This window comes from Pseudomonas sp. MB-090624, assembly GCF_003205245.1.
GTDB classification, from domain to species: domain Bacteria; phylum Pseudomonadota; class Gammaproteobacteria; order Pseudomonadales; family Pseudomonadaceae; genus Aquipseudomonas; species Aquipseudomonas juntendi.
This window is the reverse complement of record NZ_QJRK01000033.1, coordinates 1-57,113: the sequence shown is the minus strand read 5'-3', so window position 1 is coordinate 57,113 and position 57,113 is coordinate 1. Positions and strand designations below refer to the sequence as shown.

Here is a 57,113-nt window from a genome sequence, read left to right as displayed (position 1 = left end):
GCTTGACCGAGGAGTCTGACCAGTGTCGGATGGGAAGTCTGGGCAAGCTTGAGTGGCGTATCCAAACCCTTTTGATCGACAAGAATCCGGTACGCCTCCACTGCTACGGCGGAGCGGATGCGCTTTCCCATGAGAAAACTGGCCACCAACCATCGGAACACGCCAAGGGCATCGGTGACCTCAATGCCAAGGTCACAGGCAGTTATAGTCTTCAACCTTTGCTACGGCGCGGGTCAGCAGCACGAGGGTAGGTACGCTCTTCTTCGATGGTGCCATCCGCCTTGTGGATCTTCACGGACGCCGTCTTGCCCTCGAAGAAATCTGCAAGGGCACTGACAAGCTGCTGCTTCGTGGCGGCTCGTTTTGAGGCTCGCTCAGCACCGGCTTTTTTCAATTCCCAGCCATCCGATGTCGGGCTGAGGTGATAACTGTCCATCGGCTGCTTCTCCTCTCTAAAGAGTTTGGCCATCGTTCTGAATGTTTTCTTCAGCCTCAGCTGCATCCGTGGCATCAGCGTCATTCAGGGGGGGCGATGTGGGCTTTTCTGGATCGTTAATGAAGGGCACGTCGCTTGGGCCCTTCTCTTCAGAGCCTTCGGTTTTAGGCTGCATGGCAACACCTCCAGGCAAGTTGATCGAATGCCGCTCTTCAGGCACCTTCGGCAGCCCCTGAGAATTTGCCGACATCGATAGGCTGCGGAACGAACTCGGGGCCCTCGCCAGCCAGCCGCCACCTCACCTTGGCAACGCCGTAACGCTCAGCCATCGGGCGACTGACCAATTTGATATTCTGCTGACTGAATCGCGGGATGATGCCCACGCCGGCATCGCAACTGGCCCAGTGCCAGGCGACGCCGTTGTCCATTTTCTCCAAACGGATGATGAATGTCCGAGGCTCACCGTGAAGCTCGTACTCAATGACATAGAGTTGCTGTCCGACCACCAGAATTCCCTCCCTAGCTCATGCGCTATTGAGCAAGCAGGGGAGAAAAAATTCCATCGAAATGGCAGGTGGTACGGCACTCTTGCAATTCTGGCGTCGGGCTATGTGTCTTGTGTACCTGTAAGGAATTCGAACAAGGTCTCAGCACAGGCAGTGATTCCTTCCAAATGCACCATATCGAAGCCGTGAGTATTCTCGGTCGGTATCGCAATGCAACCGGCCCGGGCATCGATCCCGGCGCTCATCACCGCGCTTGCATCGGATGCAAAATCGACGAGCAATGCCGACTGAGGCTTATAACCGGCCTTTAGGCCAGCGGCGATCAGACCCTGCACCACGGCGCGGCTGTAGTATCCCTTCTGGTCGCCGGTATTGATGATCGGGTTGGCCGAAAGCTCCGTGCCATACTCCTCAAGTACAGGGCCGACCTCGACCGCGATTGTGGTGTCGCCGGGCAGCCGGGAAGCTGCGTACATGGCGCCGGCATTCGACTCTTCCTCCAGCGTCGTAAGCACGAACCAAACATCCTGCTGCAGTTTTTCTCGCCGTTCACTCAGCAGCTTTGCGCAGAGAATGACAGCGCTCAGCGGAGCTCGGTCGTCGAGGAAGTGAGCGGCAATACAGTCATGCACCTTGAAGGGCTTACGCCAGTGCTGACTGAGCACGACTCGAGTACCAGGCCGAACACCAAGCTTCTGGAGTTCTGACTTGGACTTGCGCGTGACGATGTAGACATCTTTCCACTGAACATTACCTGCCAGTACGTCTCTTCCATTCGAAGTTCGACCGCTGTTGTGCATTGAACCGTAAGACAAAACACCCGGCAGGATGTGTTCATCACCCAGGATATCGACAGGACAGACGCCGAAGCTTATCGGTTGCGCGCCACCGAGAGCGAGCACCTCCAGAGTGCCGTTCTCCAGCACTTTTTTGACGATCATCGCGATCTCATCGAGGTGGGCCATAATGCGTATGGCTGCCTCGGGGCTACAAGCGCGGCCCCCACGAATCACTCCCACCACATTGCCAGCAGGGTCAATGTGGGCCTCCTCACAGAAACGGCTGAGCTCCCGCAGGCAAATGTCTCGCACCTCATCTTCTTGTCCGCCCGGCCCTCGGGCGTTAAGGAGCTCGGTCAGTAATGCCTCAGTCTCCAAAACGTTACCTCCTTGTTTGCACGCAAACGTGCATTGGCCAGCAGGATGTAAACCGAGTAGCTACTCAACACTGTTGATTACCATACCTTGCCCGCGCCTGCTTTCGGCACCGTCGTGATATTCGGGATGGCGAGGCGGTCATCTTCAGGAAAAACAACTCGCCGGTGATCCTCTCGGGCGCCCTGACTAAAGCAATGGGCCGGTCTTTCAGGTGTGGCAGGAGCCAAGGTGAGACCTGGGCGTAGTATTCGGCCAGGTCTCGTTTGGTGAGGCCGCTGCTGGGAGCAATAACCCGCTCCGGGTGGGTGATCCGCACCTTGGGATCGGCAGCTTTGTATGCGACCACACTCACGTCCCATGGCACCGCCCGGGGCGGCATAACCCGCTGCCACGTAGGGTAATAGCTATAAGGAGGGGATACCGAGACACCGGCTAATCATAAAATCAAGGGTTTTAACTTATTCTATTGATCTAGGTCAAAAAAATGACGCCACATAAAATAGTGGCACATTGCCATTGAAAAACAGATTTTATCGAAATAGAATCTTTCCAACTGGGTAGCTATATGCCAACGGAAAATAGTTATTGCCAGCGCTAAGATCATGGAACGATTTTTAGAGGATTCTTGGAGTGTTTTCGCAACCAAGAATCAATATCGTTTCGAGAGGGTGATGATCTTGCGAATAAACCTTTCCGCAACAAAGCACGAACTCAGCTTGCTATCCGAGCAGCGATGGCTTTCAGTAACCGACGAGCAGATCAACCTGACAAATTGCAATGGGGAGTTTGTCACCGGTAGAGGGTTCAGTTGCGAGCAGCTGATTGGTAGTCCACATAATATTCTACGTAATCCATACGTGCTCGAAGTAGTCTTAACACGCATGTGCTCGTACCTACAAAATGTCGAAAGCTGGATGGAGATCGTCAAAAAATTCTGTAGCATCGGCGATCACCATTGGGTCAGTGCTTATGTCACATATATCATCAAACAGGGCAATTTCACCGGCTATAAGTCCGTTCGTGTAAAGCCAGAACGCAACCAAATTAGCGACGCCTCTGGTCTCGATGCACGCCCGAAAAATCACGACGGCAGCTTGAAATCACTGCATCTAGTAGGAGCCATCCTTACCTTCGGCGCACTGGCAGCCACTGCTACAGCGTTGGTTTTCGGTGGAACAACTATAGGTTCTACCATCGCCGTCCTATCCTTCTTGGCGATACAGGCGTTGAGAGCTCACCCGTGGCATCGAACCCTGAAGCCTACAGGTTCAATTCCCACCGGCTGTTCTGATAGCGAACAAACTGCTCGTCCTCTCTCAGTTGAGCAAAGCCCTGTGCCGTGGTTGCGGGTGCTGCTAGTTAGTGAAGGCGCAGAAGGCAGAACTTCGCTGGGTAGAATTGGTGGCTTTGCCAACCAGACTGTGACACTGGCCATAAATAGCCGGTCGTTGACAAAGCGATCGGAATCGGCACTGAGCAATCAACGGGATGAATCCGACATTACAGGTATTGCGATAGAGGCAGCAGGTGCCTTAGAGCAAGATCGCGGTTTTGCTGTGGTGGGCGATGAATCCGGGACGCTACCCCTCCAAGACTCAAGGGACGCTTAACGGTATCAACGGTGCGGTTGAGCTCATCTATCAAGTTAACCAATAGATGGCTGCAGCGCCTAAGCAGCAAGCCCATGTGGTTGAGGAAAAAATTGTCAGCGTCTCTTATGAGAATGCCGAAATTTCGGATAGATCTTCCACCGTTGAAAATGACCTAAAACACACTGCGCAACAATTCAATACGTTGGTTGCTCGTTTCAACAGCTAGCCACCACGCTGCCCAGATCATAACGCATCTTCTTGAGGTCGTCAGATGGTAAGTCTTATGGAAACGGTGAATAGCCGCACTCAGCTGGCTGGGCAAAACCGTCTTGAACTTCTGCTTTTTCGCTTTAATGAAAATCAACTGTATGGCATCAACGTATTCAAGGTGCGTGAGGTACTCAAATGTCCTCGACTGTCGGCATTACCAATGTCGCATCGCGTGGTCTGCGGTGTGGCGAATGTGCGTGGTGTATCAATCCCGATACTAGATTTGGCGTTGGCCACTGGACTGCCAGGTGTTGAAGACCACAGTACTGCCTTCGTCATAATTACTGAGTACAACACCAAGACTCAAGGATTCTTGGTTAGCGCGGTGGAGCACATAGTCAACCTCAATTGGGAAGGGATTCATCCTCCACCCAAGGGTAGTGGGATTAATAACTATCTTACTGCTGTAACACAGGTTAACGACGAACTGGTTGAGATCATCGATGTGGAGAAGGTTCTGACTGAAGTTTCCCCGGTGTCCGAACAGATTACCGAAGGAGTCATTCCAGCCTCCATCCATGCGAAAGCCGCGAAGTTATGCGTGCTTACTGTTGATGACTCCTCTGTGGCACGTAAACAAGTCTCTCGATGCTTGGAGGCCGTGGGCGTAGAAGTAATCGCACTCACCGATGGGCGTCAGGCCTTAGATTATTTGCACCGTATGCTCGATGAAGGGAGAAAACCAGAGCAAGAATTGCTGATGATGATTTCTGATATCGAAATGCCTGAAATGGATGGCTATACCCTAACTGCGGAAGTCCGCAATGACCCACGGATGCACGACCTGCACATCGTGTTGCATACCTCCTTATCTGGTGCTTTCAATCAGGCAATGGTGAAAAAAGTTGGTGCTGACGACTTTTTAGCAAAGTTTCGCCCGGATGATCTAGCAAGTCTAGTAATTAAACGAATGCAAAAGTTAGGAGATTTAGAAAAAATTTGTTAACTCGAACTATAATTCAGAAAATAATACTATAGCCTGACGTTAAGCACTATAATTATCATGACAATTACTCTTATTTAGCCATGTCGCAACATTCCGCGGCAACTGGAAATTTTATATATTTTTGGGCTGAAGGCGTTTTTGCGGAGCAACGCAAGCGGTATATAAATTTAATGCTAGCTCAGCAATATTCGAAGTCTGGATTGAAGTCAGCAACGGTTAAGAATTCGGAGCTGATGTACCAGCTATCACTGTGGCATTGGCCAGTTCTTTCGCGCACTCGCAGCTGCACACAGCAGAGTAGTGACTCCAGCGAGACCCGAGTCAGTTTATGCCTATCCGAAATTTTACTCATTGTTACCGAAAGTTTTCATGCGATCTGGCCTGCGATTATATTTTATAATCACGTTCGCTAACCACGAATAGCAGTGGTCAGCAATTTTTTCCTTCTACCGAACGCTTATCAGTGTTGTTTATAAAGTGTGATGTGAAGGATGAGTTAAGAACGTCAAAATCTTTACACACTCCGCATGGCAGATAGATTTATTCTATGTAAAAACCGATAAGCAGCAGTTTGCCATCACTGCAAAATCTTGTACAATTTTTCGCAGTTGTACATGGCCTGTACAGGTTTGATCGTAAACATCAGACTCTCAATCTTGCTGTATCAATGCCCAGTTCCCCTGGTTCCGTAGCGGAGATTTAGTTAGATAAGTAGTATCGTTCCAGGGGCTGTCTGTATAACGCTATGCCATGTTTTATTACCGGGAGTTAAGCGGTGTCAATATTTGGTAGCAAAAGTTTCGCTCTCCTTACCGAGCGGCATACCTTCACTTATTTTGTTTAAGCAATAATATTATTTTTTCTGCAGATTCTTACAGTCTGGCGTAGTTTTTTCTGCGCCCACTATTAATATTAATCGGTGGAGGCGCTATGTCTTTTTTTGTCGCGACGACACGTGGCGTGAAGTTATTGAATCAAGGCTCGGTTTAGAATCATTGATACGAAATCCCTGATTCTAACTAGTGCTCAAGAAGAAAAATTATTAAATACTGCTGATAGCCTCTGTAGTTAAGATGCTCCGTCCATAAATGGATGAACTCAATCCATGCATGCGGGTTCCGCCAACATTCATAGCAAGCTATCATATAGTTATGATGATTCCCATATCAAAAATAAATAATTTAATGTAGCCAAGGAGTGCTTTTTTGCATGAATTTTTGTATGAGGACGAGTGCCCGGAGATTAGGTTTTGATGCTTAACGACATATCACTTTTTGTTCAGATTGTTCGCTCTGGAAGTCTGTCTAAAGCAAGTAAAAAGCTATGCGTGCCAGCAAACACGTTAAGTCGGAGGCTGATAAATCTTGAGAGGCAGCTTGGTACTTCACTCATACTTCGCTCAACCCAAGCGCTTCGTTGTACCGCTGACGGCGAACGTCTGTTTGAACAGTGCAGTTCTTGTATAGACAACTTGAACTCTACAATTAGTTCACTCCAGTCTGCCATTGTTGGGGTCGTTGGGAAAGTTAAAGTTCAAGTGCCATCGGCTTTTTTTGACTGCTCGATCAATAATTTTTTTTACACGCTACTAGCTCTTCATCCGGGGCTAGAAATTGAAGTTTTAGTATCTGACAAAGAACCTGATCTTATTCAGGACGGTATTGATTTGCTTTTGCATTTTGGGGAACTAAAAAATAGTAGCTATGTCGCTAGAACATTATGCAAATCAAAACTTGGAATCTATGCGAGCCCAGAGTATCTGTATCGTAATGGAATTCCGGAAAACCCTGATGATTTGAGTGCTCATACTTGTATTCATTACACATCTGAGGACTTTGTGGTTATTAATCGGCGCGATGGCGGCGATTGTCATAGTGTTGCTGTGAGCAAAAGATTTCTAAGCAAATCGATCCCTGCCCTTGTTAATGCCGCGGAGCAGGGATTGGGTCTTGTTTTTATAAACACGGCTTGCGCGCTTACTAAAAGTGGTTCATTGGTGAGAGTGTTGCCAGATTATGTATCTGAAGGGGAGTCACTGTTTGCGGTCTACTCGAATCGCCATGCATTATCAAATTGCGCGAGAGTTGTGATGGATTATGCGGTAGCCAGGGCTGAAGCGCTCGATGGAAATTGATTCTAGTCAAGATTAAATTTAAGTTTACCAGGTCGTGCTCATGAAGAAAAACTTACCAATTACAAACCGAGAGCTAGTGTATCCGGCGGATCAACGCCTTATTTCTGCGACAGATATACACGGAACATTAACCTATTGCAATGATGAATTTATTTCGGTTAGCGGTTTCAGCCGAGAAGAGTTAATAGGCAGTTCGCATAACATTGTCCGCCACCCTGATATGCCCGAAGCTGTGTTCGCCCACATGTGGTCGTACCTGAAAGCCGGTAAGAGCTGGATGGGCATTGTTAAAAATCGCTGCAAGAATGGTGACTTTTATTGGGTCAATGCCTATGTTACTCCGATTCTGGAAAATGGGAAAATAACTGGGCATGAATCAGTGCGGGTGAAGCCGGACAGTGCACAGGTTGAACGTGCAATTCAGCTTTATAGGCGCCTTCAAACCGGTCAGCAGAGTGTTCGCTTAAACGAACGCCTTCGCACAATAAGCGGTTATTTCGGCATGCCGTTACTGGCTACGGGACTAACGGCTATTGTTTTGTACAGCGGCACTTACTGGACAAGTTTAGGCGGTGTCACTTTACTTCTGTTTGCTTTGCAGGCTCTAGCGAATCGTCATGAGCGGAAAACACTGGATAGTTTCCGCAGCATCGCTGGTGGAAGTTTCGACAGCGAACTGATTGCTCGCACCTACACCGACGAGCATGGAACTATCGCTCAACTGCACATGATTATGATTAGCGAGGGGGCGAAGCTCCGCACCGCTCTTAACCGGCTCAGCGATTATGCCCATCAGACCGCCACTCTCGCGTCCAAAAGCGGCAATCTAGCCCAGCAATCGGACACAGCTTTGCAGCACCAACGTGATGAAGCGGATATGGCTGCTACTGCGATGAATGAGATGGCTGCTTCAATCGGAGAAGTCTCAATACACATTCATAACACCGCACGCGAGGCCAACCAAGTCAATATTCTGAGTCAAACTGGTTCTGAACAAGCTCAGAAGACCAGAGAGGTGATTGAAAAACTTGCCACTACAGTGAAAGCGATTAGCCTGTCGGTAGAGAGTTTAGCGTCAGAAACCAAATCAATCCAACAGGCTGCAGATATGATCCGCGCGATTGCTGAGCAGACCAACCTGCTGGCACTTAATGCCGCTATTGAGGCCGCAAGAGCCGGTGAACAAGGTAGAGGCTTTGCAGTGGTAGCCGATGAGGTTAGAGCTCTGGCGTCGAAAACTCAAGAATCTACTCAGACAATCCAGCAGATAATTGGCTCACTTCAGCAGGTCGCTAGCCAAGCAGTAAATATTGCTCATCAGGGTAGTCAGGAGGCACTGGCAGGTGTCGAACAGGTCATCAATACGCAGCATGCACTACAGGGGATAAGCATAGCTGTAGATAGCATCCATCAAATGAGTGAGCAGATGGCATCAGCCTCTGAGGAGCAGGCTCATGTGGCTGAGGACATCTCTCGCCAGATTACATCAATCGCACAAGTTTCTGACAGAAATGCCGACATCGCCAAACAATCCTCAAGTACCGGCCAAGAGTTAGAACATACAGCGCACGCCCTGCATGCCTTGGTTGAACGATTCAACGGATAGATTAAATTTATGAAAGTTACCACGCCCCCCACCCACCTATCTGGCCAAGCGCTCGCACTGGGAGAGTTGTCTTCCGCCATATTTGAAGCCGCCGTAGATGCGATGATCGTCATAGATCAATTCGGTATTATTAATGCTTTAAATCCTGCAGCGGAAATCACTTTCGGCTTCAGTCGTGCTGAGTTGATCGGGTGTAATGTATCTGCACTCATGCCAGAGCCGGATGCTAGCAATCATGACGACTACTTGCTTGCCTACACCAAAACGGGCGAGCGAAAAATTATTGGCAAGGGGCGTGAGGTAGTTGGCAAACGAAAGGATGGCAGCTTATTTCCAATGCACTTAAGTATTGGTGAGCTAAATATTGGCGGGCAACGGTTATATGTCGGTATCTGTCACGACATAAGTATTCGTAGACAAATGCTTGAGCAGATTACATACATGGCAACTCATGATAGCCTGACCGGCTGTGTGAATCGTAATCACCTTCATGATAACTTACAAAGGCTGATGCTTGAGTGTGAGCACAGTAATTGGCAGTTAGTAGTGCTTTTTATAGACCTCGATGGTTTTAAGCAAATCAATGATCATTATGATCACGATGTAGGTGACCACCTACTGAGGGGCTTGGCAGAGCGGCTTCAGGGGAACGTAGGTAAGAACGACCTACTGGCGCGTATGGGAGGTGATGAGTTCCTCATAGCCTCAATACAGCCACGTGAACGCAATGCACCCCGCAGGCTAGCCCAACGTTTGCTAGACTGTCTAGCAACTCCTTTTGAAATCAACAGTATCGAACTTCGAGTACGCGCAAGCATTGGCATCAGTCTACATCCTGGGCATGGCCAAAATAGCGATCAGTTGGTCAATGATGCAGATATCGCCATGTACCAAGCAAAAGCTGAAGGAGGCAATTGTATACGCTTCTTTCGTCTGGCCCTACGCGATAAGATGGAAGCAATCTTCCGCACTGTCAGTCGGCTCCGAAAAGCAATAGAGTTAAACCAATTTGAGCTGCATTATCAACTACAGTTCGAACTGATTCCTCCCTATCGTCCCTCCGGTCTCGAAGCTCTTCTTAGGTGGCATGACGGTAGTAACGGTTTAATACCACCGACCCATTTTATTCCATTAGCTGAAGAATATGGGCTAATGCCCGCTATCAGTCGCCTAGTGCTCGAGCGTGCCTGTAACGATAATAAATCATTGATTTCAGAGGGATTGCTCGACGTGCCGATTGCAGTTAATATCTGTAGTCGTTCATTCCTTCAGAGTGACTTTATAGGTCAGGTAAGCTCAGTTCTAGGGAAATCAGGATTACCGGCCAGCCGTTTGGAAATCGAGATCACCGAAAGCGTTGCGATACACGACATTACTCTAGCTACTCAAACAATACTGTCCCTGCACGATATCGGTGTGGAAGTGGCGATGGATGACTTTGGTACTGGCTACTCTTCACCTGGTACGTTAAAAAGTTTGCCCGTAGATCGCTTGAAAATTGATCGCTCATTCGTTAGTGAGCTACCGCACAATGATTTTGATCGAGCCATTGTGCAAGCAATACTTATTGTCGCCAAGAGTGCTGGCATGCAAGTTGTCGCCGAAGGAATTGAAAATACGGATCAGCTAAATTTTTTGCAAAAAAACGGATGTAGTCATGGTCAAGGCTACTGGTATGCAAAGCCTCTGCCCCTAGCTAAATTGAAGGCTTTATTGAGAGAAAAAGAAAAAGCACTCGACATTGGAACTTCGCTTGCCATTTAGACTTTAAGGGCTCGCAATATTGCACCTAACTTAATTAATTTTAAGGCGCCAGTGGGCTATTGTATGCACTCATTGAAAGGTATATGTATTTCTTTTGTTGATCCGGCCGGGGAAGCAATGGATGCGGCAAGTATGCTTGCTATTGCGGCATGCTTTAGTGCCAATGACTTTTTGTTTGATCTTTCTGATACCAATGGGTTAGTAGCATTCGGCACCACTAGCTGTAACCATTTTTTTATGCCGTTCTCTCAGGCGGTGACGCCTAAGGTTTGGGGTGTAATTGGTACTTGGTTTGCAGCTAATGAGAAGCGAAGGTTGCATATTACAGTAGGGAAAGAAAAAAGCGAGACTGATTCTTTGTCTGGCGTTTTAGAAAACCTTGAGCGAATACTTTATACCTTTAGCCCGACACATAGCCATAGATCAACTTGATTCTGTCTATGATAACTATTTTTAATGGTCTGCTCCTAAGGAAACTCCGAACAAGTTACTCAGCGACCAGCACTGAACGGCATCTTGACCCAGGCCGAATCGATTTCGGCCACCGATCATTGCGATAGCCAGGGCTCAGCCCTGGTTATCGCGCCTTACAGGCGCACCTCTCCCGCAGGGCTCAATAACTGCCGGCGCGCCATCCACAGATTCGACAGCGCAAACAACGTGGTCAGTTGCGCCGTGTTCTTGGCCAACCCACGGAAGCGGGTCTTCACATAGCCGAATTGGCGCTTGATCACCCGAAATGGGTGTTCGACCTTGGCACGTACCTGGGCTTTGGCCTTTTCGATCTTGCGTCTGGCCTTGTACAGCGCACTGCGTTTGCTCAAGCGTTTGTAGGTGCTGCGTCGGGCTGCGATCTGCCAGATCACTTGCCGACTGTCGTGCTCAGGCCGTTTCTCTACGCCGGTATAACCCGCATCCGCACAGACGACATTCTCCTCACCATGCAGCAGTTGCGCGACTTCCGTCACGTCTGCGACGTTCGCGGCAGTGCCGTGAACGTGATGCACCAGCCCCGACTCAACATCGGCGCCGATATGCGCCTTCATGCCGAAGAAGTACTGGTTGCCTTTCTTTGTTTGATGCATCTCTGGATCGCGCTTGCCTTCCTTGTTCTTGGTCGAACTGGGCGCATGGATGATCGTGGCATCGACAATCGTGCCCTGGCGCAGTGACAGGCCCTTGTCTTGCAGATAGTTGTTGATGGTTTCCAGAATCCCTGCTGCGAGCTGATGCTTCTCCAGGAGGTGTCGGAAATTCATAATTGTCATGTCTTCGGGAATCGGCGCGCTTAGCGTCAGCCGAGCAAACTGGCGCATAGAGGTGATCTCGTACAACGCTTCTTCCATCGCCGGATCGCTCAGCGAAAACCAGTTCTGCAACAAGTGAATTCGCAGCATCGTTTCCAATGCATAAGGCTTACGACCGCCACCGGCCTTTGGATAGTGCGGCTCGATCAACGCTGCCAACCCGCTCCACGGCACGACCTGCTCCATTTCGGCCAGGAAACGCTCTCGGCAGGTCTGCTTGCGCTTACCGGCGTACTCGAAATCGGAGAAGCTCATCTGACTCATGGGCAAGGCTTGCTTGGGGTGGCTAAACGAAGGGCCATTTCAGCACAGGTCGTGCAGCCTGTGCTGACTTGATCGGAGAATCCCTAACCCGTTACAGCTATCAGTGCCGACTGAAAGCTGATAAAGTTATTTAACTGCTCCTGCGACAATACTCTTTCTCTCTGAATCACCCGACCCTGATTCACGACTTAATAAGCGCCTAAAAATCAGCACATCCCGATGCGTCAGGTCTATAGATTATGGTTACTACCCGACTCATTTGGAATTTTCCTTGAGTTCGATCAGCGGGGCGACGCCGCGCAGACACAAAGCAACATCAGTAGTTCAGTAAGCGTCCAGCGAACTCACCTTCCGAGCTCCAGCTTTAAGGACGATGGTGTCCGCGTATTTTTAAGCGGGCGCGATCGCCATTATCGCCAGGATTTCAATGCGCCAACGAAGCCCTTATCCGAAACCATTCAACGCCGAGGTCGTCCAGGAATGCCTGCAACCTGGCGCATTGCTTTGGCAACACGTTGGGGAGTATCCAAGAGCCCTTCTCGCTGCGGGTTTTCACCAACGCCAACAAGGATTTCACGATAATGCTCGGCTAGCGAATGTGACATTTGGATTCCTCACCTTTGCAACGTTGCCTACCTTCGGGATGGGGTAACCAGACCAAACTTGGCCTCAAACGACAGAACAACCTGTACAGAACTGAAAGCAAAGGACGTAGCGGACGCCAAGCCAGCGGAGCGGCCCACATCCCAACACCGGCAGCACGCCAGCTCCAAAAGGTAGCGTCCAAGCCTGTTACCCACTGATCATTCGCGAACCTTGCGTGCAAGCACGATCTCAATTGCTCAATCGACAGGCCAAGAGGTATGGGATCGAAGTCATCGCCATCGATATCGATCAGGATGAGCTTTGCTGCAGTTGAACGCCTGCGCAGGAAGGCCACCTCCCTGGCGCACAATGGGCAGGCACCGTCAAAGTAAAGGGTCAAAGGCCACTGGCAATACATGTACAACACCTCAATCATGTACAGGTTTTGTATAAGTTAGCGGAACCCACGAAATTAGCAATGGCCGTGATGACGGATCACCTCGGAAGCGCCCATTAACCTGAGGCTGGCGGGATCGGCGCCGTTTACAGATGACGGTAGGCGACTGGGGTCATCAGATGTCAGTCGAGATCGGAACGTGCTGGTTTGCACCAGAGTGCGATAGCTGCATCGCTTTTGAGACGCTGCGAAAGCCAGCTAATCGTTCGCGGCAACCTCGACATGGTGAGAACATTGCCCGCTGGTGCGCTCATCATCCTGCCCCTGGATGGAATGACAAATGAAGCAATGGGGCACCTCGGATAAAACACTAGAAGCCCTGCACCGTTGACTCTGGGAGTTCCCGCGCCAAGTCTACCGCAGAACAGGTATCCTCTGTGGCTGTGCTAGGGATTAGGGGTGATGCAGTGTCGGAGCAAGACGATCAACTCCAGCGTTTAGCTGATTACGTCAAAACCATCAAACAGACTGAAGCAGGTAGGACGCCTGAGGAGTTGGCCACACTCCAGGCGATGGCGAACGAAGCGCTTTCACCTTCGTTTCCTATAGACAGCTCGGCCCGCGAGGCCTTTAAAGCGCTCCAGGCAAGCGTCGCAGGCACCCATGCACTTCACGAACAAGCTCGAGTGACAAAATCTTTGTTTGATGACTCGTTTGGCAGCTCGCTCAGACAAATCCAGGAATTCGCGAACAGGGCCATGTCACCTGCGGCAGCCGCAATCCGTGCAATGGATTGCCTTTTTCCGAGCAAGCAGATTGAAGCCATCGCCCGACCAACCCCCGGCCCATCGTTTCAGCCGTTGCTCGGTATTTCAGGATTGCAGCTCCCCAGCTTCGAGAGCGCGGCTACACAAGCGATGGAGAGAATCTCGGGCCAGATACGAGCACTAGATGGACTGCAGTCCTTCCGCAGTATCTGGGCAGAGAATGAAGCCGCTCAAGCCCGATTGGCGAGCTTCGCACAGATGCACAGCTTTACTGAAGGGCTGGCAAGCCTGCAGGTAACGTCTAAGTACAGCGAAATGATGAAGCAGGTAGCCATCCTCGCAGAGTCTCCGTTGTTCGAGGCGCTTGAACGCACGTCCCCAAGCAAGCTAGCTAAACTGCTCAAAGAGTATGAGATCGTCGAGCAGCCAACGATAGTTCGTGAGCCTGCAGCTCGCTACAGCGTTCAACCCGCCCAAGCCCCTTCGCTACAAGCGGAAATCATCGATGCTCTCCAAGATAAGGAGAATCGCAAGCCGCTTACGCCTGCCGCATTCTTCCTGCTTTGCTGGATTCTGAGCGTCCTGTCAGCCGGCCTGGCACTTGTAACCCAGTGGAAGGATTTCAAGGAAGGTCTGTGTGATCTTAACGACCTAACGATTCAGTCCGACTCGCCTACTCAGGCCCAAAAACGCGTCCGCTCCTCAATGTGCCACATGCCGAAAAGCGCTAAAGCGCGAATCAGGCTCGTCGCTAGGGACAACGTGAACCTTCGCTACTCACCAAGCATGAAGGCCGAGGTGATCATGCCATTGAAGCAATATGCCGTGCTGGAGGTTGTAGACTCGAGCAACAAGACCTGGCTGGAGGTCATTTACAAGCATGAGGGCATTGAGATCCAGGGCTGGGTATCCAGAAGCATGGTTAAGACTATACAGTAATCTCCACAGAGAACGCCGCTATTAAGCGAGTTATCGATTCACTCCGGTTTACTCGCTCATAGTTGCTCATTACCTTAACTACCTGATTCAGTGCTGAGTTTTAGAGTTTCCTCTAGCATGGTCACTTGCCCAGTCGCACACCACGTAACGACTGCTGAGTGTCCGCACTACTAGATAGCCTTGAATCTGTTCAGAGCCCATGATGATCGAGGTTCGAATTGGATCACCATCATCGAATCGCTTCTCACGATCCCGGAACACGATGCCCTGCAAATAGAGCTCTCCAGCACCGTACTCAACTGATGAGAGATAAGCTGTGATCTCCCATCCAAACTCGATTTGCATTGCCTTTTTCACGCTGCTTGGCATAGCGGCTAAAGGTGCATCGACGATCTTGGATGAGGAAAGCGGTGTCCTGCGTCTGACCATGTAAAACCTCATATTTAGGTGACCCCTATCTCGCAAACTTCTGCGAGAAGAACAGTCGCTCTATGTGCCGGCGAGTAACAGGCGAATGAGTGTGCGCATGATAACCTCCAGCCATGTTTAACCTGCGGAGCGCCCTACTTGAGCAATCCACCTGTTGTTGGCTACTACGAAACTCTACTGAACGCTCCCGTCTTCTCCCGAGACCCTATCGGTATCCGGCAGAGCCAGCGCTGGCAGCTGATCGTTGATGACATCCACCACAGCACCTCTGTAGATGATCTGCGTGAAGCTCGGGGCAAAGCCGAAGGCTACATTCGAGGACTTGTGGATGCTGGACACCTCTCCCACGACCGAATCCGGGATTACAAAATCCTGAGTAGCATTCACCGACGCCGAACCTTGCTGTCGGAAGCTTGATCGCAGTCCCTTCATCCGGCGCACGGAAGCGTCTGGTTATTGCGTTGGAATCATCCCCTCAATAAGCGCTCGTAAGCTCGCCCTTCCCAATCCCCGCTTGAAAGACGTCAGCACAAACCGTCCCTCTGCTGTAGTAATCACCCAGTAACGCCCTAACTTCTTCAGATGCTCGATGCGAGACGTCAGCAGAATATGCCCATCCGCTCGCTGCTCAAGCTGCCCCGGATCGACGTGACCGAAGACGATGCCGGCAGCGCACTCAGACGTGATGAAGACATCGCTCAGGTAGCCGGCGATAGGTGGCGAGTATCTGTAAGCCATCGCTCGTAAAATTCGTTTGAGCTGAAAATCTGACGGGCTTTTGCAGTGGTACTCGATGATGACCTCAGCGGACATTAGCTCTTCCCTTTTTCAAAACTGACATTGCCCGCACCCGCAGGCGTAACCGAGTCAAACCTCTATGGTGAAGTCCGGCGAGAAACCAGTGCGCTCTCCTGGGTAGCCTCTCGGATTCGAAATGAGCCGGCAGCCCGAGACGATTGTATCGACTGCATGATGCGTATGACCAAAAATCCAAACATCGGCTTGAGCGACTAGGTCATGCCATTCATTGAAATAGGCAGCACCCAAGTGGCCTTCATGGCCATCGCCCGCTACCTCGCGGATTGGGCAGTGATGAGTGATCACCACAGTCTTCCCCTCGAAATCCTTCGCGAGCTCGGCCACCAGAAAATCACGAGTGGCTATGTTTCGAGCAATGAGGTCGGCAGGACGAAGCCTGCTGTAGCCCTCTCCAATACGAATGCGCTTAAAGTCGTTCATCCACTCCGCACACACCCTCATCGCGGCCTTGTAGTCTCCGGTCGCGGTGAAGTCTGTCCATGCTGTTGCTACCAGAAACCTGGTGTCACAGATGACCAGGGACTGGTTGTCCAGGACGTGCACATGCTTAGCAGCCGCATCACGCATCTTGGTCAGCGTTCGATCGGCGTGGCCTTTGTAGAACTCATGGTTGCCGCAGACATAGATCACCGGATTGTTGAAGATGTCGTTGGCCCACGTTACTCCTCGACTACGCACCGAGATGTCGCCGGCCAGAACCACCAAGTCGCACTCCGTCGGGGGAGGCTGGAAGTCCGAGAACTCCAAATGCAGATCTGAATAGACCAGAATTTTCATCGACAGCAGAGTCCTGTCCGAGGGCTGATCGTGTGTCCGGTATCCTATGGAGGCCCGCCCACTGATTTATTACTTGATGTGGAAATGGAGCAGTGGTGCTGCACACTGCCTCTTTGTGACGGCTGTTCAACACCGTTCAGGCAGCTGATCGGAGCTCCCAGATGAAGACTCCAAAAGGAGGCGTCGGCGGAGGAGCTCGCTCATTCGGCTTTAGCCGGCTAGCGGTTGAAGACTCAAGTCACTCCGAGTCACCCCAGGCCCGGCGCATTTCGTCCTCGTCTGCGATACCCCAGCTCTCGTGTCGCATACGTTCAATTAGCTCTGCCCTGAGCTCTTCAAGGCTAACTTGGCCGTCTACATACCCCTGCAATCGAGCCAGGCGCTCAGCAGCAAGCCGGCCTCCGTCGAGAGCTAGACAAGCGATTTCTGCTGCCACAGCCTCACGGCGACGTTCGCGCTCGAACTCATCAATTTCCATGGCACCTCCCAAATCGGTTATGGGTGCAGCGAGAAGACCACATCAAGCGTCGCTCTCTTCCTGTATCCATCGCCAAGAAGCAAATAGACGGTGCTCCTCGTTTCAAACATGCACCGATCCGGATGAGAAACCGCATAGGTCGTTCGCACCCAATGCCCAGGATCGAAACGCCGCCTGCTGTCCTGAATAACCTCATGAGCAAAGATTAACATCGGTGGGACTTCTGCCGGAAATAGCTCACCCTCGTTGCCTATGACATCGATGAGGATCCAACGCTTGACCAAACAAAAAGGTTTGCCTGGAAAACGTTGTTGGGCTGCACGGACGAGGTCAGCAGCATCACTGGCCCACCCTTCTACCAAATCGCCGGCGCCGTAGAGAAACGACATGATCTCTTCTAGGGATGCAGCCATAGCTCAACCCCTCCCGCTCGAGTAGACCTGCCCATCACGCGTAACAAATTCGTAGATAGGGTTCGGCTCACTGCCCTCCTGGATACGTATCTCCGATAACACCTGCATGGAAAACTCGTTCTGCTTTGTCATCGACGGAGGAGCCATCAGCTGAATCTTGTTCACGCTCAAGAACTCCGCCGTATCCCCTTTGCACAGCGAGTCGACCACTTCGACGCTCGTGACCAGACGTACAGACGGGCCGAATGCCCCATCTACCAGCCCGCATCCTTCCACCACGAAGTAGTAACAGTCAGCGTTGAGACTCGCCGAATTCCAGAGTAAGCGCAGGCTATCTTCAGCAAGAAATTGCCCCTGTAATTCTGTCCGTTTAGTGACCAACACAGCTCTATCCGCCTATCTCGTCTGGGCCCTAGGAAAGCTCCGACCCCAAATAACAATTCATATAAATTGACACTTTCCCATCCGCCGGTGATTGTCCTACCCCCCCTCATTTATCCTTATGGAACGGCTGAGCAACCATACCATCAATCCACATTAGCTTACTATATTTCGTAGATGTGGATTTTCGGTTATGGCCTTATCCTTCCCTTTGGGAAGCCAAGCCGTCATGCCATCGCGATACTCATTGGCTGCAGTACTCCGCGCCACTCGGGCAGCGCGCGGCCTATCCCAAGAGCAGCTCAGAAGCACTCTGGAAGCTCGCCACCTTCACAACATCGAGCACGCAAAATCCAACGCCACGATCGAGATGCTGCAGGGCATCAGCGATCGCCTGGAGGTAGATGTCGTAGCCTTGATGGCCGCAGCGGCAAGCTATGAGCGTGGGGAGACTCTCGAAGACTTCATGACCCACCTCTGGTCAGAGCTCACCAAGCTGCGTGACATGGGTGTCCTGGAAAACGTCCCCGCTCAATTCTCGGATGGGGAGCTGATCACAGCGAAAGCGGGTAAGCCACCAATCCCAGCTGAAAAGATACGATCAGTGCTGAACTGCAAAGCAGATGGACTGACCCAGAAAGAGACGTCGGCGAGGCTGGGTATTCCAACGTCAACAGTGCACAAAATTTGGCACATGCCATCAGGGGAATGACAAGGCAAGGCAATGGTGAGGCCGGCGAACGAACGCTGCCTCCTCCCCCTATCAAAAAACCACCTACTGGTCTGGAGAATTAAGTACCCCTCGGCTTGGCTCGCGCAGTAGCTTGCGCAACGAGTGGATCGTCAGGCCAAAAATGCTTCGGGTATCTACCCTTCAAATCCTTCTTCACCTCGGCATAGGTCGTGCGCCAGAAGTTGGCCAGGTCTTGGGTAACCTGCACCGGACGGCGTGCCGGTGATAGAAGATGCAGCTTGAGCACCTGTCGCCCGTTCGCAATGCGAGGCGTATCAGCTTGCCCAAACAGCTCCTGCAATCTCACCGCAAGAACCGGCGGACGCTCGCTGTAGTCAATTCGAATGTTCGATCCTGACGGAACCGAAACCGTCTGGGGCGCCTGCGCATCCAGCTGCTGTGGCAGTGGCCAAGGCAACAGATTGCGGATGATTGAGGACAGGTCTAGTTGGCCGAAATGACTTAGTCGAGTCACCTTGCCAACGTATGGGCCCAACCACTCCTCAAGCGACACCAGCAAGGCTTCATCACGAAGATCAGGCCAATCGCTTTGATTGCCCTCCTCTTCATCAATAGTGCGCAGCAACTCCACTCTCGCCTGCCACTGACGGAGTTCAGGCGTCCAGGGCAAAAGCTCTAGGCCCTTCCTACGAACGTAGTTGAGCAAAGCGTGCGCGCGCGCATCATCACTTAGGTTGGCCAGAGGAGCGCGAGACAAAATCAACTCCCCTACTTTCACCTGCCGCTCGGCCCGAAGGACACCCTCTCGCTCATCCCAATCAAGCTCATCCACACGGATGACCTGTTCTTGGAGGACAGTGTCGAACAACGCTTCATCGAGATCGGCAGCTAGGTAAATCCGCTCCTCACGCTGGCCCTGCCGGCTTCCCAAGTCGGCGATTACCAACCAGGGATGCTTCATCAACGCATCGGTCTCCGTGAAGATCGCTGCACGACCATTAGCCAAGCGATATTCAGCCCCACCGGCACGACGCTGTTGGGCAATACGATCTGGATACGCCAAGGCAAGCAAGCAGCCCAACCACCTAGGGTGGTCGGGATCAGCGACTGGTTGCGATGGTAGGCCCCGAAAGAACGATCGATATTGTCTGGCGAGTTGCTTAGCGCGCTCAGCACCGCTCTGCTCTCCTCGTTGAGCCTTCTGCTCTCCGGAGAGGATGGCCAAGCGACTATGAAGGTCTGCACCACCACCGCGCTGAATATCGCGCTCGCCGAGCAAGGCGGCGATGTTGCAGGCCATCCCCGCCAGACCCAGCTCGTGACCTCTCAGCAGGAGGTGAGCAATCCGTGGATGACTTGGCAGCTCTGCCATGGCCTGGCCGTGCTTTGTCAGTTGCCCATCAGGCTGCAATGCGCCAAGGCGCCGAAGTAAGTCGTTGGCTTGGGAGTAAGCAGCTGCGGGCGGAGCATCAAGCCACTTTAGGTCGCCCGGATGGACACCCCATCGAGCGAGCTGGAGCGCAAGGCCGGTGAGATCCGCTTGATGAATTTCTGGGGTGCTGAAGGCGGCTACTTGGTCGTGCTGCGTCTCAGACCATAACCGATAGCAGAGGCCTGGTTCGAGTCGTCCCGCACGCCCGGCGCGTTGGGTGGCACTGGCTTTGGATATCCGTTGAGTGTCCAAGCGGGTCATACCGCTGCGAGGGTCGAAACGAGGAACCCTCTCAAGGCCAGCGTCGATAACTACACGTACACCGTCGATTGTCACACTGGTCTCTGCGATGTTAGTGGCCAGCACAACCTTCCTCTTTCCCGTCGGTGCTGGATCGATCGCAGCGCGCTGCTGATTCAGATCGAGTTCACCATGAAGGGGGCAAAGAAGAACCTCACGCTGGAGTGATGGGGACTGGGTCAAAGCATCTTCCAGGCCTGTCACGACTCGACGGATCTCGGCTTGACCAGGTAGGAAAACCAGCAAGCTACCAGTCTCATCAGCAAGTGCTTCAAGGCACGCACTGATGACTCGCGGCTCCATGTATTCTCCAGGTTGCTGAGGTTTTCCCCAGACTGTCGAGACCGGGTACATGCGTCCTTCGCTCGTCACGATCGGTGCGTCATCCAGCAGGCGGGACAACCTTTCACCTTCCAGCGTTGCTGACATCAGCAGCACTTTCAGCGGTGCATCGTCTCGAAAGAGCTCCCGCCCATTGAGTGTCAGAGCTAAGGCGAGATCGGCATCCAAATTTCGGAGGTGGAATTCATCGAAGATCACGAGACCGACGCCATCAAGTGCCGGGTCGCTTTGCAGTCGGCGTGTCAGGATGCCCTCGGTGACAACTTCAATCCGCGTCTTCGGCCCAACTTTGCTGTCGAGGCGGATGCGATAGCCAACGGTCTCACCGACCTTCTCACCTAGCTCGTTCGCCATGCGCTCGGCGGCAGCTCGGGCTGCGAGCCGGCGAGGTTCCAACATGATGATCGTCTGTCCTTGAAGCCATGACTCATTGAGCAAGGCAAGCGGAACGCAAGTCGTTTTACCGGCGCCAGGCGGTGCTTGGAGCACCACCTCGTTACGCTCATTGAGGGCTTTCAGAAGGGCCGGCAACGCGGCGTTGATAGGTAACAAACTCATGTGTACTCCTGCTTCATGCTCGGCAGTATACAAGCGTTCGATAGGAGATAGAGGGCAGGCGAAGTCGGTGAAAAAGGGCGACCTTTGAAAAGCTAAGGCGACCTCGCTGAGGTCGACTTGCCTAGCCTGGGTTATTCTCGCTTCGGTATGGTCTTAACGTTGGATAGAAGCTTCAACTTAGCCTCCAAAAGCCTCACCCGCTCTGCAAGCTGGATGTTGTGCGTCATCACTTGGTACAGCTGCTCCTGCACCACCTCCAACTCACTACGAGCCTTGACGACCTTATCGTTAGCGCGCTTTATCTGAAGAGTCTTTGAGGCAGCCAGATTACCGAAGCTAGTGCGAAACGCCTCAATCTGAGCAATCAATGCCTGGTGGCTGGGTCTCTTTTTCTTGAGGTAGCCTCTGTCAAAACCCGCCTCAACGCTAACGATACCAGCAGTGATCTTCGTGCCATCTAGTCCAACGTGAGCAGCAACGTGTGGCTTCCCAGCCTTAAGACGCTCGAATGCCTCCACACAAGCTTCAACACCATCACTCGCCATCTCAGGCTACCTCCACTATTGGAATGAGACGATCCCTGAATTTCCGCATATTGCTCAGTTCATATTGTACAACCTGATACTCACCACTTCCGGGCTCATACGACTCGAGATCGCGCTCGTTGTCTTTGATAGCTTCATCCAGTTTTTCCTTTTCAATGATGCCGTCAGCGCAACTCAAACAACTCACGGCCGCGCCAAGTAGGAAGTGCTCACATTTACCGGTACGTGTGCATGCACCTAGCAAGGTCGGCCGATATGAGATTTTTCCGTCGGCAGCCTGCTTTTCCGTTTCCTTGCGGACATCAACAATATGGACATCGCCGGTTTCGATTTTTCCACGCTGATTGGAAATATAGGTTCCAACACCACCAAATAGGCGTGCGTCATCCCCAAACGCATGAGCCAGGAGATCATACGCAACATTAATCGGAACCCCAGTCTGCACCTCAAAGAGAACATGAGTCTTAGGGAGAACGTACTCTCCCTTCTTCTCATCATAGTATCCAAATATGGTTTTGAGTAGCTCGAAATTATTGGCATAGTACCGAGTCATCTGGGTACACAGATGTTTGAACTGTTTCCGAAGGCTAGGCATAGAAATGAAGCCACTACTGCTACCATAGAATGCAAGAGATCTACGAAATTGATGACCAGTGAAATTCCAATAGCCTCCAACCTGGAACAACTTTTCATTAGCAAAGTTGCGGCTGGGGTCGGTTAGCTGCAACTCATCCAAGTCCGACTCTGTCATAATGAAACCGTTAAGCAAGAAATTCGGTTTCGACACATTATTCCAAAAAGGAACGCCGATTTCAGTTTGAGCACGATTTATAATTGCAGGATTTAAGAAAAGCGGCATGGTTTTAGGGTCAACACCGTACAACCTAGAAATACCGCGACATATAGCTCGAGCCACTTCGACTGCGCGAATAGCTTCATCAGTGGCTAGCCAAGACACCGTTTTACGATAACCGGTAAATTTGGTGGTGGTTGATAAAACCTTAACCATAATGGGCTTATCCCGCTCGACGCCCTTATCATCGAGAGTAGCTGAAACCACTTCATCTTGGTCGATACAATCGTACGGTAATCGAAGCACCTCTTGGTCTCGCATACCCGTATACAAATGAATGACCGTCTTAACGACCCACTGCATTTTCAAAATATTTGATGACAAAACACCTCTTCCTGAGCAGGAGAAATCCCCACTGAAGAGTGACTCCAGGCCATGAATTTCTAAGGTTTCTTCGAACACTGGCTCATAATGCTTTGGGGCCCTGTTGCCGTTTACCTTTTTTTGGTGAAGGTGAGTATACCCGTACAGAGGATTATCGAACGCAGCCAAGTACTGTTCAAGCGCCTCGCGATTATCGTAAAGAGCATCAAGCGATTCACCCAGCGCATTTATAACGCCGAGATAGATACTAGTAGGAATTACCGGATGTTGCTTTGTATCGTCTTCGCATTCGAAATCGATATCAAAAACACCGTGTAATTTATACCCTAGCCTGTCCTCACCAATGGAGACCATGTGGTTAAGCAAGGCTCGAATCAGCTTACGCTGGGTTATACCAGTTTCGTTAACCTTCATCCAACGTGCATAAGCGGCCAAATAGGCAGGAGTTGTGAAAAGATCTTGCAGAGTTATAACCCCTGCAAGCTCCCCAGCTCCTTTTTCGTAGCAAAAGCGAGCAGCTGTGCGCAACGTTAAAAAATACTGAGCAAGGACACCCACACTCATTCTACCAGTATGACCGGTACTAACGAAAAATAGCAGACAAAAGAGAATCCACTTTATTTCATCAATCAGGGATTGCTGGATTGCGCCTTGAAACTCAAACACGCCATCAAATCGGATAGCCCAAATCTTATTAGCTTTAAGCCGCACAGGGTTAAAATCCCAAAAAGATTTTCCGTAAATAGCCGTCGGATTACCTTCTCGATCTCGACACAGAACGAAATCGGAGGAAGGCCTCCAAGTTTTAGTGACCGCGTCCTGCATGACATCTGAAAACTGGAGACCTTGATTGAGATCATCAAAAAAATTACTCACTAGATGTAGATCCCCATTTTCTCATATCGCTGCAACCGACTTTCCCAGAAAGGTGTGAGAATCCCCAAATCGAACACCTTTTTTCTCATAACTTCCACCAGATCGTACGCGGCTTTAGACCTACTGGAAATCCCCTCCAAGATATAACCAATACGGATCATCACGTCTTTGAATGCAGATTCAGAAAACTCAAAATTCGGAGCATTCTCTCTGATTGACTCGATTACATATTTAAAGCTCATAAGCTTATGAATATCAGCCTCGTCAGAGTGAACCAAATAATGGATGCAGTACAAACATCCGTACTGACTATTACAATCAGGCTCTATGGCGACCACCGGGATTTCTTTCACTGGATTATTCAAACCATCACAATGTCCCGCAGCAATCGGTACCCCGCGAGTCTGGCTATCTGAGCCGAAACGTTTGGCTGCCTCCATCATTGACGCCCAGAACACCCCAAATTCTTGCTTTTGCTGCTTCTCTGTCACTCCACTATAAAATTGTGCGTTCGTACGTTCAGTATGATTGAGCACAGCACTTACGAGCATTGGTGAATGTCGCAAGTGATGAAGAGTCAAACTTTTAAACTTTCGAACAAGTATTGGAGGAATATTCTTGAATTCACTGGAAACAAAAACGCCCCGTATCTTTGCGTGAAAATTTGTAGAAAAATTATCTAACGCTGACAATTCATGTGCGGACATCCCAAATCCATCAAGGACATTGAAGAAGAGGAGTTCCGACTTACGCCCTTCAAGCACCCAGCTGCGAAATTCAAGATACTCGCGTAGGACACTCATACCCGGCCCTCGCCCGACGGTATACATAACCCCTAATCCCTTAGCCCTGAGTTTCACAGCTGAAAGTTCTTTCTTCAAAGGAGACCGCACAACCTCTAAAGCATCCTCGTAGAGGAATTGAGTTACTTCACCAGAATTAGCACCAACGGCCAAATTAATGACGCACGCATAGGCTTTCATCGCCAACCCAGCGAGACGTAATCTGAACTGATGATGAGAATGTGCGTTTGAATCGTCGATCACTCGTTGAGCGCGATTAAGGGTTTCACGCACATCTGGTAGTCGAGCGTTTGGCTTCACTTCTCGCAATTCTAGTATCGTGAGAAGCCGGCCCTCTTGATAATGATAGGCTGAATGCCCGTGAGCGCCTTCTGTGAACGGGGTAATGAATTTGCCCTTGCCAGGAAAAATGTGAGTATGGTAATCCTTCGTTGTAAACCTCAATGGAAAAGGAGCAAAACTTACCAAGAAGCGAGAGATTGACAATGCAAGGTTTAATGCAATATCAATATACTGCCTTACATGCTCTTCATCCGGCGGCTCAAGTCCTTCACGACGATGTTTGATAGGAGACGCACTTGCAATTATGTATTCATAGTCATTAGGGAATTGAAGAGCTAAGACTCTTCGAAGCATGGCCTGACGGGCTTGGCAGCTTAATGGTGAAGCTCGACCATTGGCAATCTCTTGGTAAAGATAACTGGTAAATTCCATATAAGCACGTTGCGCACCTTCGGGCGTGCACATTACATCGACGCACCCGTACTCGTCGCACCAATTTATTGCATACTCAAAATTCTTAATGTCAGTCTCAATGCTATTCCCCTTTGCACCTGAAACCCACATTTTGTCAAGCCAAGCCACAATCATCTTCCGCCGACTGGGGATTAGTGAACTTTCGTCAGCCCAATACCCAACAGGCTTTACTTTCCCACGAATAGAGTAAGCATATACACCTATATCCAATGGAGACTTGCGGTGGGATAGCGATAGGGCCAACTTCTCAGGGTGAAGAATCTCATGCTCCTGACCAACATAGGACAAATCAACCGAATGAACCTGACGAGGTACACGCTTAACCGACATCGACATTACCCAAAATTAAGTCACTGTAGCCAGACAGCTTAAAGAGAACATCTTCGTAGCTTTCTTGAGCCCGGATCTTTTCCGACTTCATTGAAAACAGCTTCAAGTAGTTCTCAGTGACCTCGCGGTATTTGTGATGAAGACGGGACTGGATTATTGTGATTTCTTGCCCGGGCTCAAGTGTGCCATTTGCCAACCGGGGTTTGAGCAACTGGTACAACTGATAGGCATAAGTTGCACGAAGCCAATGAAATGTAAAATCGACAGGAAAATCACTTGCAACTTTTCTCAAAATTTTTCTTTTTATTGTATCAGCGACGGCACCAAGCGGTCTTGATTTGGAAAATATATAACGCGGATCATTTGCAGCCATGTAGTAACAGTTACACTGCTCCGACAAAAACACGTACATATCTTCATCGGCAATCGGCTTGAGCCCTGGGTACTTAAGCGCGAATTCAGATTGAAACCTCTGACGTCTTTTCTTGGCGAAAGGACTTCGCACGTACGTCAACAAATCTTCAACAAGTTGCTGAGGAATATACAAAGTTTGAGGCCTACCAAACTTAGTGTCTATACCGGTACCAGGGCCGGCTTTTAGAATATAAGAGCCATCCGGCTGAACCGCCCCCTTTAGTAGACTGTCAACATGTTTGACTCTCAAGGTCAATACAGTTTGCTTTCGCGCTCCAGTCATCAGAGCGAATAAAACGATTAGACGCTCCTGGGCTGTCCAGTCATCATCTTCAATTATTTTCAGAAAATGAGAGAGCTCGACATTTGTTAATGGACGTAAAATCTCACCTTCATCATTAACAAAACCCGCTGGAGTTGGGGCCTTTGGCGCGACAGATCTTGTCTGACTACGTTTCTCAACAGTTATCTTTTTTTGAAATCCATGAGAAGCTTCGACATATAAGCTTATTTCCTTGACCGTATCAACACGATCAATATCGATGTCATGCCAAAACTCTGAGATGAACTTATAAAATTGATAAATCACACTCGTATATTGATTGGCGACAGCAGCACCTCGATTAGGATTGTCGAGCAGATGTCTGTGGTACTTATATGTAGGTCGTTGGGGTAGCCGTCGCCCAGAGAAGTCTAGCCAGTCAATGCTTTTATCTTCACAAAAAATCAAGTAATCGAGGAGTCTACTTGCTTTCCGCCTTACTTCATCGGTGGGTCGATTGCGGGCATGTTTATTCTGAACCAAACTCAGTAGAAATGAATTTGCCTCCACCCAAGGACTGCCGTCCTTATGAAAGATAAAAGGAAAGTTATATATAGACCTACTAAGTGCATCAGGAAGTCCGACCTCATCCACTCGGTAAACGGTGATGGTTTCATCAACACCGTTGATGGTTATTTCAATTGCCTTAGATGGTTTTTCTCTTACATGTAATTCAGCAAAAGCTTCGCTAACCTCTGGAATTACGACGATGCGGCCCTTATGTGCCGGATTATCAAACGCTGCCACCAAACCGCTCCACCCAGACGATGGGTGTCAATGATAAACGTTAGGCGTGTAAAAATCAAGAAATCTGTCAATGAATGAATGTTTCATGATGCGATAACTAATCTAACGTTGCGTGATAGCTTGGGATAGCGCCCTTTGAGGTCTTTTTTCACCTCGGCGTAGGTCGTACGCCAAAAATTGGCCAGGTCCTGGGTGACCTGCACCGGGCGCCGTGCCGGTGACAGCAGGTGCAGCTTGACCTGCTGGCGGCCGTTGGCGATACGCGGGGTGTCGGCCAGGCCAAACAACTCTTGCAGGCGCACGGCGAGGATAGGCGGATTCTCGCTGTAGTCCAGCCGAATGTTCGAGCCAGAGGGCACGGCAAGGTGTGCCGGGGCCTGCTCTTCCAGGCGCTGTGGCAGCGGCCAGGGCAACAGGTTGCGCAGCAGCGATGGCAAGTCCAGGGCCGCGAAATGGCTCAGTCGGGAGACCTTGCCCAGATACGGCTGCAACCAGTCCTCCAGGCTGGCGAGCAAGGCCGCGTCACTGAGGTCGGGCCACTCGCTGTGGCCCTGCCCGGCCAGGTCCAGCTGGCGCAACAGTGCCACCCGCGCCTGCCACTGGCGCAGTTCCGGCGTCCAGGTCAGCAGGTTCAAGCCTTTGCGGCGGACCAGCCCAAGCAGCGCGCGGGCTTTGGCGTCGTTATCCAGGCCTGGCAGCGGCTCACGGCTGAGCACCAGCTCGCCCACCTTGAGTTGGCGCTCGGCGCGCAATACCTGTTCACGTTCGTCCCAATCGAGCATGTCGACCTGCTCCACCTGCTCGGCCAGCACATCCTCGAACAGGCTGGGATCGAACGCTGCGGCCAGGTAGATACGCTCTTCACGCTGGCCCTGGCGGCTACCCAAGTCGGCGATTACCAGCCACGGGCACTTCATCAGGGCATCGACCTCGGCAAACAGCGCCGCTCGGCCATTGGCCAGGCGGTACTCGGCTCCCCCTTCGCGGCGCTGCTGGGCAACGCGGTCGGGGTAGGCCAGTGCCAGCAGTGCACCCAGCCAGCGTGGGTGGCCCGGGTCGGCGACCGCCGCGCTGGCCTTGCCCCGTAGCAGGCCACGGTACTGGCGCGACAGTTGCCGGGCACGCTGCACGCCACCCTGGCCGCCCCGTACCGCCTGGCTCTCACCACTGACCAGCGCCAACCGGCTGTGCAGGTCTGCGCCACCGCCGCGCTGTATATCCCGCTCGCCCAGCAGCGCCGCCACATCGCAGGCCATCTGTGCCAGGCCCAGCGCCTGGCCGCGCAGCAGCAAGTGCGCAATACGTGGATGCGCCGGCAGCTCGGCCATGGCCTGGCCGTGCTCGCTGAGGCTGTCGCGGCGGCCTGGCTTGAACGCGTTCAGCCGCGCCAGCAGGTCCTGGGCCTGAGCGAAGGCGGCCGCGGGGGGTTGGTCAAGCCAGCGCAACTGCTCGGGGGTGACGCCCCAGCGGGCCAGTTGCAGGGCCAGGCCGGCCAGGTCCGCCTGCAGGATCTCGGCAGTGCCGTAGGCAGGAAGCTGGTCATGTTGGGCCTCGGACCACAGGCGGTAGCACACGCCCGGCTCCAGGCGCCCGGCACGGCCGGCGCGCTGGGTAGCACTGGCGCGGGAGATCCGCTGGGTGTCCAGGCGGGTCATGCCACTACCTGGATCGAAACGCGGCACACGGGCCAGGCCGGCGTCGATCACCACCCGCACGCCCTCGATGGTCAGGCTGGTTTCCGCGATGTTGGTGGCCAGCACCACCTTGCGCTGGCCTGCTGGCGGCGGGTCGATGGCAGCCCGCTGGGCATTGAGGTCCAGCTCGCCATGCAGCGGGCACAGCAGGATCTCGGGGCGCTCGCCCAAGGCCTCTTGCAGATGCTGGTGCACCCGGCGGATCTCGGCCTGGCCCGGCAGAAACACCAGCACGCTGCCCGCCTGGTCGGCCAGCGCGTGCAGCACGCTTTCCACGACCCGGGGCTCGATGAATTCCCCCGGCTGGAACGGCCGCCCCCAACGGATATCCACCGGGTGCACGCGGCCCTCGCTGCGCACGACCGGCGCGTCATCCAGCAAGCGTGACAAGCGCTCGCCCTCCAACGTGGCAGACATCAGCAAGATTTTCAGGGGCGGGTCGTCACGCAGCAGCTCACGGCCGTTGAGGCTCAGCGCCAGCGCCAGGTCGGCATCCAGGCTGCGCTCGTGGTATTCGTCGAAAATCAGCAAGCCCACCCCCTCCAGTGCCGGGTCGGCTTGCAGGCGGCGGGTAAGAATACCTTCGGTGACCACTTCGATACGGGTGCCGGGGCCCACCTTGCTGTCCAGGCGGATGCGGTAGCCCACGGTTTGCCCAACCTGCTCACCCAGCTCACTGGCCAGCCGCTCGGCCGCCGCGCGGGCGGCCAGGCGCCGGGGTTCCAGCATGAGGATGGTCTGCCCGGCCAGCCATGGCTCGTGCAACAACGCCAGCGGCACACGGGTGGTCTTGCCCGCCCCCGGGGGCGCCTCGAGCACCGCTTCGTCGCGGGTTTGCAAGGCTTGGCGCAAAGCGGGCAAGGCCGCATCAATGGGTAATGAAATCATGGTGGTCCTCGAACAGTCTGGCGAGTATAACGGCGAACCCAGCCTGCCCTATCATGGTCTTAGCATCAGGCGCAGGCGCTTCGCTTGCCCTGCTGAATACCCTTTCGGAGATTGTCATGCGCATCCCAACCCGCGCCATCGGTGGCGCACTCGTGGTTACCCTGCTGACCCAACTGACCGCGTGCGGCACCATTTTCTACCCGGACCGTCGCGGCCAGATCGGTGGCAAGATCGACCCGGTGGTTGCCGCCATGGACGCTATCGGCATCCTCTTCTACGTGATCCCCGGGCTGATCGCCTTCGGCATCGACTTCGCCACCGGCGCCATCTACTACCCAGGGGGCCACACCGCCCAGGTCGACCCGGCAAAACTGCAACAGGCCGTCAGCCCGGATGGCAAGGTCGACAACCTGAAACTGCAGGCCATTCTTGAAACCGAACTGGGCCAGCGCCTGCCGCTTGACGACCCGCGGCTTATCCAGCACCGCGGCAGTGTCGAGCAATTGGCCAGCCTTGGCCTGATGCCAGCAGCCTGAACCACAAGGACCTGACCACGGATGATAACCACCCCGGCTGAACACCAGCGCCTGTTGCGCCTGGCCACTCGCGCCTCGCTGGCGGTGGCCGGCATCCTGGTAGTGAGCAAGGCGCTCGCCTGGTGGCTGAGCGGCTCGGTCAGCCTGCTGGCCGGGCTCACCGACTCGGCACTGGACGCCGTCGCCTCGTTCCTCAACCTGCTGGCCGTGCACTACGCCCTGCGCCCGGCTGATGACGACCACCGCTTCGGTCACGGCAAAGCCGAAGCCCTGGCCGGCATGGCGCAGGCGCTGTTCATCGGCGTCAGTGCCGTATTGATCGGCGTGCAGGCGGTGGAGCGCCTGCATACGCCACAACCCTTGGGTGATACCAGCATCGGTATCGCGGTGATGCTGCTGTCACTGGTGCTGACGGTCGCCCTGCTGGCCTTCCAATACAAGGTCATCCGCCTGACCGGCTCGACGGCGATCCGGGCCGACTCGCTGCACTACCGTTCGGACCTGCTGCTCAATAGCAGCATCCTGCTGGCGCTGTTACTGGCCCGTTTCGGCTGGCCGCAGTTGGATGCGCTGTTCGGCCTGGGCATTGCCCTCTACATCCTGTGGAGCGCGCTGCAGATCGCGCGCGAGAGTATCGCCATCCTGATGGACAAGGAGCTGCCCGGCGATGTGGGCGAGGAAATGGCCGCGCTGGTGTTGGCCATTCCCGGGGTCAAAGGCGTGCACGACCTGCGTACGCGGCTGTCGGGCAACCAGTGGTTCGTACAACTGCACCTGGATTTGCCCGGGCAGTTGCCGCTGCATGATGCCCATGAGCTGTGCGTGGAAGCCTCGCGGGTGATCCGCCAGCGTTATCCGCAAGCGGATGTGATGGTGCATGCCGACCCGGTCTGAACCTGTGCGTGGGTCAGTTGACGCTGTACCCTCGGCCGCTGAAGCAGGCCCCCAGTGCGCGTTGGTAATTGCTGAGCACATTTGGCGGCGGCGCGTAAGTCGCGGTGGCGGGGTCGAAGCCTGACTGGCTGACCGCCCAGCGGTGGCACTGGTAACGGTCCTGCTCCTGCTGCTCCGGGCCTTGGCCATACATCGGGTACGCCACCACGTCATAGCCGCCCGCAACCGGCGGTGGCGGCGCGGGTGGCGGCGCCACTGCCGGCGGGTTGACCACCACATATTCCTGGCTGTCTGCCATGTACTGGTAGTAGGTATCGGCAACCAGGAAGAACAACGCCCCACCCACCCACACTTCCCGTGCATACGGCGGCAGGTAATTGACCCGCACACCGTAAGGCGGGGTTACCACGATGTAATTGCCGCCATGCGGGCGGTACCAGTAACCGCCGGAGTAGAAGTAGTCATGGCCGCGATAGGGCACTTTCCAGTAGCGGTCAGGGAAACGATCGACCGTGTGCCCAGGGCGGTACTGCGGCCCAGGCCCCCAGCCATTGCCATGGCCGTCCGGGCGCCCCTGCCAGTCGCCACCGGGCCTTGGCCCCGGCCCCCCGGCTTGCCAGCGATGCTCATCCCCATCGCGGCGGGGAATATCCTGATAGTAGCCCTGCCGGGGCGGCTGGGTCTGGCGCACTTCGTCGCGGGCGTTCAGCGGCCGACCGGGCCCAGGGTCGCCGGGCCCTTCGGCCAGCGCCCCAAGGCTGATGCCCAACCCCAGCAAACCAACACCTGCCAACTGCCAGATGCGCGACGTCATGGTATTCCTCTCGGTAGGTAAACTGCAGCAGGCAGCCAGTCTACCGTGCTCTTCAGGCCGGCCAATTAAAATTACCGACATGAAAAAAGGGAGGCCGCAGGGCCTCCCTTCAGGAATTGTCGTCCGTGCTCGGCACTTGTGGCGCCGGCTCACCTCACAGCGTCTTCTGGAAGCTGTGTAGCCCGGGGGCCTGCGGATCCGGTTGGATGGCTGGCCGCGACCGCCCGCCTAGGGCGCGTCGCCGTGGACTGATGTCCGGGCAGTGATTCTGTTGATAAAGATACCGGACAGCTGGCGGCAGCGGATTGCGAAGATTGCTCATATAAATAGTACTTGCGCAATTTTTCACCCTGGAATGATAATTCGCCGCAATCCGAACAGAAAAGGCAAATGCCATGAGCAAACTCGACCGCTATGACCTGAGCATCCTCGCCGAATTGCAGCGCGATGCGCGCATTTCCAACCAGGAACTGGCCGAGCGCATCGGCTTGTCGCCTTCGCCATGCTCGCGTCGGGTCAAGCAGCTGGAGGACGACGGCTACATCTCCCGCCAGGTCGCCCTGCTCGACCGCAAGAAGCTGGGCCTGAGCCTGACCGCCTACGTGCTGATCGGCATGGACCGGCACACGCCGGAGCGCTTCGAGACCTTCGAGGCCGCTATCCGCAACCTGCCACAGGTATTGGAATGCAGCCTGGTCACCGGCATGGATGCCGACTACCAGTTGAAGGTGGTGGTGCCCGACATGGACCACTACCAGAAACTGCTGCTCGGCAGCCTGACCCGCATCGAAGGCGTCACCAGCGTGCGTTCGAGTTTCGTGCTGAACCAGGTGCTGGCCAGCACCGAGCTGCCATTGACCCACCTTCGGTAATTGCCCGCGCCTGCGGGCGTATACTCGAGCGCTCAAACTGCCTGGAGAACACCGATGGATCCCGCCGTATTCGAAGAGTGGATGATGATCATCCTGGTTACCGTGCTGATCGGTTTCATGGGTTTCATCGTCTGGGACCTGGCGAAAAAGTCCAAGGCGGGCAAGTTCGGTACGCTGATCCTGTTCTTCGTGCTGGGGCTGGGGGTGCTGGCCTTTATCATCAAGAGCGTGGTGGTGGGGTTTCTTGAAGGGGTTTAGGCCTTGGGAATGCGGGGGGCGCGACCCAAGGCATGGTTTTGCGCGGTTCCTGTAGGAGCGGCCTTGTGTCGCGATGGGCCGCAAAGCGGCCCCCACTAGCGCTGCAATTTTGCCGGAACCTCGCGCCAGCACCCCTGCTCCAGCCCCTCCAGCGCCCAGTCACCAATGCGTACCCGCACCAGGCGCAAGGTCGGCAACCCCACCGCTGCCGTCATGCGCCGCACCTGGCGGTTACGCCCTTCACGAATCACCAGCTCCAGCCAGCTGGTCGGCACGCTCTTGCGAAAACGCACCGGCGGGTTGCGCGGCCACAACGCGGGCTCGGCCAGGCGCCGCGCCTCGGCCGGCAAGGTCGGCCCATCGTTCAGCTCCACGCCGTCACGCAAACGCTGCAACTGCTCGTCGCTCGGCTCACCTTCCACCTGCACCCAGTAAGTCTTGGCCAGCTTGTGCCTGGGGTCGGCAATCCGCGCTTGCAGCCCGCCATCGTTGGTCAGCAACAGCAAGCCTTCACTGTCACGGTCCAGCCGCCCGGCCGGGTATACGCCCGGGATGTCGATGAAGTCCTTGAGCGTCGCCCGCCCTTCACCGTCACTGAACTGGGTCAGCACGTCGAACGGTTTGTTGAACAGGATCAGGCGGGGCTCGGCCGGCGGCGCCTTGGCCTGGCGACGCGGGCCGGCGGCAGGCCGCGCCTGGGGGCGGCGCGGCTTGTTACGGGGTGGCAGTGACATGGATCCTCAGCGGAACGGCGGCTCATCGAAGCTGCGCAGTTTACGCGAGTGCAACGAGTTGAGCTCGGTGCGCAGCAGGTCGAGGGCGGCAATGCCGATCTTCAGGTGCTGGCTGACCGCCCGGTTATAGAAGGCGTTGGCCGAACCTGGCAGCTTGATCTCGCTGTGCAGCGGCTTGTCGGACACGCACAGCAAGGTGCCGTACGGTACCCGCAAGCGGTAGCCCTGGGCGGCAATGGTGCCGCTTTCCATATCTACCGCCACGGCACGTGAGAGGTTGATCAGCGGCCGCTCCTGGGCCCAGCGCAGCTCCCAGTTACGGTCATCGTAGGTCAGCACGGTGCCGGTGCGCAGGCGCTTCTTCAACTGTTCGCCACGCTCTCCGGTCACTTGCGCAGCCGCTTCCTGCAGCGCCAACTGCACTTCGGCCAGCGCCGGGATCGGAATGTTCGGCGGCACCACGCGGTCGAGAATGCCGTCGCGGCGCATGTAGGCGTGTGCCAGAACATAGTCGCCAATGGTCTGCGACTGGCGCAGGCCGCCGCAGTGGCCAATCATCAACCAGCAATGCGGGCGCAACACCGCCAGATGGTCGGTGATGTTCTTCGCATTCGACGGGCCGACGCCGATGTTGACCAGGGTGATGCCGTCACCGTCGGCGGCGATCAGGTGGTAGGCCGGCATCTGGTAACGGTGCCAGACCACGCTGGCAACCAGCGCCTGGGCTTCGCCATGGTCCATGCCCTTTTCGATGGCCACGTTGCCCGGCAGCACCATGCGCACGAAACGCGGGTCGTCACGCAACTGCTCCAGGCCATGGCTGATGAACTGGTCGACATAGCGGTGGTAGTTGGTCAGCAGGATCCACGGCTGCATGTGGCGCCAGTCGCTGCCGGTGTAATGCACCAGGCGGCGCAGCGAGAAGTCGACGCGTGCGGCATCGAACAGTGCCAGCGGCAACACGTCGGCATGATCCCAGTCGTACAGGCCGTCGGCGATATTGTCGGTGGCGGCCGACAAGTCGGTGCTGGGGAACACCCGCGCCAGCTGCGCAGCGGTGATGCCGCTGCCGGCCAGTTCGTCACCCTGGTCGACCACATAGGGGTAAGGGATATTCTGTTCGCTGACGCCCACTTCTACGGTAACGGTGTAGTCGTGCATCAGCGGGCGCAGTTGCTCCAGCAGATAACCACGAAACGCCGCGGGCTGGGTGACAGTGACGCTGTAGGTGCCGGCCACCTGCACCTTGGCATAGGCGCGCGTGGTGGCGGCGACTTCGCCATGGCTGTAGTAGGTCAGGCGCAGGGCCGGGTAGCGGAACAGGTCGCGCTGCTCGGCGTCGGGTTCGGTGCGGTCTTTCAGATAACGCTTGAGCGCAAGGCTTAGGGCACCGGTGGCTTGTTCATGCAGGGCCGCCAGACGATCGACGGCCTGTTCGGGGGTATCAACGACTACAAAAGCGTGGCTCACACTGTGCTTCCTGTCTGGACATGCATGTGAACCATCTTGCCTGCCTTCTTGGCTAAATACATCCCCATTGATCGGTGCTGGATTCTTCGCGGGCGCGCCCGCTCCCACAGGTACGGCACCGCCCGGGACATCCATGAAGATCTTGTGGGAGCAGGCATGCCCGCGAACAAGCCGAATCAATTCGCCCAGGCTGGCGTCGCCCGCGCCACCAATGCCTGCACATCCACACCACGCGGCAACGCCCCATACACCCGGCCACCCCCCGCCAACCGGCTGCCAATGAACGCATCACTCACCAACGCATTGCCCGCCTCCAGCAACAGCTTGGCCTGCAACGCCAGGGCAATATCCTCGGTCAGTTGCCGCGCGCGGTACTGCATGTCGCCAGTATCGGCAAACGCCCCCTTGAGGTTGCCGATATGCGCCGCCAAACGTGGGTCGCCATGCCCATCGCCCAGCTCGGCGAACAAGGCATCGAGCACCCCCGGTTCCTTGGAAAGGGCCCGCAGCACATCCAGGCACTGCACATTGCCCGAGCCTTCCCAGGTCGAGTTCACCGGTGCTTCGCGGTACAGCCGGGGCAGGATGCTGTCTTCCACATAACCGGCACCGCCCAGGCATTCGGCGGCTTCGTTGATCATGGCCGGCGCACGCTTGCAGATCCAGTACTTGCCCACTGCCGTCACCAGGCGGGCGAAGTGCGCCTGCTGCGGATCTTCGAGCTGCTCCAGCGCCTGCCCCATGCGCAGGCTGAGGGCGAGCGCAGCCTCGCTCTCCAGGGCGAGGTCGGCAAGCACGTTCTGCATCAGCGGCTGCTCATTCAACACGCGGCCACCGACCTTGCGGTACGCGCAGTGGTGGGTAGCCTGGGTCAGCGCCTGGCGCATCAGCGCACTGGAGCCGACCATGCAATCGAAGCGGGTCATGGCGACCATTTCGATGATAGTCGGCACACCACGGCCTTCTTCGCCGATCATCCACGCCAACGCCCCGCGAAACTCCACCTCGCTGGAGGCGTTCGAGCTGTTGCCCAGCTTGTTCTTCAGGCGCTGGATATAGAACTGGTTGCGGCTGTCATCCGGGCGGTGGCGCGGCAGCAGGAAACAACTCAGCCCCTTTTCGGTTTGTGCCAGGGTAAGGAAGGCATCGCACATCGGCGCCGAACAGAACCACTTGTGGCCGACCAGCTCATAGGCCTGACCCGAGCCCGGCGCCCCGACCGGGTAGGCCCGGGTGGTGTTGGCCCGCACATCGGTGCCGCCCTGTTTTTCGGTCATCGCCATACCCAGGGTGACCCCGGCCTTGTGCCGGTCGCCGATGTTGCGCGGGTCATATTCGCAGGCGAGGATTTTCGGTAGCCAGTACTCGGCCAGCTCGGGTTGCAAGCGCAGGGCTGGCACGGCGGCGAAGGTCATGGTCAACGGGCAGCCGCTGCCGGCTTCGGCCTGGCTGTGCAGGTAGGTCATGGATGCACGTGCCACATGCGCCCCGGGGCGCGGCTCGGCCCATGGCAGCGACGGCAGGCCGTGCTCGATCGCGGTGCGCATCAGTTCGTGGTAGGCCGGGTGGAACTCGACCAGGTCGATGCGATGGCCGTAGCGGTCGTGGCTGCTGAATTCGGGTTTGTGGGCGTTGGCCAGAAAGCCAGCCTGCATCAGCGGCCCCCCGGCCAGGGCGCCGTAGGCATCGATCCGCGACTGCGCCCAGCCCGCGCCGAAACGCCGCGACCACTCCTGGAGTGGCAGGTCGAGGCGGTAAAGGTTGGCACCGTCGAGGGACGGTGGCTGGTTGGTAACTTCGTGGGTTTCAGCGTACTGGTGCAGGTTCATCGGGGGCTCCTGGATCCGGGTAGGCTTGAAAGACCCAGTGAAGCACTGCCTGCGGGGTTGGCAAAGTGGCATTCGTGACTAAAGGTGTGGTGGTGGGGGCATGGGTTGCAGATGCATGTCTTGAGCCTGCATCTGGGCTGGCAGGTGTTCGCCATAAGATCTGCGGCGCGGGTGAGACCGAGCGCCGAAGTGTTCGCCTCGACACATTCAGCGCCTGCGAGATCGAGCGCCGAAGCGTTCGATCTCACAGGCGCTAAAAATATCTCGGCGAACACCTGTCAGCCATCCCCGGCTTACAGCGAGAGCGCCACGCCCAACAAGCATGTAGTCCAATTCTCTATTCACTGTAGGCGCCTTCCTAAAGCCTCCACGCCCCCAAAAAACCCGCCCACAGCCTGCTAGGTTCATGGCTCCCACCTCGAAAAAAGGCGAGCCATGAGCCTGCGCATGAACATCTTTGGCCGATACCAAGGCTTGGACGGCGACCACACCACCACAGGCGCCATCTGCATTGCCAGCCAGGCCAGGGGCCGTGTGCATGGCCGCAATTGGCTGCTGCTAGGCGACCCGACCACGCCCTGCCCGCTATGTGGGCAAGCGGGCACCATCGTCGAGGGCGAGTCCCGCTGGCGGCAGGACGGTATTCCCACGGCTCTGGACGGCGCACTGGTGCAATGCGGGTGCCCACAGGGCAGCAATCGCGTGGTTGCAGGTGGGGCTGCAACACCGGCGTCGCACAGGGCACCAGCACCTGAGCCTGTTCGTGAGGCACCCGCGCAGGCTCAGGCGCGTAGCCCGAGCAGAAGCACCTATCAGCCAGAAGTAGCTCAGCCTTCGCCCACTCCACAAGGCATGGAGCCTGGGTTCTACATCGTTCCGCGTTGCATGACGTATCAAGAAGTACTGGCTGAACTGGGCGCGCCGCAGGCCAACCTGCCTCGGTCAATTCTGGAGCGGCTGAACCCGACGCATCAGCGTGGGTTCAAGGCAGGTGAGATTTTTGTCATTGGTGATGGTTTGCGGCGGCCGGTATGTACGCGCGAAGAACTGTCTGCAATGAGTGCGGCGAAACAGGCTAGGGAAGCGTTAGCGGAACTGACGCCGGAGGAAGCCGAATTCTTGATGCGCCATCAGGCCGAGATCGCCGGGTTGCTCAGCGATGTGAGCCTGGCGATGGGGGTCAGCGAGGCGATGGTCGGCAAGTCGCTGGATGAACTCAGCGACATATTGCGAAAAATTGAAGACCTGCATAAAAATCAATTCATCAAACACGGGCATCTTAGGCACCCTGAATTTTTTGCAGAGCGTCAAAAACTATTTAAGCAATTGAGCTCAAATCTAAAGGCAACCGTTCTGAACAAGCGGCTCAATCTCGGTAATTATGAAAGTTTGCGTCGAGACTTGGGAATCTCGTCGAGAAGCTTGGTGCATCACTGGAGTAAGGCGGGAGGCCCGACACACATCCCCGGCTACTCGACACATTTGGATAAGCTGGCCAAGATGGCCAAATATTTAAAAGCCGGAGGATATATTGCCGTTGCTACCGGCGCGGGCGGATCTACACTAAAGATTTCTGAGGTATGCAAAGAGGGCAACACAAGTACCTGTAAAAAAGTCAGCGTTACCGAAGCAGGTAATTTCGCCGGTGGCTTAGCTGGTGGGTGGCTGGGAGGAAAGCTTGTAGGCGAAATCTCTGCGAAGATTTGCTGGAGAGCCGGCCCCTACGCCCTGGTATGCGGAGTAGTAATCACCGGTGGAGGCGCTTTGGCCGGTAGCATAGGTGGCATGGAGGCTGGCGAGGAGTTCGGCGAATTAATCTTCGAGGCCTTTGGAGATGATTGACCACCTTGACGTAAAACTAAGACTATTTCTGTTGGGCACTCCTATATTTCTCGCGTTAATCGGGCTTGCATCTGACCTTCACATCGCCTGCTCTCACCAATATAAAGAAATGACCTCAGCGCTCCAACGGAGCGCTTGCCTTCCATTTGCGACCAGCATGTGGGGAGAGAACAAAATAGGTTCCAGGATCCTAGTTATTTCTGTAATCGCTGGCACCATTGGTTCTCCCGCCTCAAGCATTCGCAGTGGGCTATTGGATGAGCAAGACCACTTACAATTCCCTAGAAAATTAAGAAGAAAAATACTTATCGCATCCTCGCTTAATACCATTGGCATTGTATGGGTAGCGGCATATTACCTAATGAAGCTAATAAAATGAGAACCACACTATGAACTCAGACCAGAAACACCATCCGGAATCGCTAACCACCTCACCCTGCAAAAAACCACAGCTTTATGTCGTTTCAATCTCAAAACTCATAATCATGACTTCCTTGTCCATGGGCCTGTACCTCTATTACTGGCACTATCGACACTGGTTATTCATCAGAGGTCAGCATGGCCTCTGACTCATCCCGCTGCTGCGTACAATATTCGGAGCTTTCACAATATTTTTCTTGATGAAAAAAATCGTCGCTCGCTGTACTGAAGCGAATCAGCCAGGAGAAAGGAGTGCCATCAGTGTCACTCTGATGCTTTACACACCTATCCTATTGATAGCGTGCTGGGAATTCTATGTATCCGAAAAGTTTTTTGATAGCCTGCCACTTTCCTTTTTCACCATGATTCCGATCATGCTCACACTCCTCTACACCACCTTTTTCTCAGTCGCAATGGTGCAAATACAACAGTCAGCCAATGTTTGCGAGGGTGATGGATGCGGGTTCGAAAATTCAAAAATAACTTGGGCAAATGTTGAATGCTTGATTATCTGCTGGATACCAATCACCGCTCTATTTGGTTTCATGTCGGCTTATTCGCCATTAATACAGTGACCCGCGTTGCCCAGCGTTGCATGAGGACTCACCGCGCCCCCACACTCCCACGGACATTGAGCATCTTTCAGGCTATGCACAAATCCTGTGGGAGCGGGTTCACCCGCGAAAGGGCCGGCCTTGCCGTCAAAAAAACATGCAGTCCAAATCTCTATCTCTTGTAGGGCTCTTCCTAACCCCTTCCCACCCCAAAACTACCCGCCCACAGCCTGCTAGGTTCCTGGCTCCCACCTTGAAAAGAGGCGAGCGGGCCTCTTGCCGGAAGTGTCGCAGACATGAACGCTGGGGAGTACATCGGCGAGGAGCCAAATGAATTTATCGAGCACGAATGATCATATGGAATTAATATGGCGCCTTGCCTTTGTCGCGACACCTTTTGCACTTGCACTGATCGGATTAGCAGCGAAAGCCATGAAATTATTCATGGCGACGACGTCATGCTTCATGATCATGATCGGACTGGCATTCTATATTCGCTTGGCGCAAGCGAAAACTCTAGAAAAAATGATTTCAGCACTACCAAGCAGTTACTGGCTGAAATTAAATATTGCCATATGGGGCAAACAAAATCTTCGCTCACGACTACAGTTAGTAGGCGTCGTATCTGCCATACTTTTTTGGCCAATAAAAAACCTGCACATCCGTCACAACAAACTAGACCAAAAAGATATTGACAACTTCCCGAAGCATTTAAGAACACAGCTACGAATCAGTAACTGGCTACTTTATCTAGGCGCAGCCTGGTTTGGCATAACTTACCTCATATACAGCTAGCTTCTGAGATGAGAGTCCGCCCAAATAAGTCATTCGAATATAAATGTCGAAAGACTGGGCGGCACCAGCTACACCGCTATTCGCGGGCACGCCCGCTCCCACAGGTGCTGCGCATAACTTGAACGAAGTACGATCCCTGTGGGAGCGGGCATGCCCGCGAATGGGCCGGCCCAGCCAATACAAAGGTCAGCGCATTTCGTCGGTCATGGATTTTCCTGATTGCTCATTGACCGCCTCTTCCGTTTCCACAGGAAGGGTGGCGGCTGTACACGGGGTGGAAACCCGAGTGCATTCAGGGAAAACTCGGTAGGCACAAGGCCTCCCGGGTACAGCCGCCATGAACGACATAACCTGAAATGCTTGCTGCAGGTTTCCACACCCGATCGCTGAACCGTCAACGACAGGCAAAGCCTAGAGGGCGCGATTTGCAGGAACAATCAGACGCGTGTCGACAGAGGTTGTAGGGTATTTCGCAGGGGGTGGAGTTTCCAGTGCTGAGACGTAGGAAGAGTCTGGAATTGTTGTAGGTTGCTGGGGCATGGCCGGGGACGGCATCAGGGCTCACAGGTGCTCGCCACAAGATCTTCAGCGTGTGTGAGACCGAGCGCCGAAGCGTTCGCCTCGACACATTCAGGGCCTGTGAGATCGAGCGCCGCCCGCGCACCTGGATCACCACGCCGCCCTGATGGGTGAACTTCAACCCGTTATCCACCAGGCACCCCAGGCAACGCGCCAGCTTGGGCCCGTCACCCAGTAACCCATCCGGCAAATCGGCCGGGATATCCAGGCTCAGGTACAGGCCCTCGGCCAATGCCTGGCCGGCATAACCGGCGCGCAGGCTCTGCAACAAAGTACGCAGGCTGAACGGCGCCGGCTGCGCCCGCAGGCGCCCCGCTTGCAGCTCGGACAGCGTAAGGATGGCATCGACCATGTCCATCATGCCTTGCGCCGAACCGACCGCTGTACGGTGGTACTGGGCCATCTCGCCTTCCATCGGCAAGGTATGCATCAACTCCAGCGAGCCAATCACCCCGTTCATCGGCGTGCGCAGTTCATGGGTCACACTGGCCAGAAATTCGTCCTTCAACCGGTTGCTCCTGGCCAGCTGCAGGTTCAATTGTTCCAGCGTACGGCCGGTTTCACGCAAGGCCTGCGCCTGCTGCTCGCGCAGGATGTTGATGCGGTCGGCCAGCGCCAGCGACAGCAGCGCCACCTCCAGTGCCGAACCCAGCTGGCTGGCATACATGGTGATGAACACGTTCGGCAGGTAGCCCAGCACCATCAGGGTGTTCACCAGGCCACCGAGCAGGAACGCCGTCCAGGCAATGATGAACCAACGCGCCAGGCGCAACCCGCGCCACCAGGCATACAGCCCGGCGCTGAACACGCTGACGGTGAACAGCAGCGCCAGCAGGGTGGCCATGCGCAGCGCCACCCCATAGGCCATGCTCACGGCCAGCACCATGACCGCCACGCCCCCCAGCATCAACAACTGCAATAGCCGATCGAAGCCCCGGCTGATACTGCCAAGCTGCAGGAAGTGGCGGGCGAACTGGCAGGCGAACAGCGCGGCAGCACCGATGCTCAGCGGTGTCGCGGCATTCGCCCACCATGGGCTGTCTGGCCAGAAGTAGGCTACACCGGCGCCATTCACCGACACCTGGTAAAGGCCGAACGAGGCGATATAGAGGATGTAGTAGAGGTAGCTGACGTCGCGCACGCTGAGGTAGATGAACAGGTTGTACACCAGCATCACCAGCAGCACGCCATAAATCATGCCCAGCACGTACAGGCGGGTCGGTTGCGCCTCGATGTAGGCCTCGGGGGCCCATAGCGCCAGCGGCGCCTGCACCGAGCCCTGGCTATGCAGCCGCAGGTAAGCGGTAGTCACCTGGCCGGGCGGCAGCGGCAGCTCGAACAGATAATTGCTCTGGCGCACCTGCCGGCTGTCGTAGGGCAAGGCATCGCCGGTGCGCTGGGCCAGGCGGTAGCCGCCATTGCCATCGGCCAGGTACAGCTCCAGATGATCCAGGGGCGGGTAGGCCAGTTCCAGCAGCCACTGCCGGGGCGCAGCACCGGGCGCCGCAACCGGGCGCAACTCGACCTTGAGCCAGAACACCGAAGTGGAATAACCGGCGTTCAGCACCTCATCTGGGTGGGGGCGGAAGTATCTGGCGAAGTCCGGGGCGCTGACTTGGGCGATGCTGCTACTGCCATCCGGGTCCTCATAAACCTGCATGACCTTGCCCAGCGGCAGGTGCCGGGTAGCCTCGTCGAAATCGACTGCGCCGGCCAGCACGGGCAGCATCCCCAGAAGCACAATCAGCAAATAGCGCATACAGCCCCAGCCTGGTCTGTGCAGTCGCGTCGCGGTTGCCTCCCATCCGTTTGAGACGACGTGATCCAGCAGAGTCCGTTTGTCGAGTTATCCAAGCACTCTAGCATAGCTGTAACCGCTGGCAATCGGCCATGCTAAAACGCGAACAAAGGCTTCTAAATCAATAGTTTGAGGGAAGATGCCAACCATAAGCTGACCATTCGATCAGTAAATCCGGTTTGTCGGACGATTCTCCCAAACAGGTTTGGTGGTAAGCTCGCCGACCATGAATACCTACAGCTCCCGCCCCGTTGTCCTCTGTCTCTCCGGCCACGACCCAAGTGGCGGCGCCGGCCTGCAGGCAGATATCGAAGCCCTGCTCGCCCAAGGCTGTCACGCTGCACCCGCCGTGACTGCCCTGACCGTGCAGGATACCGTCAATGTTTCCGACTTCCGGGTACTCGACCGCGAGTGGGTGCTGGCCCAGGCTAACGCCGTACTGGCCGACTCCACGGTTGCCGCGGTCAAGCTGGGCATGCTTGGCTCGATCGACATGGTCGACACCGTGGCCGAGCTGCTGGCCGCCCACCCGCACCTGCCGCTGGTCTGCGACCCGGTGCTGCGCGCCGGCGGCGGCGGCCGCCTGGGCAAGGATGAAGTAGGCTATGCCCTGCGCGAACGCCTGCTGCCGCTGGCGACCATCGCCACGCCGAACCTGCCTGAAGCACGCATTCTCGCCGAACTGCCCGAGGGCAGCGCCGATGCGTGTGCCGAGAAGCTCTTGCCGTTCTGCAAGCACCTGCTGATTACAGGCGGGCACGGCGACGAAGACGAAATCCACAACCGCCTGTACACCCAGAACGGCCAGCAATACACCTGGACCTGCCAGCGCCTGCCAGGCAGCTACCATGGCTCGGGGTGCACCCTGGCCAGCGCCCTGGCCGGCCGCCTGGCCTTGGGCGAGCAGCTGGAAAGTGCCGTACGCAGCGCCCTTGACTACACCTGGCGCACCCTGCGTGACGCCGAGCAGCTGGGCAAAGGCCAGTACGTGCCGCGCCGCCTGCCCCTGGACTTCTGCGCTTGAAACGAGGCTTTCCATGAAGCTACGTGGCCTGTATGCCATTACCGACAGTCAACTGCTTGCCAGCCGTTTCCTGTCTTATGTCGAAGCGGCGCTGGAAGGCGGCGTGTGCCTGCTGCAATACCGCGACAAAAGCGACGACGCAGCGCGCCGGCTGCGTGAAGCCGAAGCGCTGATGAAGCTGTGCGAGCGCTATGGCACGCGGCTGCTGATCAACGACGACGCCGAGCTGGCCGCGCGCCTGGGCGTCGGCGTGCACCTGGGCCAGACCGACGGCCCGCTGACCCCGGCCCGGGCCCTGCTCGGCCGCCAGGCGATCATCGGTTCCACCTGCCACGCCAGCCTCGCGCTGGCCGCCCAGGCCGCCAAGGAAGGTGCCAGCTACGTGGCCTTCGGCCGCTTCTTCAACTCCGTGACCAAGCCCGGCGCGCCTGCCGCCAGTATCGAGCTGCTGGAGCAGGCTCGCGCCCAAGTAAAGCTGCCGATCGCGGTGATCGGCGGCATTACCCTCGACAACGCCGCCCCGCTGGTCGCCCATGGCGCCGACCTGCTGGCGGTGATCCACGGCCTGTTCGGTGCCGACAGCGCGCAGGAAGTTACCCGCCGCGCCCGCGCCTTCAACGCCTTGTTCGCATCCTGATTCGAGAGATTCCCATGTCCCGTTCCGAAGCCCTGTTCGCCCAAGCCCAGAAGCACATCCCCGGCGGCGTCAACTCGCCGGTCCGCGCTTTCAAGAGCGTTGGCGGTACGCCGCTGTTCTTCAAGCATGCCGAGGGCGCCTACGTCGTTGACGAGGACGACAAGCGCTATGTCGATTACGTCGGCTCCTGGGGCCCGATGATCCTCGGCCACGGCCACCCCGAGGTGCTGGAATCGGTGCGCAGGCAGCTGCAGCACGGGCTGTCCTACGGTGCGCCAACGGCCATGGAAACCGAAATGGCCGACCTGGTCTGCTCGATCGTGCCGTCGATGGAAATGGTGCGCATGGTCAGCTCGGGCACTGAAGCCACCATGAGCGCCATCCGCCTGGCCCGTGGCTACACCGGTCGCGATGCCATCATCAAGTTCGAAGGCTGCTACCACGGCCACTCGGACAGCCTGCTGGTAAAAGCCGGCTCCGGCCTGCTGACCCAGGGCGTACCCAGCTCGGCGGGCGTGCCAGCCGACTTCGCCAAGCACACCCTGACCTTGCCGTTCAACGACATCGCTGCCGTCGAGAAGACCCTGGCCGAAGTTGGCCAGACCGTGGCCTGCATCATTGTCGAGCCAGTGGCCGGCAACATGAACTGCGTGCCACCGGCCCCGGGCTTCCTCGAAGGGCTGCGCGAGCAGTGCGACAAGCATGGCGTGGTGCTGATCTTCGACGAAGTGATGACTGGCTTCCGCGTTTCCCTGGGTGGCGCCCAGGGCCATTACGGCATCACCCCGGACCTGTCCACCTTCGGCAAGATCGTCGGCGGCGGCATGCCGGTCGGCTGCTTCGGCGGCAAGCGTGAAATCATGGGCTGCATCGCCCCGCTGGGCCCGGTCTACCAGGCCGGCACCCTGTCGGGCAACCCGCTGGCCATGGCCGCCGGCCTGACCACCCTGAAGCTGATCAGCCGCCCCGGCTTCCACGCCGAACTGACCGACTACACCAGCCGCATACTCGACGGCCTGCAACAGCGCGCCGATGCCGCCGGGGTGCCGTTCGTCACCACCCAGGCCGGTGCCATGTTCGGCCTGTACTTCAGCGGTGCCGACGATATCGTCACCTTCGATGACGTGATGGCCAGCGATGCCGAGCGCTTCAAGCGCTTCTTCCACCTGATGCTCGACGGTGGCGTGTACCTGGCACCGAGCGCGTTCGAGGCAGGCTTCACCTCCATCGCCCATGGCGACAAGGAGTTGCAGATCACCCTGGATGCGGCTGAAAAGGCGTTTGCTGCCCTGAAGTGATGCTTTGCCTGTACCGGGATCTTCGCGGGCTCACCCGCAAAGAGGCCGGTACAGGCAACAATTATTCATGCACAATCAGCTGACTTCCCCAACCAAGCAGAAATTCGAGTAAAACTTTGTAAGGTTGGCGCTGCTTATCCCATAATGTGCCACCAGAGACATTGGCCGCAGCTTTGCAGAGGTAAGTCGATCCCCATGAACCGCACCGGCCGCGCCCTGACCCTGGGCTGCCTGTTGCTTCTTCAGCCCCTGCTGGCCCTGGCGGAGGGCGGTAACTCGTTGCTCATTCCGGCAACGGGGCGCTGCACCTTGAACGTTCAGCCTGAAGACCTGGCAAACGCCCTCAAGGCCTGCGAGCAGACCGCCAGCGCGGGGGACGCCCAGGCGCAGTTCGAATTGGGCGAGTACTACTACACGCAAACCCCCAAGAACCTGAACAAAGCCCTGGACTGGTTCCAGAAAGCCTCGCTGCAAGGCCAGGCCGATGCCCAGTATCGCCTGGGGGCCATGTTCTTCCATGGCGAAGGGGTCAAGGCCAATAATGTGCAGGCGTACATCCTGCTGAAAATGGCCGCGGTCAACGGTGCCGAAGACGCGCTGGACATGGCCGACGAAGTCACCGAGCAAATGCCTCGCGACGACCTGGAGCATGCCACCCAGGTGCTCGGCCAGATTTTCCGCAAATACCTGCTGGAACTGCAGAACGCCGAAGGGCGCACGCCGTTCTCACCGTTGCCCTGACCGCCAGTACGCCAGCATGGGTACACACGCCCGGTGCAGGGCGAACATACCCTTGATCGTTTCAGTGCTTTCGCCACTGCCATTCAAGGGTTATTCTTGAGTTCAACTCCATTGCCGTCGAGCGGCTAAAAACGACCTTGAACGCACCCATAGAACCCCATCGTTTCATCCTCGAACCATTCGAGGCCAACCGTTTCGCCAACTTGTGCGGCCAGTTCGACGAGCACCTGCGCCTGATCGAACAGCGCCTGGCCATCGAAATACGCAACCGTGGCAATCAGTTCGAACTGATCGGCGAACCCAAGACAACCTCTGCGGCCGAACAGCTGCTGCGCCGTCTCTACCGTGAGACCAAGGCCACTGACCTGTCACCGGAAACCGTGCACCTGTACCTGCAGGAGTCGGCCGTCGAGCACATCGACAACCCGGCCGTCAACGAAGTCAGCGTGTCGCTGCGCACCCGCAAGGGCAATATCCGCCCGCGTGGTCTGAACCAGCAGCGCTACGTCAAGGAAATCCTCGCCAACGACATCAACTTCGGCATCGGCCCGGCCGGTACCGGCAAGACGTACCTGGCAGTGGCCTGCGCCGTGGATGCACTGGAGCGCGAGCAGGTGCGCCGTATCCTGCTGGTACGCCCGGCGGTCGAGGCAGGCGAAAAGCTTGGCTTCCTGCCTGGCGACCTGGCGCAGAAGATCGACCCGTACCTGCGCCCGCTGTATGACGCCTTGTACGAAATGCTCGGCTTCGAGCACGTGGCCAAGCTGATCGAGCGCCAGGTCATCGAGATCGCCCCGCTGGCGTACATGCGCGGCCGCACCCTGAACAACAGCTTCATCATCCTCGACGAAAGCCAGAACACCACGCTCGAGCAGATGAAAATGTTCCTGACCCGTATTGGCTTCGGCTCTACCGCGGTGATCACCGGCGACATCACCCAGGTCGACCTGCCCCGTGGCACCAAGTCGGGCCTGGCACACGTCATCGAAGTATTGCGGGACGTGCCGGGTATCAGTTTCACCCACTTCCAGCCCAAAGACGTGGTTCGTCATCCACTGGTGCAGCGTATCGTCGAGGCCTATGACCGCTTCGATGCCCGCCAGGCCAAGCCTGAGGCACCCGGCAAAGATGCTTGAACTCGACATTCAACGGGCCACCGATGCCGCTGCCCCGGGCGACGAGGACTTCCGCCGTTGGTGTGAGCTGGCCTTGCGCCAGCGCAGCGCCGACTCGGAAATGACCATTCGCCTGGTCGACGAAGCCGAAGGCCGTGAGCTGAACCACACCTACCGGCACAAGGACTACGCGACCAACGTGCTGTCGTTCCCTGCCGATGTACCCGATGACCTGCTCGATATCCCGCTACTGGGCGACCTGGTCATCTGCGTGGCGGTGGTGGAGCGCGAAGCGGCCGAACAAGGCAAGGCGCTGAACGCGCATTGGGCCCACTTGGTCATCCACGGTTGCCTGCACCTGCTTGGCTACGACCACATCGACGATGAGGAAGCCGAGGAGATGGAAGGCCTGGAACGAGAATTGCTGGCAGAACTGGGTCACCCCGACCCCTATGCCGATGATGAAACCGACACCCTCACACACTGATACACGAAGGATCACGAGAACCGCCATGAGCGAAGATCGATCGAGCAACGGGCAGAAGTCCTGGCTGGGTAAACTGACCCAGGCTTTTGCCCATGAGCCGAAAAACCGCCAGGAGCTGCTGGAGCTGCTGCGCGAAGCCCATCAGAACAAACTGCTGGACAGCGAGGCGCTGACCATTGTCGAAGGCGCCATCCAGGTCGCCGACCTGCAGGTGCGCGACATCATGGTCCCGCGCTCGCAGATGATCAGCATCAAGGCCAGCCAGTCGCCGCGCGAATTCCTGCCGGCGGTGATCGACGCCGCGCACTCGCGCTACCCGGTGATCGGCGAAAGCCATGACGATGTGCTCGGGATCCTGCTCGCCAAGGACCTGCTGCCGCTCATCCTCAAAGAGAACGGCGACAGCTTCAATATCAAGGACTTGCTGCGCCCGGCCACCTTCGTGCCCGAGTCCAAGCGCCTGAACGTGCTGTTGCGCGAGTTCCGTGCCAACCACAACCACATGGCCGTGGTCATCGACGAATATGGCGGCGTGGCCGGCCTGGTCACCATCGAGGATGTGCTGGAGCAGATCGTTGGCGATATCGAGGACGAGCACGATGTCGAGGAAGACAGCTACATCAAGCCGCTGCCCAGCGGTGACTTCCTGGTCAAGGCGCTGACCCCGATCGAAAACTTCAACGAGTTCTTCGACAGCGAGTTCTCCGATGACGAGTTCGACACCGTCGGCGGCCTGGTGATGAGTGCCTTTGGCCACCTGCCCAAGCGTAACGAAACCACCGAGATCGGCGCCTACAAGTTCCGTATTCTCAACGCCGACAGCCGGCGGATACACTTGCTGCGCCTGACCCCGATCAACCGTTAAGGACAAACATGCGTTGGATCACCCGCCCCGGCTGGCCCGGTAACCTGCTGGCCCTGGCGGCCGGCGCATCCACCCTCCTGGCCCTGGCACCGTTCGATATCTGGCCGCTGGCCTTGCTATCGATCGCCCTGCTCTACCTGGGCCTGCGCGAGCTCAGCCCGCGCCAGGCCATGTGGCGTGGCTGGTGGTTCGGGTTTGGCCTGTACGGCGCGGGCACCTGGTGGATCTACGTCAGCATGACCACCTACGGCGGCGCCTCGCCGTTGCTGGCGATCGTGCTGTTGTTGGCATTTTTCGCCGCCCTGGCGTGGTTCTTCGCCCTGCCCACCTGGTTGTGGGCGCGCTGGTTGCGGCGCAACGAAGCGCCGCTGGCCGACGCCTTGTGTTTCGCCGCCCTGTGGCTGCTGCAGGAAGCTTTCCGCGGCTGGTTCCTGACCGGTTTTCCCTGGCTCTACGCCGGTTACAGCCAGCTCGACGGGCCGTTGGCAGGCCTTGCCCCGCTGGGTGGCGTATGGCTGGTTTCCTTCGCCCTGGCCCTCACTGCCGGCCTGCTGTGCAACCTGCACCGCCTGCGCGCGCGCCCTTCGTTCCTGGCCATTGCCGCGGTGCTGTTGCTGGCGCCCTGGGCCTTGGGCCTGGCACTCAAAGGCCATGCCTGGACAAAGCCGGCTGGCGACCCGCTGAAAGTGGCGGCCATACAGGGCAACGTCGAACAGGACCTGAAATGGGACCCGGCGCACATCGATGCACAACTGGCGCTGTACCGTGACCTGAGCTTCAGTTCCAAGCCAGTGGACCTGCTGGTGTGGCCCGAAACCGCGGTGCCGGTGCTCAAGGACCAGGCCCAGGGCTACATCGATGTGATGGGCCGCTTTGCCGCCGAACGGCATTCGGCGCTGATCACCGGCGTACCGGTACGCGAAGAGGTGCATCACCAGCGCCGCTACTACAACGGTATCACGGTGGCCGGCGAAGGCGATGGCACCTACCTCAAGCAGAAACTGGTGCCGTTTGGCGAGTATGTGCCGCTGCAGGACATGCTGCGTGGCGCCATCGAGTTCTTCAACCTGCCCATGTCGGACTTTGCCCGCGGCCCGGAAGACCAGCCACTGCTGCAGGCCAAGGGTTACCAGATTGCCCCGTACATCTGCTACGAAGTGGTCTACCCGGAATTCGCTGCAGGGCTGGCGGCGCGTAGCGACCTGCTGCTGACCATCAGCAACGACACCTGGTTCGGCACCTCGATCGGCCCGCTGCAGCACCTGCAGATGGCGCAGATGCGTGCGTTGGAAGCCGGCCGCTGGATGATCCGCGCCACCAACAATGGTGTGACCGCGCTGATCGACCCGTTCGGCCGTATCACCACGCAGGTACCACAATTCCAGCAGGCGGTAATGTATGGCGAAGTGGTGCCGATGCAGCAGCTCACGCCTTACCTGCAATGGCGTTCGTGGCCGCTGGCGATTGTCTGTGTGCTGCTGCTGGGCTGGGCATTGCTGGCCGGGCGCATAGCCAAAACTGTCTAACCGGCATTACACGGTCTCTGTAGGAGCGGGCTGGCCCGCGAACACCGGCGGAGCCGGTGCCAGACACCGCGTCGCCTGCTTCGCGGGCACGCCCGCTCCCACAATGAATCGCGCAGGCTCGTCAAATTTGGAGAAAGACAGTTGTTCCGACAAGGAACCGCGCAAACCTGAATTCAATAGAACACCCGGTACCCCACCAGCCCCACCACCTCATTAAGCAACTGCCCGCTCTGCCACATCGCCCGGCTTTCCGGCAGCAACCCGCCAAACGGCCGCGCATGCTCGCGCCCAAGGAACCCCACCGGCGCCGGCACCACCTCGAACCCTGCCTGTTCGAAGCTCCAGCGCGAACGCTGCATGTGCCAGGCCTGGGTGACCACCACCACACGGCGAATCCCCAGCGGCTGCAGTACCTTGGCCGACAGCTGGGCGTTCTCCCAGGTGGTGCGGCTGGCCTCTTCGCGCCACCTCACCTCGACCGCGAAATCCTCACGCAGGCGATCGGCCATCAACCGCGCCTCACTCGGCGGCGTGCCATAGTGCAGCCCGCCACTGGTCAGCACCGGCAAACCGGAGGCCTTGGCCAGCCGCGCGGCAAACCGCATGCGCTCCAGCGCCGTGGCCGTGGGCTGGTCACTGCCGCCCCAGGCCGGGTCGCCACGTTCACGGCCCGCGCCCAGCACCACGATGGCGTCTGCCCGCCCTGCCAGGCCCGCCCAGTCGCCCACGGCCAGTGGCGGCTCGGTCTCCAGCACGCGGGCCGTTTCCTGCACCACCAGCGGCAAGCTCATCAGCCACAAGCCACCCAGCCCCACGCCAAAACACAGCGCCGCCAGCCGTGGCCGGCGCGCACGCCACCACCATGCGGCAAGCAGCAACAGGAACAAGATGCCCGGCGGCATCAGCCATTGTTTGATGAAAAATCGTATGGGCATCGGCCACACCTCCTTGGCAGGCGTGCAGCCTAAAAGGATCGGCACCGGTCAACAAGGTAGGGCCGGTGCCGATCGCAAGCTGTATGAATGATGAATGACCGTGGCGCGGTGGCCTGCGCCGGGCGCCCTGAACGACTAGCGCTGGCGCAGCGTTCTGGAACTGGCCGCAGTGGCAGCGCGCTTCTGGTCCTTGAGCCAGATAATCTTGGCTGATGCCGGCTCCGCTTGTGGGTAACTGCCGACAGCAGCATTACGGCGCCCCGGAAGGGCTTCCAGGTAGGCCTTGATCACTTCGAACTCTGCGTGGCTGAGGCCACGCAACTCCAGCTCGGCTGGCATCTCGTCGCGCAATCGCACAGAGGTCCTGGCGCTTTCGAGTGCCAGGCCAAGCCGGTCGATCAGGCGCTCGTAAAGCTCCGGTCTGATTGCGGGTAGCTGCGTCTCTCCCATCCGTTCACCTCATTGAAGATAAGAATATCTCCCCCCACACCAGAGCTTAGCGTCGTTGCAAAAAGCAGCCGGGTGCAGCGACCAGCGGCCATTCGCAACGAAGGTTTCCCACGATACGCAGCGCTGCTGTATGCTACGGCGTTCACTCTAAATGACACCGGAGTGCCGGACGCAGCGAGGTTCCGCTGCCTGGAACAAGGTCTCTTCCCTCTCAGCAAAAAGTAGCCATGCACGAACAATACACGCCCCGTGATATCGAAGCCGCCGCCCAGAACTTCTGGGACGAGCAACAATCGTTCGCTGTTACCGAACAGCCAGGCAAGGACACCTACTACTGCCTGTCGATGTTCCCGTACCCGAGCGGCAAGCTACACATGGGCCACGTGCGCAACTACACCATCGGTGACGTGATTGCCCGCTACCAGCGCATGCTGGGCAAGAACGTGCTGCAGCCGATGGGCTGGGACGCTTTCGGCATGCCCGCGGAAAACGCGGCGATGAAGAACAACGTCGCCCCGGCCAAGTGGACGTACGAAAACATCGAGTACATGAAGACCCAGCTCAAGAGCCTGGGCCTGGCCATCGACTGGGCACGTGAAGTGACCACCTGCAAGCCTGACTACTACCGTTGGGAGCAGTGGCTGTTCACCCGCCTGTTCGAGAAAGGCATCATCTACCGCAAGAACGGTACCGTGAACTGGGACCCGGCAGACCAGACCGTACTGGCCAACGAGCAGGTCATCGACGGCCGCGGCTGGCGTTCCGGCGCGCTGATCGAAAAGCGCGAAATCCCGATGTACTACTTCCGCATCACCGACTACGCCGATGAGCTGCTGGAAAGCCTCGACGAACTGCCGGGCTGGCCTGAGCAGGTCAAGACCATGCAGCGCAACTGGATCGGCAAGTCACGCGGCATGGAAGTCCAGTTCCCCTACGACCAGGCCAGCATCGGCCACGCCGGCACGCTCAAGGTCTTCACCACCCGCCCCGACACGCTGATGGGTGCCACCTACGTCGCCGTCGCCGCCGAGCACCCGCTGGCCACCCAGGCTGCCCAGGGCAACCCGGCGCTGCAGGCGTTCATCGAAGAATGCAAGGCCGGCAGCGTTGCCGAAGCCGACATGGCCACCCAGGAGAAGAAGGGCATGGCCACTTCCCTGCTGGTGGAGCACCCGCTGACGGGCGAGAAGCTGCCGGTCTGGGTCGCCAACTACGTGCTCATGCACTACGGCGATGGCGCGGTAATGGCGGTGCCGGCTCACGACGAGCGCGACTTCGAGTTCGCCCGCAAGTACAACCTGCCGGTCAAGGCCGTAGTACGCACCAGTGCGGGCGATGAAGTCGGCAACGAGTGGCAGGACGCCTATGGCGAGCACGGCCAACTGATCAACTCCGCCGAGTTCGACGGCCTGGACTTTGCCGGCGCCTTCGACGCCATCGAAGCAGCCCTGATCCGCAAGGACCTGGGCAAATCGCGCACCCAGTTCCGCCTGCGCGACTGGGGTATCAGCCGCCAGCGCTACTGGGGCTGCCCGATCCCGATCATCCACTGCCCGTCCTGCGGCGACGTGCCCGTGCCAGAAGACCAGTTGCCGGTGACCCTGCCGGAGAACGTGGTGCCCGATGGTGCCGGCTCGCCACTGGCGCGCATGCCAGAATTCTACGAGTGCAGCTGCCCGAAATGCGGCGCTGCGGCCAAGCGCGAAACCGACACCATGGACACCTTCGTCGAGTCGTCCTGGTACTTCGCCCGCTACGCCTCGCCGAACTACGAAGGTGGCATGGTCGACCCGAAAGCGGCCAACCACTGGCTGCCGGTCGACCAGTACATCGGCGGTATAGAACACGCCATCCTGCACCTGCTGTATGCGCGCTTCTTCCACAAGCTGATGCGTGACGAAGGCCTGGTCACCTCGAACGAGCCGTTCAAGAACCTGCTGACCCAGGGTATGGTCGTGGCCGAAACCTACTACCGCGTTGCCAGCAACGGCGGCAAGGACTGGTTCAACCCGGCCGATGTCGAGATCGAACGCGATGCCAAGGCCAAGATCATTGGCGCACGCCTGAAGACCGACGGCCTGCCAGTGGAAATCGGCGGCACCGAGAAGATGTCCAAGTCGAAGAACAACGGCGTCGATCCGCAGTCGATGATCGACCAGTACGGCGCCGATACCTGCCGCCTGTTCATGATGTTCGCCTCGCCACCTGACGCGAGCCTGGAATGGTCCGACTCCGGCGTCGAAGGCGCCAGCCGCTTCCTGCGCCGTGTTTGGCGCCTGGCCCAGGCACACGTTGCCCAAGGCCTGCCGGGCAAGCTGGATGTCGCCGCCCTGGACGACGCACAGAAGGTCATTCGCCGCGCCATTCACGCCGCCATCAAGCAGGCCAGCACCGACGTCGGCCAGTTCCACAAATTCAACACCGCCATCGCCCAGGTGATGACCGTGATGAACGTGCTGGAAAAAGCCCCGCAAGCCACGGCGCAAGACCGCGCCCTGCTGCACGAAGGCCTGGAAGCCGTGACCCTGCTGCTGGCGCCGATCACCCCGCACATCTCCCACGAGCTGTGGAAGCAGCTGGGCCATGATCAGGCCGTGATCGACGCTGGCTGGCCAGCGGTCGACGAAGCCGCGCTGGTGCAGGACACCGTCACCCTGGTGGTGCAGGTCAATGGCAAACTGCGCGGGCAGGTCGAAATGCCGGCCGCCGCCAGCCGCGAAGAAATCGAAGCCGCCGCGCGCAGCAACGAGAACGTCCTGCGCTTCATCGACGGCCTGGCCATTCGCAAGGTCATCGTGGTACCGGGCAAGCTGGTCAACATCGTCGCCAACTGATGGCAACGCCCGCCCGCAGCCACTGCGGGCGGGCGGAACAGGCCCACAAGGGAGCAACAACATGATCAAACGCAATTTGCTGGTAATTGGCCTGGCGGTCATGCTCAGCGCCTGCGGTTTCCAGCTGCGCGGTACTGGCACCAACGAGCTGAGCATCAAGGAAATGGACGTCAGTGCGCGTGACGCGTACGGGCCTACCGTGACCGAACTGCGCCAGGTGCTCAAGAACAGTGGCGTCAATGTGCACACCGGTGCGCCGTACCGCCTGGTATTGACCAACGAACAGCAGCGCGAGCGCTCGGCCAGCTACAACAGCGGTAACCGCACTGCCGAGTACGAGCTGACCACCCAGCTCGACTACAGCATCCAGGGCTTGAACAACCTTGAACTGCTGAGTGACAAGCTGGAAGTGCGCAAGGTGTATGTGCGCGATGCCTCGAACATCACCGGTTCCGAGCAGGAAGCTGCCCGGTCCCGCCTGGAAATGCGCCGTGACCTGGTCAACGCCATGGTCGTGCGCCTGCAGCAACTGACCCCGGCCCAGCTGGACGAGCTGCAGCAAAAAGCCGATCAGCGTGCCCAGGCTGAAGCGGCCGCCCTTGAGGCCGCACGCCGCCAGCAGGCGGAAACGCCGCAGCAGTCGCCCCTGGAAGTACCGGGCAACTAAGCCCGTGCGGGGTGCCTTCGGGTGCCCCGCCTACTGCCCATGAAGCTCGCCCCCGCCCAACTCAACAAGCACCTGCAAGGCGCCTTGGCCCCGGTCTACGTGGTCAGCGGTGACGACCCGCTGCTGTGCCAGGAAGCCGCCGACGCCATCCGCCAAGCTGCGCGCCAGCAAGGTTTCGACGAGCGCCAGGTCTTCAGTGCCGACACCAACTTCGACTGGGGCACCCTGCTCCAGGCCGGTGCCAGCCTGTCCCTGTTCGCCCAGCGGCGCCTGCTGGAACTTCGCCTGCCCTCGGGCAAGCCGGGTGACAAGGGCGCTGCAGCGCTGATGGAATACTGCGCCAACCCCGCCGAAGACACCCTGCTGCTGGTCAGCCTGCCCAAGCTCGACGGCAGCGCGCAGAAGACCAAGTGGGGCAAGGCGTTGATCGAAGGTGCCCACTGCCAGTTCATCCAGATCTGGCCGGTGGATGCGCACCAACTGCCGCAATGGATCAACCAGCGCCTGCAGCAGGCCGGCCTGTCGGCGCAGCGTGACGCTGTCGACCTGATTGCCGCGCGCGTAGAAGGCAACCTGCTGGCTGCCGCGCAGGAAATCGAAAAGCTCAAGCTGTTGGCCGAAGGCAACCAGATCACCGTCGAAACCGTGCAGTCGGCTGTCGCTGACAGCGCCCGGTTCGACGTTTTCGGGCTGGTAGACGCCATTCTCAACGGTGAAGCTGCACATGCCCTGCGCATGCTCGAAGGCTTGCGCGGTGAGGGGGTCGAGCCCCCGGTGGTTCTCTGGGCCCTGGCGCGTGAGCTGCGCCAGCTCGCCGGCCTGGCCCAGCAATTCAGCCAGGGCGTGCCGCTGGACAAGGCGTTCAGCCAGGCGCGCCCACCGGTCTGGGATAAGCGCCGGCCGTTGGTCAGCAAGGCCTTGCAGCGCCTCTCGGCGCAGCGCTGGGCGCAACTGCTGCAGGATGCCCAGCGTATCGATGCGCAAATCAAGGGCCAGGCCGAGGGTTCGCCGTGGACGGGCTTGGCGCGGTTGGCATTGCTGATGGCCGGTCAGCGCCTGGCGCTACCCCCTCTATAACGGTCACAGGCCCTATCGCGGGCAAGCCAGCCACAGGGTGCGCGTCAGGGCTGTCGGTGTTTGCCACAAGTTATGCAGCGCCTGTGAAACCGAGCGCCGCCCGCGCGGCGCAATCGCGAGCTGCGCTCGCTCCTACGTTTGTTTCGGGCCAGTAACGCCTGTGACAGGCGCGCGCGGCCGCCTTGTTTGTACGGCGCGATATTGAGGCATGCACCAA

General features: G+C 56.9%; 53 protein-coding genes and 2 pseudogenes (1 of these 55 running past the window's edge). 27 read left to right on the top strand and 28 right to left on the bottom strand.

Annotated features, from left to right (window positions below):
• The 6 genes and pseudogenes from DMX12_RS18585 to DMX12_RS30015 form a co-directional block, all read right to left on the bottom strand.
• Window positions 1-215: the beginning of a DNA methylase gene (locus tag DMX12_RS18585; protein WP_110679109.1), read on the bottom strand. Its footprint begins 220 nt before the window's first position; the window shows 215 of its 435 coding nt (coding positions 1-215); its start codon is at window positions 213-215; the stop codon falls past the left edge of the window.
• Entirely contained in the window at window positions 212-436 is a 225-nt protein-coding gene (locus tag DMX12_RS18580; protein ID WP_110679108.1) for a DUF2188 domain-containing protein, read from the bottom strand. The genes DMX12_RS18585 and DMX12_RS18580 overlap by 4 nt, the downstream gene beginning before the upstream one ends.
• 16 nt (window positions 437-452) lie before the next feature.
• Complete coding sequence (locus DMX12_RS29520) at window positions 453-611, bottom strand: hypothetical protein (RefSeq protein ID WP_177411275.1); 159 nt, start codon at window positions 609-611, stop codon at window positions 453-455.
• A gap of 37 nt (window positions 612-648) precedes the next feature.
• Window positions 649-942: a DUF6555 family protein gene (locus DMX12_RS18575; RefSeq protein WP_102885809.1), complete on the bottom strand. Its 294-nt coding sequence runs from the start codon at window positions 940-942 to the stop codon at window positions 649-651.
• 101 nt (window positions 943-1,043) lie between these two features.
• Window positions 1,044-2,099 carry a M42 family peptidase gene (locus DMX12_RS18570; protein ID WP_110679107.1) on the bottom strand — a complete coding sequence of 352 codons (1,056 nt, stop codon included), beginning with the start codon at window positions 2,097-2,099 and terminating at the stop codon, window positions 1,044-1,046.
• 86 nt (window positions 2,100-2,185) lie between these two features.
• Window positions 2,186-2,418: pseudogene (locus tag DMX12_RS30015) on the bottom strand (hypothetical protein); the annotation flags it as partial.
• 283 nt (window positions 2,419-2,701) lie between these two features.
• On the opposite strand from DMX12_RS30015, the gene DMX12_RS18560 reads away from it, so the two are divergent.
• The 6 genes from DMX12_RS18560 to DMX12_RS29155 all read left to right on the top strand — a co-directional run bounded on the left by DMX12_RS18560 (window position 2,702) and on the right by DMX12_RS29155 (window position 10,843).
• On the top strand, window positions 2,702-3,709 hold the full coding sequence (locus tag DMX12_RS18560; RefSeq protein WP_110679106.1) for a PAS domain S-box protein: 1,008 nt from the start codon (window positions 2,702-2,704) through the stop codon (window positions 3,707-3,709).
• A 253-nt stretch (window positions 3,710-3,962) separates the two neighbouring features.
• Entirely contained in the window at window positions 3,963-4,907 is a 945-nt protein-coding gene (locus DMX12_RS18555; protein ID WP_110679105.1) for a chemotaxis protein CheV, read from the top strand.
• 1,252 nt (window positions 4,908-6,159) lie between these two features.
• Window positions 6,160-7,041: a LysR family transcriptional regulator gene (locus DMX12_RS18550; RefSeq protein WP_110679104.1), complete on the top strand. Its 882-nt coding sequence runs from the start codon at window positions 6,160-6,162 to the stop codon at window positions 7,039-7,041.
• 40 nt (window positions 7,042-7,081) lie between these two features.
• Complete coding sequence (locus DMX12_RS18545; protein WP_110679103.1) at window positions 7,082-8,647, top strand: PAS domain-containing methyl-accepting chemotaxis protein; 1,566 nt, start codon at window positions 7,082-7,084, stop codon at window positions 8,645-8,647.
• Window positions 8,648-8,656: 9 nt separating this feature from the next.
• The gene (locus DMX12_RS18540) at window positions 8,657-10,411 is read left to right on the top strand and encodes a bifunctional diguanylate cyclase/phosphodiesterase (protein ID WP_110679102.1); all 1,755 of its coding nucleotides are present in this window, start codon (window positions 8,657-8,659) and stop codon (window positions 10,409-10,411) included.
• Between the two features lie 63 nt (window positions 10,412-10,474).
• The gene (locus DMX12_RS29155; protein ID WP_146226852.1) at window positions 10,475-10,843 is read left to right on the top strand and encodes a hypothetical protein; all 369 of its coding nucleotides are present in this window, start codon (window positions 10,475-10,477) and stop codon (window positions 10,841-10,843) included.
• A 155-nt stretch (window positions 10,844-10,998) separates the two neighbouring features.
• Here DMX12_RS29155 and DMX12_RS18535 read toward each other — a convergent pair whose 3' ends face one another.
• The 3 genes and pseudogenes from DMX12_RS18535 to DMX12_RS18525 form a co-directional block, all read right to left on the bottom strand.
• Entirely contained in the window at window positions 10,999-11,982 is a 984-nt protein-coding gene (locus DMX12_RS18535) for an IS5 family transposase (protein WP_110679101.1), read from the bottom strand.
• Window positions 11,983-12,476: 494 nt separating this feature from the next.
• Window positions 12,477-12,587, bottom strand: a pseudogene (locus tag DMX12_RS18530) (GTP cyclohydrolase I); the annotation flags it as partial.
• Window positions 12,572-12,985 carry a thiol-disulfide oxidoreductase DCC family protein gene (locus DMX12_RS18525; RefSeq protein ID WP_110679100.1) on the bottom strand — a complete coding sequence of 138 codons (414 nt, stop codon included), beginning with the start codon at window positions 12,983-12,985 and terminating at the stop codon, window positions 12,572-12,574. The gene DMX12_RS18525 and the pseudogene DMX12_RS18530, both read right to left, overlap by 16 nt.
• Before the next feature lie 446 nt (window positions 12,986-13,431).
• Here DMX12_RS18525 and DMX12_RS18520 point away from each other — a divergent pair, with 446 nt between their 5' ends.
• Window positions 13,432-14,670: an SH3 domain-containing protein gene (locus DMX12_RS18520; protein ID WP_146226851.1), complete on the top strand. Its 1,239-nt coding sequence runs from the start codon at window positions 13,432-13,434 to the stop codon at window positions 14,668-14,670.
• 87 nt (window positions 14,671-14,757) lie between these two features.
• Here DMX12_RS18520 and DMX12_RS18515 read toward each other — a convergent pair whose 3' ends face one another.
• The gene (locus DMX12_RS18515) at window positions 14,758-15,099 is read right to left on the bottom strand and encodes a hypothetical protein (RefSeq protein WP_232861830.1); all 342 of its coding nucleotides are present in this window, start codon (window positions 15,097-15,099) and stop codon (window positions 14,758-14,760) included.
• A 138-nt stretch (window positions 15,100-15,237) separates the two neighbouring features.
• Between DMX12_RS18515 and DMX12_RS18510 the strand changes: the two genes are divergently transcribed.
• Window positions 15,238-15,516 (top strand): hypothetical protein, encoded by a 279-nt coding sequence (locus DMX12_RS18510; RefSeq protein WP_102885817.1) that lies wholly within the window; start codon window positions 15,238-15,240, stop codon window positions 15,514-15,516.
• Between the two features lie 36 nt (window positions 15,517-15,552).
• On the opposite strand, the gene DMX12_RS18505 is transcribed toward DMX12_RS18510, so the two are convergent.
• From DMX12_RS18505 to DMX12_RS18485, 5 genes are all read right to left on the bottom strand, one after another.
• The gene (locus DMX12_RS18505) at window positions 15,553-15,912 is read right to left on the bottom strand and encodes a hypothetical protein (RefSeq protein WP_102885818.1); all 360 of its coding nucleotides are present in this window, start codon (window positions 15,910-15,912) and stop codon (window positions 15,553-15,555) included.
• Window positions 15,913-15,966: 54 nt separating this feature from the next.
• Window positions 15,967-16,695 (bottom strand): metallophosphoesterase, encoded by a 729-nt coding sequence (locus tag DMX12_RS18500; RefSeq protein WP_110679098.1) that lies wholly within the window; start codon window positions 16,693-16,695, stop codon window positions 15,967-15,969.
• A 238-nt stretch (window positions 16,696-16,933) separates the two neighbouring features.
• Complete coding sequence (locus tag DMX12_RS18495) at window positions 16,934-17,173, bottom strand: hypothetical protein (RefSeq protein WP_110679097.1); 240 nt, start codon at window positions 17,171-17,173, stop codon at window positions 16,934-16,936.
• A gap of 17 nt (window positions 17,174-17,190) precedes the next feature.
• The gene (locus DMX12_RS18490) at window positions 17,191-17,586 is read right to left on the bottom strand and encodes a hypothetical protein (RefSeq protein WP_102885821.1); all 396 of its coding nucleotides are present in this window, start codon (window positions 17,584-17,586) and stop codon (window positions 17,191-17,193) included.
• 3 nt (window positions 17,587-17,589) lie between these two features.
• On the bottom strand, window positions 17,590-17,970 hold the full coding sequence (locus tag DMX12_RS18485) for a hypothetical protein (protein WP_102885822.1): 381 nt from the start codon (window positions 17,968-17,970) through the stop codon (window positions 17,590-17,592).
• Window positions 17,971-18,160: 190 nt separating this feature from the next.
• Here DMX12_RS18485 and DMX12_RS18480 point away from each other — a divergent pair, with 190 nt between their 5' ends.
• Complete coding sequence (locus DMX12_RS18480) at window positions 18,161-18,679, top strand: helix-turn-helix domain-containing protein (RefSeq protein ID WP_232861829.1); 519 nt, start codon at window positions 18,161-18,163, stop codon at window positions 18,677-18,679.
• Between the two features lie 79 nt (window positions 18,680-18,758).
• On the opposite strand, the gene hrpB (DMX12_RS18475) is transcribed toward DMX12_RS18480, so the two are convergent.
• The 6 genes from hrpB (DMX12_RS18475) to hrpB (DMX12_RS18450) form a co-directional block, all read right to left on the bottom strand.
• Window positions 18,759-21,293, bottom strand: coding sequence for an ATP-dependent helicase HrpB (gene hrpB / locus DMX12_RS18475; RefSeq protein WP_110679096.1), 2,535 nt, complete (start codon window positions 21,291-21,293; stop codon window positions 18,759-18,761).
• Between the two features lie 131 nt (window positions 21,294-21,424).
• Window positions 21,425-21,838: a hypothetical protein gene (locus DMX12_RS18470; RefSeq protein ID WP_110679095.1), complete on the bottom strand. Its 414-nt coding sequence runs from the start codon at window positions 21,836-21,838 to the stop codon at window positions 21,425-21,427.
• Window position 21,839: 1 nt separating this feature from the next.
• Window positions 21,840-23,891, bottom strand: coding sequence for an integrase (locus tag DMX12_RS18465; RefSeq protein ID WP_110679094.1), 2,052 nt, complete (start codon window positions 23,889-23,891; stop codon window positions 21,840-21,842).
• Window positions 23,891-25,780 carry a hypothetical protein gene (locus DMX12_RS18460; protein ID WP_110679093.1) on the bottom strand — a complete coding sequence of 630 codons (1,890 nt, stop codon included), beginning with the start codon at window positions 25,778-25,780 and terminating at the stop codon, window positions 23,891-23,893. Before DMX12_RS18460 ends, DMX12_RS18465 begins: the two co-directional genes overlap by 1 nt.
• Window positions 25,770-27,263, bottom strand: a complete 1,494-nt coding sequence (locus DMX12_RS18455; RefSeq protein ID WP_110679092.1) for a site-specific integrase — start codon at window positions 27,261-27,263, stop codon at window positions 25,770-25,772. Before DMX12_RS18455 ends, DMX12_RS18460 begins: the two co-directional genes overlap by 11 nt.
• An 83-nt stretch (window positions 27,264-27,346) precedes the next feature.
• Window positions 27,347-29,845 (bottom strand): ATP-dependent helicase HrpB, encoded by a 2,499-nt coding sequence (gene hrpB, locus DMX12_RS18450; protein WP_110679091.1) that lies wholly within the window; start codon window positions 29,843-29,845, stop codon window positions 27,347-27,349.
• 116 nt (window positions 29,846-29,961) lie between these two features.
• Between hrpB (DMX12_RS18450) and DMX12_RS18445 the strand changes: the two genes are divergently transcribed.
• The gene (locus tag DMX12_RS18445) at window positions 29,962-30,381 is read left to right on the top strand and encodes a hypothetical protein (RefSeq protein ID WP_029887386.1); all 420 of its coding nucleotides are present in this window, start codon (window positions 29,962-29,964) and stop codon (window positions 30,379-30,381) included.
• 21 nt (window positions 30,382-30,402) lie between these two features.
• The gene (locus DMX12_RS18440; RefSeq protein ID WP_009685411.1) at window positions 30,403-31,275 is read left to right on the top strand and encodes a cation diffusion facilitator family transporter; all 873 of its coding nucleotides are present in this window, start codon (window positions 30,403-30,405) and stop codon (window positions 31,273-31,275) included.
• A 13-nt stretch (window positions 31,276-31,288) separates the two neighbouring features.
• On the opposite strand, the gene DMX12_RS18435 is transcribed toward DMX12_RS18440, so the two are convergent.
• On the bottom strand, window positions 31,289-32,089 hold the full coding sequence (locus DMX12_RS18435) for a DUF6515 family protein (RefSeq protein ID WP_110679090.1): 801 nt from the start codon (window positions 32,087-32,089) through the stop codon (window positions 31,289-31,291).
• Between the two features lie 395 nt (window positions 32,090-32,484).
• Here DMX12_RS18435 and DMX12_RS18430 point away from each other — a divergent pair, with 395 nt between their 5' ends.
• Window positions 32,485-32,961, top strand: coding sequence for an Lrp/AsnC family transcriptional regulator (locus DMX12_RS18430; protein ID WP_003249795.1), 477 nt, complete (start codon window positions 32,485-32,487; stop codon window positions 32,959-32,961).
• Between the two features lie 54 nt (window positions 32,962-33,015).
• Window positions 33,016-33,219 carry a DUF2788 domain-containing protein gene (locus DMX12_RS18425; protein ID WP_003249787.1) on the top strand — a complete coding sequence of 68 codons (204 nt, stop codon included), beginning with the start codon at window positions 33,016-33,018 and terminating at the stop codon, window positions 33,217-33,219.
• 95 nt (window positions 33,220-33,314) lie between these two features.
• Here DMX12_RS18425 and DMX12_RS18420 read toward each other — a convergent pair whose 3' ends face one another.
• From DMX12_RS18420 to DMX12_RS18410, 3 genes are all read right to left on the bottom strand, one after another.
• Window positions 33,315-33,953, bottom strand: coding sequence for a pseudouridine synthase (locus DMX12_RS18420; protein WP_110679089.1), 639 nt, complete (start codon window positions 33,951-33,953; stop codon window positions 33,315-33,317).
• Window positions 33,954-33,959: 6 nt separating this feature from the next.
• Window positions 33,960-35,423: an AMP nucleosidase gene (gene amn / locus DMX12_RS18415; RefSeq protein ID WP_009685408.1), complete on the bottom strand. Its 1,464-nt coding sequence runs from the start codon at window positions 35,421-35,423 to the stop codon at window positions 33,960-33,962.
• Window positions 35,424-35,599: 176 nt separating this feature from the next.
• Window positions 35,600-37,252, bottom strand: a complete 1,653-nt coding sequence (locus DMX12_RS18410) for an acyl-CoA dehydrogenase family protein (RefSeq protein ID WP_110679088.1) — start codon at window positions 37,250-37,252, stop codon at window positions 35,600-35,602.
• A gap of 435 nt (window positions 37,253-37,687) precedes the next feature.
• On the opposite strand from DMX12_RS18410, the gene DMX12_RS18405 reads away from it, so the two are divergent.
• From DMX12_RS18405 to DMX12_RS29150, 3 genes are all read left to right on the top strand, one after another.
• Window positions 37,688-39,094 (top strand): PAAR domain-containing protein, encoded by a 1,407-nt coding sequence (locus tag DMX12_RS18405; protein WP_110679087.1) that lies wholly within the window; start codon window positions 37,688-37,690, stop codon window positions 39,092-39,094.
• 620 nt (window positions 39,095-39,714) lie between these two features.
• Entirely contained in the window at window positions 39,715-40,089 is a 375-nt protein-coding gene (locus DMX12_RS18395; RefSeq protein WP_232108581.1) for a hypothetical protein, read from the top strand.
• A gap of 309 nt (window positions 40,090-40,398) precedes the next feature.
• Window positions 40,399-40,863, top strand: coding sequence for a hypothetical protein (locus DMX12_RS29150; protein WP_146226850.1), 465 nt, complete (start codon window positions 40,399-40,401; stop codon window positions 40,861-40,863).
• 394 nt (window positions 40,864-41,257) lie between these two features.
• On the opposite strand, the gene DMX12_RS18385 is transcribed toward DMX12_RS29150, so the two are convergent.
• The gene (locus tag DMX12_RS18385) at window positions 41,258-43,201 is read right to left on the bottom strand and encodes a hybrid sensor histidine kinase/response regulator (protein WP_256598912.1); all 1,944 of its coding nucleotides are present in this window, start codon (window positions 43,199-43,201) and stop codon (window positions 41,258-41,260) included.
• A gap of 265 nt (window positions 43,202-43,466) precedes the next feature.
• Between DMX12_RS18385 and DMX12_RS18380 the strand changes: the two genes are divergently transcribed.
• From DMX12_RS18380 to lnt, 8 genes are all read left to right on the top strand, one after another.
• On the top strand, window positions 43,467-44,264 hold the full coding sequence (locus DMX12_RS18380) for a hydroxymethylpyrimidine/phosphomethylpyrimidine kinase (RefSeq protein ID WP_029884760.1): 798 nt from the start codon (window positions 43,467-43,469) through the stop codon (window positions 44,262-44,264).
• A gap of 13 nt (window positions 44,265-44,277) precedes the next feature.
• Entirely contained in the window at window positions 44,278-44,901 is a 624-nt protein-coding gene (gene thiE, locus DMX12_RS18375; protein WP_110679085.1) for a thiamine phosphate synthase, read from the top strand.
• A gap of 14 nt (window positions 44,902-44,915) precedes the next feature.
• The gene (gene hemL, locus DMX12_RS18370) at window positions 44,916-46,199 is read left to right on the top strand and encodes a glutamate-1-semialdehyde 2,1-aminomutase (RefSeq protein WP_110679084.1); all 1,284 of its coding nucleotides are present in this window, start codon (window positions 44,916-44,918) and stop codon (window positions 46,197-46,199) included.
• 195 nt (window positions 46,200-46,394) lie between these two features.
• Window positions 46,395-46,940 (top strand): tetratricopeptide repeat protein, encoded by a 546-nt coding sequence (locus DMX12_RS18365; protein WP_029884758.1) that lies wholly within the window; start codon window positions 46,395-46,397, stop codon window positions 46,938-46,940.
• 137 nt (window positions 46,941-47,077) lie between these two features.
• Window positions 47,078-48,076, top strand: a complete 999-nt coding sequence (locus tag DMX12_RS18360; RefSeq protein ID WP_009685398.1) for a PhoH family protein — start codon at window positions 47,078-47,080, stop codon at window positions 48,074-48,076.
• The gene (gene ybeY, locus DMX12_RS18355; protein ID WP_054911688.1) at window positions 48,069-48,542 is read left to right on the top strand and encodes an rRNA maturation RNase YbeY; all 474 of its coding nucleotides are present in this window, start codon (window positions 48,069-48,071) and stop codon (window positions 48,540-48,542) included. Before DMX12_RS18360 ends, ybeY begins: the two co-directional genes overlap by 8 nt.
• Before the next feature lie 25 nt (window positions 48,543-48,567).
• On the top strand, window positions 48,568-49,407 hold the full coding sequence (locus DMX12_RS18350) for an HlyC/CorC family transporter (protein WP_009685396.1): 840 nt from the start codon (window positions 48,568-48,570) through the stop codon (window positions 49,405-49,407).
• Between the two features lie 8 nt (window positions 49,408-49,415).
• Window positions 49,416-50,933, top strand: coding sequence for an apolipoprotein N-acyltransferase (lnt, locus tag DMX12_RS18345; protein WP_110679083.1), 1,518 nt, complete (start codon window positions 49,416-49,418; stop codon window positions 50,931-50,933).
• 173 nt (window positions 50,934-51,106) lie between these two features.
• Here the strand turns inward: lnt and DMX12_RS18340 are convergent, their stop codons facing one another.
• Together DMX12_RS18340 and DMX12_RS18335 are read right to left on the bottom strand one after the other, a co-directional pair.
• On the bottom strand, window positions 51,107-51,868 hold the full coding sequence (locus tag DMX12_RS18340) for a YdcF family protein (protein WP_110679082.1): 762 nt from the start codon (window positions 51,866-51,868) through the stop codon (window positions 51,107-51,109).
• Between the two features lie 135 nt (window positions 51,869-52,003).
• Window positions 52,004-52,318, bottom strand: a complete 315-nt coding sequence (locus DMX12_RS18335) for a hypothetical protein (RefSeq protein WP_009685393.1) — start codon at window positions 52,316-52,318, stop codon at window positions 52,004-52,006.
• A gap of 227 nt (window positions 52,319-52,545) precedes the next feature.
• Here DMX12_RS18335 and leuS point away from each other — a divergent pair, with 227 nt between their 5' ends.
• The 3 genes from leuS (at window position 52,546) to holA (ending at window position 56,896) form a co-directional block, all read left to right on the top strand.
• Window positions 52,546-55,152 carry a leucine--tRNA ligase gene (gene leuS, locus DMX12_RS18330; protein WP_054905914.1) on the top strand — a complete coding sequence of 869 codons (2,607 nt, stop codon included), beginning with the start codon at window positions 52,546-52,548 and terminating at the stop codon, window positions 55,150-55,152.
• Window positions 55,153-55,213: 61 nt separating this feature from the next.
• Window positions 55,214-55,819: an LPS assembly lipoprotein LptE gene (gene lptE, locus DMX12_RS18325; protein WP_110679081.1), complete on the top strand. Its 606-nt coding sequence runs from the start codon at window positions 55,214-55,216 to the stop codon at window positions 55,817-55,819.
• Between the two features lie 39 nt (window positions 55,820-55,858).
• The gene (holA, locus tag DMX12_RS18320; RefSeq protein ID WP_110679080.1) at window positions 55,859-56,896 is read left to right on the top strand and encodes a DNA polymerase III subunit delta; all 1,038 of its coding nucleotides are present in this window, start codon (window positions 55,859-55,861) and stop codon (window positions 56,894-56,896) included.
• Window positions 56,897-57,113: the final 217 nt, after the last annotated feature.

What these genes read in the sequence shown, in the direction of transcription:
- DMX12_RS18580 (WP_110679108.1), bottom strand. Translation starts at nt 436, where the DNA reads ATGGACAGTTATCACCTCAGCCCGACATCGGATGGCTGGGAATTGAAA.
- DMX12_RS29520 (WP_177411275.1), bottom strand. Translation starts at nt 611, where the DNA reads ATGCAGCCTAAAACCGAAGGCTCTGAAGAGAAGGGCCCAAGCGACGTG.
- DMX12_RS18560 (WP_110679106.1), top strand. Translation starts at nt 2,702, where the DNA reads ATGGAACGATTTTTAGAGGATTCTTGGAGTGTTTTCGCAACCAAGAAT.
- DMX12_RS18555 (WP_110679105.1), top strand. Translation starts at nt 3,963, where the DNA reads ATGGTAAGTCTTATGGAAACGGTGAATAGCCGCACTCAGCTGGCTGGG.
- DMX12_RS18550 (WP_110679104.1), top strand. Translation starts at nt 6,160, where the DNA reads ATGCTTAACGACATATCACTTTTTGTTCAGATTGTTCGCTCTGGAAGT.
- DMX12_RS18545 (WP_110679103.1), top strand. Translation starts at nt 7,082, where the DNA reads ATGAAGAAAAACTTACCAATTACAAACCGAGAGCTAGTGTATCCGGCG.
- DMX12_RS18540 (WP_110679102.1), top strand. Translation starts at nt 8,657, where the DNA reads ATGAAAGTTACCACGCCCCCCACCCACCTATCTGGCCAAGCGCTCGCA.
- DMX12_RS29155 (WP_146226852.1), top strand. Translation starts at nt 10,475, where the DNA reads ATGCACTCATTGAAAGGTATATGTATTTCTTTTGTTGATCCGGCCGGG.
- DMX12_RS18535 (WP_110679101.1), bottom strand. Translation starts at nt 11,982, where the DNA reads ATGAGTCAGATGAGCTTCTCCGATTTCGAGTACGCCGGTAAGCGCAAG.
- DMX12_RS18525 (WP_110679100.1), bottom strand. Translation starts at nt 12,985, where the DNA reads ATGTATTGCCAGTGGCCTTTGACCCTTTACTTTGACGGTGCCTGCCCA.
- DMX12_RS18515 (WP_232861830.1), bottom strand. Translation starts at nt 15,099, where the DNA reads ATGGTCAGACGCAGGACACCGCTTTCCTCATCCAAGATCGTCGATGCA.
- DMX12_RS18505 (WP_102885818.1), bottom strand. Translation starts at nt 15,912, where the DNA reads ATGTCCGCTGAGGTCATCATCGAGTACCACTGCAAAAGCCCGTCAGAT.
- DMX12_RS18500 (WP_110679098.1), bottom strand. Translation starts at nt 16,695, where the DNA reads ATGAAAATTCTGGTCTATTCAGATCTGCATTTGGAGTTCTCGGACTTC.
- DMX12_RS18495 (WP_110679097.1), bottom strand. Translation starts at nt 17,173, where the DNA reads ATGGAAATTGATGAGTTCGAGCGCGAACGTCGCCGTGAGGCTGTGGCA.
- DMX12_RS18490 (WP_102885821.1), bottom strand. Translation starts at nt 17,586, where the DNA reads ATGGCTGCATCCCTAGAAGAGATCATGTCGTTTCTCTACGGCGCCGGC.
- DMX12_RS18480 (WP_232861829.1), top strand. Translation starts at nt 18,161, where the DNA reads ATGGCCTTATCCTTCCCTTTGGGAAGCCAAGCCGTCATGCCATCGCGA.
- hrpB (WP_110679096.1), bottom strand. Translation starts at nt 21,293, where the DNA reads ATGAGTTTGTTACCTATCAACGCCGCGTTGCCGGCCCTTCTGAAAGCC.
- DMX12_RS18470 (WP_110679095.1), bottom strand. Translation starts at nt 21,838, where the DNA reads ATGGCGAGTGATGGTGTTGAAGCTTGTGTGGAGGCATTCGAGCGTCTT.
- DMX12_RS18460 (WP_110679093.1), bottom strand. Translation starts at nt 25,780, where the DNA reads ATGTCGGTTAAGCGTGTACCTCGTCAGGTTCATTCGGTTGATTTGTCC.
- hrpB (WP_110679091.1), bottom strand. Translation starts at nt 29,845, where the DNA reads ATGATTTCATTACCCATTGATGCGGCCTTGCCCGCTTTGCGCCAAGCC.
- DMX12_RS18445 (WP_029887386.1), top strand. Translation starts at nt 29,962, where the DNA reads ATGCGCATCCCAACCCGCGCCATCGGTGGCGCACTCGTGGTTACCCTG.
- DMX12_RS18440 (WP_009685411.1), top strand. Translation starts at nt 30,403, where the DNA reads ATGATAACCACCCCGGCTGAACACCAGCGCCTGTTGCGCCTGGCCACT.
- DMX12_RS18435 (WP_110679090.1), bottom strand. Translation starts at nt 32,089, where the DNA reads ATGACGTCGCGCATCTGGCAGTTGGCAGGTGTTGGTTTGCTGGGGTTG.
- DMX12_RS18430 (WP_003249795.1), top strand. Translation starts at nt 32,485, where the DNA reads ATGAGCAAACTCGACCGCTATGACCTGAGCATCCTCGCCGAATTGCAG.
- DMX12_RS18425 (WP_003249787.1), top strand. Translation starts at nt 33,016, where the DNA reads ATGGATCCCGCCGTATTCGAAGAGTGGATGATGATCATCCTGGTTACC.
- DMX12_RS18420 (WP_110679089.1), bottom strand. Translation starts at nt 33,953, where the DNA reads ATGTCACTGCCACCCCGTAACAAGCCGCGCCGCCCCCAGGCGCGGCCT.
- DMX12_RS18410 (WP_110679088.1), bottom strand. Translation starts at nt 37,252, where the DNA reads ATGAACCTGCACCAGTACGCTGAAACCCACGAAGTTACCAACCAGCCA.
- DMX12_RS18405 (WP_110679087.1), top strand. Translation starts at nt 37,688, where the DNA reads ATGAGCCTGCGCATGAACATCTTTGGCCGATACCAAGGCTTGGACGGC.
- DMX12_RS18395 (WP_232108581.1), top strand. Translation starts at nt 39,715, where the DNA reads ATGAAAAAAATCGTCGCTCGCTGTACTGAAGCGAATCAGCCAGGAGAA.
- DMX12_RS29150 (WP_146226850.1), top strand. Translation starts at nt 40,399, where the DNA reads ATGAATTTATCGAGCACGAATGATCATATGGAATTAATATGGCGCCTT.
- DMX12_RS18385 (WP_256598912.1), bottom strand. Translation starts at nt 43,201, where the DNA reads ATGCGCTATTTGCTGATTGTGCTTCTGGGGATGCTGCCCGTGCTGGCC.
- DMX12_RS18380 (WP_029884760.1), top strand. Translation starts at nt 43,467, where the DNA reads ATGAATACCTACAGCTCCCGCCCCGTTGTCCTCTGTCTCTCCGGCCAC.
- thiE (WP_110679085.1), top strand. Translation starts at nt 44,278, where the DNA reads ATGAAGCTACGTGGCCTGTATGCCATTACCGACAGTCAACTGCTTGCC.
- hemL (WP_110679084.1), top strand. Translation starts at nt 44,916, where the DNA reads ATGTCCCGTTCCGAAGCCCTGTTCGCCCAAGCCCAGAAGCACATCCCC.
- DMX12_RS18365 (WP_029884758.1), top strand. Translation starts at nt 46,395, where the DNA reads ATGAACCGCACCGGCCGCGCCCTGACCCTGGGCTGCCTGTTGCTTCTT.
- ybeY (WP_054911688.1), top strand. Translation starts at nt 48,069, where the DNA reads ATGCTTGAACTCGACATTCAACGGGCCACCGATGCCGCTGCCCCGGGC.
- DMX12_RS18350 (WP_009685396.1), top strand. Translation starts at nt 48,568, where the DNA reads ATGAGCGAAGATCGATCGAGCAACGGGCAGAAGTCCTGGCTGGGTAAA.
- lnt (WP_110679083.1), top strand. Translation starts at nt 49,416, where the DNA reads ATGCGTTGGATCACCCGCCCCGGCTGGCCCGGTAACCTGCTGGCCCTG.
- DMX12_RS18340 (WP_110679082.1), bottom strand. Translation starts at nt 51,868, where the DNA reads ATGCCCATACGATTTTTCATCAAACAATGGCTGATGCCGCCGGGCATC.
- DMX12_RS18335 (WP_009685393.1), bottom strand. Translation starts at nt 52,318, where the DNA reads ATGGGAGAGACGCAGCTACCCGCAATCAGACCGGAGCTTTACGAGCGC.
- leuS (WP_054905914.1), top strand. Translation starts at nt 52,546, where the DNA reads ATGCACGAACAATACACGCCCCGTGATATCGAAGCCGCCGCCCAGAAC.
- lptE (WP_110679081.1), top strand. Translation starts at nt 55,214, where the DNA reads ATGATCAAACGCAATTTGCTGGTAATTGGCCTGGCGGTCATGCTCAGC.
- holA (WP_110679080.1), top strand. Translation starts at nt 55,859, where the DNA reads ATGAAGCTCGCCCCCGCCCAACTCAACAAGCACCTGCAAGGCGCCTTG.